A 53,935-nucleotide genomic window follows, 5' to 3' on the forward strand; every position below is an offset into this window, starting at 1 on the left:
GAAAAGGAAGGGCCACAATTACCAAGAAGAGTAAATCGGCTGCTTTGGATTCGTGCCCGCAACGCAGAGGGGTCTGTACGCGCGTTTACACCACCACGCCCAAAAAGCCGAATTCCGCCATGCGGAAGGTTGCCCGGGTGCGGCTTACCAACGGTAAGGAGGTCAACGCATACATCCCCGGCGAAGGTCACAACCTCCAGGAGCACTCGATAGTATTGGTTAGAGGCGGACGTGTGAAGGACTTACCGGGTGTCAGATACCATATTGTGCGCGGGGCATTGGATACCGCCGGCGTAGCCGGACGGACCCAGCGCCGGAGCAAGTATGGAGCCAAACGCCCCAAAAAGTAATTCACCACATTAATCAGAAGCAATGAGAAAAAGACAGGCAAAAAAAAGACCGCTGTTGCCAGACCCGAGGTATAACGACCAGCTGGTGACGCGTTTTGTGAATATGATGATGTGGGACGGGAAGAAATCCGTCGCATTCCGGATTTTCTACGACGCCATGGATATCGTCGAGGAAAAGAAGACGGACGAAGAGAAAAATGCCCTGGAGCTCTGGAAGGAAGCCCTTTCCAATATTATGCCCCACGTGGAAGTGCGCAGCCGTCGTGTCGGTGGTGCCACTTTCCAGATCCCGATGCAGATCCGCCCGGATCGCAAGATTTCCACCGCGATGAAATGGCTGATCAGCTTTTCGCGGAAACGGAACGAAAAATCCATGGCCCAGAAACTGGCTGCCGAGGTGCTTGCTGCGGCGAAGGAAGAGGGCGCGGCCGTTAAAAAGCGCGTGGATACGCACAAAATGGCCGAAGCGAATAAAGCATTTTCTCACTTTAGATTCTAAAGATAATGGCGAGAGACTTAAAATTTACAAGGAATATTGGTATTGCGGCTCACATCGATGCCGGGAAAACCACCACGACGGAACGCATCCTCTTTTACACAGGCGTAAGCCACAAGATCGGGGAGGTTCACGACGGGGCGGCTACCATGGACTGGATGGAGCAGGAGCAGGAGCGAGGGATTACAATTACCTCCGCGGCTACCACCTGTACCTGGCAGTTCCCGCTCGAAAACGGGCAGCCGACCGACAATACCAAGCCTTACCACTTTAATATCATCGACACCCCCGGCCACGTGGACTTTACCGTGGAGGTAAACCGTTCCCTGCGGGTGCTCGACGGACTGGTATTCCTCTTTAGTGCCGTGGACGGCGTGGAACCCCAGTCTGAGACCAACTGGCGTCTGGCGGACAACTACAAGGTACCGCGGATGGGGTTTGTCAACAAAATGGACCGCCAGGGTTCCAATTTCCTGGCTGTATGCCAGCAGGTGCGCGACATGCTGAAATCCAATGCCGTGCCCATCGTATTGCCTATCGGGGACGAGGCGGATTTCCGGGGGATTGTGGACCTGGTGAAAAACCGCGCCATCATCTGGAGCGAGGAAAACATGGGGTCTACCTTCGAGGAGATCGACATTCCCGCCGATATGGAGGAGGAAGTGAAAAAATACCGCGCCGAGCTGATTGAGGCCGTTGCGGAATACGACGAAAATCTGATGGAGAAGTTCTTTGAGGACGAGGATTCCATCACGGAAGCGGAAGTTCACGCCGCCCTTCGGGCTGCGGTGATGGACATGAGCATCATCCCGATGATCTGTGGCTCCGCCTTCAAGAATAAAGGAGTTCAGTTTTTGCTGGACGCCGTGTGCCGCTACCTGCCTTCGCCCCTGGACAAGGATGCGATTGAAGGAGTGAACCCCGATACGGAAGAGCCGGCCAAACGGAAGCCGGATCCTACCGCGCCTTTCTCGGCCCTGGCATTTAAAATTGCCACGGACCCGTTTGTGGGCCGCCTGGCATTCTTCCGCTGCTATTCCGGGAAACTGGATGCGGGCTCCTATGTACTGAACACGCGTTCGGGTAACAAGGAGCGGATCTCGCGGATCTATCAAATGCACTCCAACAAACAAAATGCCATCGAATCGATTGCGGCCGGGGATATCGGCGCAGCAGTTGGGTTCAAGGATATTAAAACGGGTGATACCCTCTGCGACGAGAAGCACCCGATCGTGCTGGAAAGCATGAATTTCCCCGATCCGGTAATCGGTATCGCCGTGGAGCCCAAAACCAAGGCCGACGTAGACAAGCTCGGGATGGCCCTCGCCAAGCTGGCGGAGGAAGACCCGACTTTCCAGGTCAAGACGGACGAGGCGAGCGGACAGACCATTATCTCGGGTATGGGCGAGCTGCACCTGGACATTATCGTCGACCGGCTCCGCAGGGAGTTCAAGGTGGAGGTAAACCAGGGTCAGCCGCAGGTAGAATACAAGGAAGCCCTTACCCAGGAAGCCAACCACCGGGAAGTTTACAAGAAGCAGACGGGTGGACGCGGTAAGTTTGCCGATATCGTCTTCACGATGGCCCCGGCCGACAGTGAGGAGGACCAGGGCCTGACCTTTGTCAACGAGATCAAGGGGGGTAACATCCCTAAGGAATATATCCCTTCCGTCGAAAAAGGCTTCAAGGAAGCCATGAAAAACGGGCCGCTGGCCGGTTTTGAAATGGACAGTATGAAGATCACCCTCAAGGACGGTTCCTTCCACCCGGTGGATTCGGATTCCCTCTCCTTTGAGCTGGCTGCCAAGCTCGGCTACAAGGCCGCTGCCAAGGCGTGCCGTCCGATCATCATGGAGCCGATCATGAAGCTGGAGGTGCTCACCCCGGAAGAGAATATGGGGGACATTGTAGGAGACCTGAACCGCCGTCGCGGACAGGTGAACAACATGTCCGACCGCGCCGGATCCAAAGTGATCAAGGCCGATGTGCCGTTGTCCGAGATGTTCGGATACGTCACCTCGCTGCGGACCCTTTCCTCGGGCCGTGCAACTTCGACCATGGAATTCTCCCACTACGCGGAGACCCCGTCGAACATTGCCGAAGAAGTGATTAAAGCAACCAAAGGTGTAACCGCCTAATTCCGGAAGTGATGAGTCAGAAAATCAGAATCAAATTGAAATCATACGATCACAACCTGGTAGACAAGTCTGCCGAGAAGATCGTCAAGACGGTCAAGACGACCGGAGCGGTGGTTACCGGACCCATTCCGTTGCCGACGCATAAGAAGATATTCACCGTGTTGCGTTCGCCCCACGTGAATAAAAAATCCCGGGAGCAGTTCCAGCTGAGTTCGTACAAGCGGCTGCTGGATATTTACAGCTCCTCCTCCAAGACCATCGATGCCCTGATGAAGCTTGAGCTTCCCAGCGGGGTCGAGGTGGAGATCAAGGTCTGACGCTGTCAGGCAAACCGGTTGCCAGGCCCGGGAGGGTGGTGGCAGCCCATTGAAAAGCCGGGGGGTGCGTCCTCCCACGACATGTCCGGAGCTGTAAGCGAAGGAAAAACGGAAACAAAAATACATTCGGGGTCGGATTATTTTTGGCCCTGTTTTTTTGTCGGAAAGTTGAGAATGAATTTGTAAATCAGTAATAACCGGGAGGATGGCCCGGTTCGGGTCCCCTCAGGGGCCGGAATCCAAGGCCAGAGCCCCAACTTAAATCAATTAAGTATGTCTGGGTTAATCGGAAGAAAAGTCGGCATGACCAGCATCTTTGACGAGAATGGGAAGAATATCCCCTGTACCGTCATCGAAGCGGGACCCTGTGTCGTCACCCAAGTCAGAACCGAGGAAGTAGACGGGTACAATGCCCTTCAGCTCGGTTTCGATGACAAGGCAGACAAGCGTGCCAACAAGGCCGAGAACGGCCATTTCAAGAAGGCAGGCACTGCGCCTAAAAAGAAGGTTGTCGAATTCCGCTATTTCGAAGAGGGAGCTTTCAAACTGGGGGACACCATTAATGTTGAATTGTTTAAGGAAGGCGAGTTTGTGGACGTCAACGGTATCTCCAAGGGAAAAGGTTTCCAGGGAGTGGTAAAACGCCACGGATTCGGCGGTGTCGGCCAGTCTACGCACGGTCAGCACAACCGCCTGCGGGCTCCGGGTTCCATCGGGGCTGCATCGGACCCTTCGCGCGTATTCAAAGGTATGAAGATGGCCGGGCAGATGGGCAACCAGCGCGTCACCGTCCAGAACCTCCGCGTGCTGAAAGTCGTCCCGGAAAAGAACCTCCTGGTACTCAAGGGAGCGGTTCCGGGCCATAAGAACGCATACATAACCATCGAGAAGTAATGAAGGTAGCAGTTTTAGATATCAAGGGAAAAGAGACCGGGCGCAAAGCGGAGCTTGCGGACGACGTCTTCAAGATAGAACCGAACGAGCACGCCATTTACCTGGATGTGAAGCAGTACCTGGCCCACCAGCGGCAGGGTACCCACAAGGCCAAGGAACGCGCTGAGATTGCAGGGAGTACCCGCAAGATCAAGAAACAAAAAGGTACGGGTACCGCCCGGGCGGGCAGCATCAAGTCGCCCATCTTCCGCGGGGGTGGCCGGATCTTCGGGCCGCGTCCCAAGGACTACACCCAGAAGCTCAATAAGAACGTAAAGCGGCTGGCTCGCAAGTCGGCCCTGAGCCTCAAAAGCCAGGCCAACGCCATCACCGTGGTGGAAGACTTTTCATTCGATACGCCGAAGACGCGGGACTTTATCGACGTACTGAAGGCCCTCGGGCTGGAGGACAAAAAGTCCCTGATAGTGTTGGGTGAACAAAATAATAGCGTATATTTGTCGTCGCGTAATTTTAAGGGTGCTGAAGTTGTAACTAACACTGAATTAAGCACTTACAAAATTATGAACGCCAACAATGTCGTCCTGACCGAAGGAGCTCTGGAAGGAATTGCGGCAAATTTAAATAAGTAGGAAATCATGAGTGTGTTGATTAAGCCGATCATTACCGAAAAAATGACCTCCGACAGCGAGTTGTACAACCGCTACGGGTTTATCGTAAACCCGGCGGCCAACAAGCTGCAGATCAAGGATGCCGTGGAGGCAGCCTATGGGGTTACCGTCAAGAAGGTTCGCACCATGAACTACGGCCCTTCCCGCAAGACCCGCTACACCAAGACCGGTGTTCAGCAGGGCAAGACCAATGCCTATAAGAAGGCCATTGTGGATGTGGAAGATGGTGACGTAATAGATTTTTACAGTAATCTCTAAAGACACGGCATGTCAGTTAGAAAGTTAAAACCGATCACTCCCGGACAGCGTTTCAAGATAGTAAATGGCTTTGACGCCCTTACTTCCGATTCGCCGGAGAAGAGCCTGCTCGCCCCGATTAAAAAGTCGGGCGGCCGGAACAGTCGAGGAAAGATGACCATGCGCTACAAAGGCGGTGGGCACAAGAGAAGGTACCGTGTAATCGACTTCAAACGCGACAAACAGGATGTTGCCGCCGAAGTAAAGTCGATTCAGTACGACCCGAACCGTTCTGCATTTATCGCCCTGGTGGAATACACCGACGGCGAAAAGCGTTACGTGATTGCCCAGAATGGCATGCAGGTAGGGCAAAAGATCCGCTCAGGTGCCGGTTCGGCTCCTGAAATCGGGAATGCCATGCCCCTGGCTGAGGTTCCCCTGGGTACCATTATCTCCTGCATCGAGCTGCGCCCCGGACAGGGAGCGGTGATGGCGCGGAGTGCCGGGACCTTTGCCCAGCTGATGGCCCGTGAAGGCAAGTATGCCACCATCAAGCTGCCTTCCGGCGAAACCCGGATGATCCTGGCCAACTGCCTGGCAACCATCGGCGCCGTGTCCAATTCGGACCACCAGCTGCTCGTTTCCGGTAAGGCCGGCCGCAGTCGTTGGCTCGGACGCCGTCCCCGGACCCGTCCGGTAGCTATGAACCCGGTGGATCACCCGATGGGTGGTGGGGAAGGCCGTGCATCCGGAGGCCACCCGAGGTCGCGTAACGGCGTACCTGCCAAAGGGTACCGCACCCGTTCCCGGACCAAGGACAGCAACCGGTATATTGTAGAACGCAGAAAGAAATAAAACAGTAAGAAATGGCACGTTCCCTAAAAAAAGGACCATACGTTCATTACAGCCTGGATAAAAAGGTTCAGCAAAACGTGGATTCCGGCAAGAAGACCGTAATCAAGACCTGGTCGCGGGCTTCGATGATCACCCCGGATTTCGTGGGGCAGACCATCGCCGTACACAACGGCCGGCAATTCGTCCCGGTATATGTCACCGAGAACATGGTAGGACACAAACTGGGTGAATTTTCTCCCACGCGTTCCTTCCGGGGGCATGCCGGAGCAAAAAATAAAGGTAAAAAATAAGCGCTATGGGTGTTCGTAAAAAACAGATGGCCGAGAGGATCAAAGAGGAGAAAAAACACTTGGCATTCGCCAAGCTGAACAACTGCCCGACCTCTCCCCGCAAGATGCGTCTGGTCGCCGACCAGGTGAGGGGCGAAGAAGTTGAGAAGGCCCTGGCAATCCTGCGCTACAGTACCAAGGAGGCCTCCCGGCGGCTCGAGAAGCTGCTGCTTTCGGCCATTGCCAACTGGCAGGCTAAAAACGAGGATGCGGATATCGAGAACGCAGACCTTTTTGTACAGGAAATCCGCGTAGACGGCGGCCGCATGCTCAAGCGCCTGCGCCCCGCCCCGCAAGGACGCGCACACAGAATCAGAAAGCGTTCCAACCATGTGACTTTGGTATTGGGAGCCAGAAATAACGCAGAAAGCTAGCATAAGATAGTATGGGACAAAAAACGAATCCGATAGGGAATCGCCTGGGAATCATCCGGGGCTGGGAATCCAACTGGTACGGAGGTAACGACTACGGCGATAAACTGGCCGAGGACGATAAAATCCGCAAGTATATCCACGCCCGTCTGGCAAAAGCCAGTGTTTCCCGCGTCATCATCGAGCGGACCCTGAAGCTGATCACCGTTACCATTACCACTGCCCGCCCGGGTATCATCATCGGGAAAGGCGGCCAGGAAGTGGACAAACTGAAGGAGGAGCTCAAAAAGATCACCGACAAGGAGGTACAGATCAATATTTTTGAGATCAAGCGCCCCGAACTGGACGCGAATTTGGTTGCCGCGAGCATTGCCCGGCAGATCGAGAGTCGTATTTCCTATCGCCGTGCGATCAAGATGGCTATCGCCGCTGCCATGCGGATGAATGCCGAAGGGATCAAGATCCAGATTTCCGGCCGCCTGAACGGCGCCGAAATGGCCCGGAGCGAAAGTTATAAGGACGGTCGTATCCCGTTGTCCACCTTCCGTGCGGACATCGACTACGCCCTGCACGAAGCGCACACCACCTACGGCCGGCTGGGCGTGAAGGTGTGGATCATGAAGGGAGAAGTATACGGCAAGCGCGAGTTGTCGCCCCTGGTAGGTATGTCCAAAGGAGGCAGCAAGTCCGGAAAACAGGACGGCAAGAAGCGTCGCAGAAAATAAATAAAGAAGCTTAAAGAACATGTTACAGCCAAAAAGAACCAAGTTTCGGAAGGCCCAGAAAGGCCGAATGAAAGGTATATCGCAGCGGGGCCACCAGCTCTCCAATGGGATGTTCGGGATCAAATCCCTGGATTCCAGCTTTATTACCTCCCGGCAAATTGAGGCGGCGCGTATTGCAGCCACCCGTTACATGAAGCGCCAGGGACAACTCTGGATTAAAATATTCCCGGACAAGCCCATCACCAAGAAACCCCTCGAGGTTCGGATGGGTAAAGGTAAGGGAGCCCCGGAATACTGGGTAGCGGTTGTGAAACCGGGCCGGATCATGTTCGAAGTAGCCGGTGTGCCGATCGATGTCGCCCAGGAAGCTTTGCGCCTGGCCGCCCAGAAACTGCCGGTGAAGACAAAATTTATAGTGGCCAGGGATTACGATCCCTCTTAATTGGACCGAATCATGAAACAAGCAGAGATAAAAGAGCTGTCCGTAGAGGAGCTGAAAGAGAAGATGGCCGATTTCAAGAAGCAGTACGACGAACTGAAAATGGCACACGCCGTTACGCCGCTTGAGAATCCGCTTCAGATCAAAACGGCCCGGAGGACCGTTGCGCGACTGGCGACTGAATTAACAAAAAGGGAAAACCAATAATTGGTGTTGCTTTATGGAAAATAGAAATCTTAGAAAAGAACGTATTGGCGTGGTGACCAGCAACCGGATGGAGAAGTCCATCGTGGTTTCCGAGGTCAAGCGGGTAAAGCACCCGATGTACGGGAAGTTCGTACTGCGGACAAAAAAATATGTAGCCCACGACGAAAGCAACGATTGCAACATCGGCGATACCGTGAAGATCATGGAAACCCGCCCGCTTAGCAAGACCAAGTGTTGGAGACTCGTAGAAATCCTTGAAAGAGCCAAATAATTATGTTACAGCAGGAATCAAGACTCAAAGTAGCAGATAACACCGGGGCCAAAGAAGTATTGACCATCCGCGTGTTGGGAGGTACCAAAAGGCGGTACGCCTCCCTGGGCGACAAAATCGTGGTAACCGTCAAGGAGGCGACTCCCAACGGAACCATCAAAAAAGGAGCTGTTTCAACGGCCGTGGTCGTTCGTACGACCAAGGAAGTTCGTCGCCCGGACGGATCCTACATCCGTTTCGACGACAACGCCTGTGTGCTGCTGAACCCCACCGGGGAGATGCGGGGCACCCGCGTGTTCGGGCCGGTGGCGCGGGAACTGCGTGACAGACAATTTATGAAAATCGTTTCCTTGGCCCCCGAGGTACTCTAAATAAGACAACGAGATGAAGTTCAAGATCAAATCAGGTGATACCGTTCGCGTAATTGCCGGCGACCACAAAGGGAGCGAAGGCAAGGTGGTGCGCATTATCCGCGAGAAGAACAAAGCGATCGTGGAAGGCGTGAACACGGTGTCCAAACACGAGAAGCCGAGTGCCAGCAACCCCCAGGGAGGGATTGTGGAAAAGGAAGCGCCCATCCATATTTCCAACCTGTCGCTGATCGACGCCAAATCCGGGGATACCACCCGGGTAGGCTATGAAATGCGCGACGGGAGCAAGGTACGGGTGGCGAAAAAATCCAATGAAGTTATTTAGTTATGGCCTACGTACCAAGATTAAAACAGGAATATAAAGAGCGCGTGATCAAGGCGCTCGAGGAAGAGTTCGGGTACAAGAACATCATGGAAGTTCCCAGGCTCCAGAAGATTGTCGTTAGCCGTGGCGTCGGAGCCGCAGTTGCCGATAAGAAGCTGATCGACCACGCCGTGGACGAACTCACGATGATCACGGGTCAGAAAGCCGTTTCCACCGTCTCTAAAAAGGACGTTGCGGCCTTTAAGCTGCGGAAGGGCATGCCCATCGGGGCCAAGGTTACCCTCCGGGGCGAGCGGATGTACGAGTTCCTCGACCGGCTGGTAACTACCGCGCTGCCCCGGGTACGCGATTTCCAGGGGATCCGCGCCACCGGCTTTGACGGTCGCGGGAATTACAACCTGGGGATTACCGAGCAGATCATCTTCCCGGAGATCAACATCGACAAGATCAACCGAATCAACGGGATGGACATCACCTTTGTGACTTCGGCACAAACGGACAAGGAAGCGAAATCACTGTTAAGCGAATTGGGGTTACCCTTTAAAAAGAACTAGTATGGCTAAAGAATCAATGAAAGCCCGCGAACGCAAAAGGGCGAAACTGGCAGCAAAATACGCCGAGAAGCGCAAGGCCCTGAAAGAGGCCGGCGACTACGAAGCGCTGCAAAAGCTTCCCCGCAATGCCTCTCCGGTTCGCCAGCACAACCGCTGCAAGCTTACCGGACGCCCCAGGGGATATATGCGGACTTTCGGGATTTCCCGGGTCATGTTCCGCGAAATGGCAAACCAGGGACTGATCCCCGGAGTCAAAAAGGCCAGTTGGTAACCGATATAATACAGGAAAGAAGATGTTTACAGATCCTATCTCAGATTATTTGACCCGCATCCGGAACGCGAGCCGTGCCGGACACCGCGTGGTGGAGATCCCCGCTTCCAACTTAAAACGGGAGATCACCAAGATCCTGTTCGACCAGGGGTACATCCTGAGCTACAAGTTCGAGGAGAACAACACCCAGGGAACCATCAAGATCGCCCTGAAATACGACAAGGTGACCAAGGAGCCGGTAATCCGGAAAATCCAACGTATGTCCAAGCCGGGACTGCGGAAGTACGCCGGCAGTGGCGAATTGCCGCGGGTACTGAATGGCCTGGGGATTGCCATTGTCTCTACCTCCCACGGGGTAATGACCAGCAAGCAGGCCCAGCAGGAAAACGTCGGCGGCGAAGTGCTGTGCTACGTTTATTAATAGAATTATAAAGATTAAGAAGCATGTCTAGAATAGGTTTAAGCCCGATTCCGATCCCGGAGGGAGCCACTGTGGAAGTTTCCGGCAACGTGGTGACCGTCAAAGGCAAACTGGGGGAACTCACCCAGGAATTCAGCAACGTCGGGGTGAAGGTAGAAGATGGCGAGGTAATCGTATCCCGCCCGGAGAACTTTACCAAGGACGACAAGGCCAAACACGGTCTCTACCGCGCGCTGATCAACAACATGCTCCAGGGTGTTACCAAAGGGTGGACCAAGGAGCTGGAGCTGGTGGGGGTTGGATACCGCGCCAGCAACCAGGGCCAGAAACTCGACCTCGCCCTCGGGTTTTCTCACAATATCGTGATGGACCTGGCGCCGGAGGTCAAGATTGAGACTACTTCGGAAAAAGGGAAGAACCCGACCATCAAGCTCACCTCCCACGACAAACAACTCGTCGGGCAGGTAGCTGCCAAGATCCGCTCCTTCCGCAAGCCGGAGCCCTACAAAGGCAAAGGGGTGAAGTTCAAAGGCGAGCAACTGAGAAGAAAAGCAGGTAAATCAGCATAATCCAACGAACTATGGGACTATCTAAGTCTGAAAAGAGAAACAAGATCAGAAGGCGCATCCGCAAGGTGTCCTTCGGTACCGCAGAGCGCCCGCGCCTTTCGGTATTCCGGAGCAACAAGGAGATCTATGCCCAGGTGATCGACGATACCACTGGCAAAACGCTGGTTGCCGCTTCGTCCAGGGATAAGGAACTGGCCAAAGCCAAAGGCACCAAATCTGAAATCGCCGCCGCTGTCGGCAAAAGCCTGGCCGAAAGAGCCAGGGAAGCTGGTGTCGAGAAAGTGGCCTTCGACCGTGGGGGATATCAGTATCACGGCCGGGTGAAGTCCCTGGCTGAAGGAGCCAGAGAAGGCGGATTAAAATTTTAATACAAGTCTATGTACGGGAAATACAAAAATGTGGAAACGGTTAAGCCGGGCGGTCTGGAACTGAAAGACCGGCTGGTTGGAGTACAACGGGTTACCAAGGTAACCAAAGGTGGACGGGCCTTCGGCTTTTCTGCAATTGTCGTGGTCGGTGACGAAAACGGCGTAGTGGGCCACGGGCTTGGCAAATCCAAGGAGGTGGCCACGGCCATCGCCAAAGCAGTGGAGGATGCCAAGAAGAACCTGATCCGTATCCCCCTGAACAAGGGAACCCTTCCGCATGAGCAGAAAGGCAAATACGGGGGCGCCCGGGTCTATATCCAGCCTGCTTCCCACGGTACCGGTGTGATTGCCGGGGGTGCGGTACGCGCCGTACTCGAAGCCGTAGGCGTACAGGACGTACTGTCGAAGTCCCAGGGGTCTTCCAACCCGCACAACGTGGTGAAGGCGACATTCGACGCCCTGCTGCAATTGCGGGACGCGAATACCGTTGCCAAGCAGCGCGGCATTTCCCTGGAGAAAGTATTCAACGGATAAGGAGCAGACAGATGGCTAAGATCAAAGTACGACAAGTAAAGAGCAGCATCAAGCGTCCTCAGGACCAGAAACGGACCCTGGAGGCCCTTGGGCTGAGAGGTATCGGGCAGGAAGTGGAGCACACCACCTCCCCGAGCATCCTCGGAATGATTGAAAAAGTAAAACACCTGGTTTCTACAGAAGAAGCTTAAAAGAAAGGGAGTATGGATTTAGGGAATTTAAAACCTGCAAAAGGATCTGTTCACAAGGGCGGCAAGACCGTTGGTCGCGGCCAGGGTTCCGGTAAGGGCGGTACAGCCACCCGGGGCCACAAAGGGGCCAAGTCCCGTTCCGGCTATTCCAAGAAGATCGGGTTCGAAGGCGGGCAGATGCCGCTTCAGCGCCGTGTGCCCAAGTTCGGTTTCACCAATATGAACCGCGTGGAATACCGCGGCATCAACCTGGACACCCTCCAGGAATTGGCGGACAGCGGTACGATCAAAAAGGAAGTCAATGTGGATAACCTCGTTGAGCTTCGCCTGGCGCACAAAAACGACCTGGTGAAAATTATGGGTCGGGGCGAATTGAAGGCCCCCCTGAAAATCACTGCTCATAAATTTACGGCCAGTGCCAAAGCGGCCATCGAGGCTGCCGGCGGTGAGGCAATAAGTTTATAAGCGAGCCAGATATGAAGAAATTTTTTGAGATCATAACGAATATCTGGAAGATCGAAGAGCTCAGGTCCCGTATCCTGATTACGCTCGGTCTGCTGCTGGTGTATCGTTTCGGGGCCCAGGTGGTGCTCCCCGGGATCGACACCTCCCAGCTGGCCGAACTGTCGTCGAATACGGAGCAGGGCATCCTCGGTATCCTGAATGCATTTACCGGCGGGGCCTTTGCCAACGCCTCGGTTTTTGCCTTGGGGATTATGCCGTATATCTCGGCTTCCATCGTGGTGCAGCTCATGGGGATCGCGATTCCCTACCTGCAGAAACTCGATAAGGAAGGCGAAAGCGGCCGGAAGACCAAAAACCAGATAACCCGATGGCTCACCATCGCCATCTGTATTATCCAGGCACCGACCTACCTCTATAGCCTCGGGGCCCTGGGGGTTCCGGACAGCGCATTCCTGCTGGGCAAAGGCCTCAGCTTTATGGTGCCTTCCGTGGTTATCCTGGTAACCGGTTGCGTCTTTGCCATGTGGCTGGGTGAAAAGATTACCGACAAGGGAATCGGCAACGGGATTTCCCTGCTGATCATGATCGGGATCATCGCCACGCTGCCGCAGGCCTTCCTGCAGGAATCGGCCTCCCGCCTTAACGGCAACGGCGGCCCGATGCTGATCCTGGTGGAACTGATCCTCTGGTTTGTGGTGATCCTCGCCAGCGTGCTGCTGGTGATGGCGACCCGCCGCATCCCGGTGCAGTACGCCCGCCGATCCGCCTCCGGGGGATATGAAAAAAACGTTATGGGCTCCCGTCAGTATATCCCGCTGAAGCTGAATGCTTCCGGGGTGATGCCCATCATTTTTGCGCAGGCGATTATGTTTGCGCCCGGTTTGATCGGAAGCACGTTTAACGAAACAGCTGTTGGACAGTGGATGGAAGTGAACTTCCAGGACATTTTCGGATTGTATTACAATATCCTGTTTGCCCTGCTGATCATCATCTTTACGTATTTCTATACCGCAATCACGGTCCCGACCAATAAAATGGCCGACGACCTGAAACGCAGCGGCGGCTTTATCCCGGGCATCCGCCCCGGAAAGGAAACCGCCGATTTCCTGGACAAGGTGATGTCGCTCATCACGCTGCCCGGCTCGGTATTCCTGGCCCTGCTGGCCGTATTGCCGGCGGTGGTGGTGAAGCTGATGGATATGCAGGCCGGTTGGGCGCTGTTCTACGGCGGCACCTCCCTGCTCATCATGGTCGGGGTGGCTATCGATACGGTGCAACAGGTAAATTCCTACCTGCTCAACCGCCATTACGACGGCCTGATGAAAACAGGTAAGAACAGAAAAGTAGCATAATATATGGCCAAGCAAGCTCCGATAGAACAAGACGGATCGATAATAGAAGCGCTTTCCAACGCCATGTTCCGCGTGGAATTGGAGAACGGTCACGTGGTGACGGCTCATATTTCGGGCAAGATGCGTATGCACTACATCAAATTGCTGCCCGGGGACAAGGTAAAGCTTGAGATGAGCCCCTACGACCTGACCAAAGCCAGAATCACATACAGATACTAAAGAAACGGACAAGATGAAAGTAAGAGCATCCATAAAGAAACGCAGCGCCGAATGCAAGATCGTACGGCGCAAAGGGCGACTGTACGTAATCAACAAGAAGAATCCTAGATTTAAACAAAGACAAGGGTAACTATGGCTAGAATCGCAGGGGTAGACATCCCAAAACAAAAGAGAGGCGTGATTGCCCTTACCTACATTTTCGGTATTGGCAAAAGCAGGGCAAAGGAAATCCTCGAGAAAGCCAAGGTGGACGAGGATACCAAGGTCTCCGACTGGAGCGACGACGAGATCGGTCGCATCCGGGAAGCTGTAGGTGAATTTACCATTGAAGGGGAACTCCGTTCCGAGACGCAGATCAACATCAAGCGTCTCATGGATATCGGATGTTATCGCGGCATTCGCCACCGGTCGGGACTGCCGCTCCGGGGCCAGCGTACCAAGAACAACTCGCGTACCCGTAAAGGAAAGCGTAAAACCGTAGCCAACAAGAAGAAAGCTACCAAGTAATAGCAGATTATGGCAAAGACAGGATCAAAGGGCGCTAAGGCGGCCAAGTCGACCAAGAAACGCAAGGTGGCGGTTGAATCCACCGGAGAGGCCCATATCACGGCTTCTTTTAACAACATCATCATCTCCCTGACCAACAAGAAAGGGGATGTGATTTCCTGGGCGTCTGCCGGGAAGATGGGATTCCGCGGCTCCAAGAAAAACACGCCTTATGCGGCCCAGGTGGCTGCCGAGGAGTGTGTCAAGACGGCCCACGAAGCCGGCCTGCGCAAGGTCAAGGTATACGTGAAGGGGCCGGGTAACGGACGGGAGTCTGCCATCCGGACCATCCACAACAACGGCATCGAGGTAACCGAAATCATCGATGTGACCCCGCTGCCGCACAACGGGTGCCGCCCGCCCAAGCGACGCAGAGTCTGATACGAGCAAGAAACACCAATAATTAATTTTTCACTGGGGGTGTTGTTACGGTTATCGAAGGATTAAGCCTTAATTCATAACCACATCCTCAAAATTTCTGAAAATGGCAAGATATACAGGACCAAAATCAAAAATAGCCCGCAAATTCGGCGAGGCTATCTTCGGAGACGACAAGGCCTTCGAGAAAAAGAATTACCCTCCGGGGCAACACGGGAACAACCGCCGTCGCGGTAAGAAGTCGGAATACGCAATCCAGCTGATGGAGAAGCAGAAGGCCAAGTACACCTACGGCATCCTGGAACGCCAGTTCCGGAATCTGTTCGCCCAGGCCAACCGGAGCAAAGGTGTTACCGGTGAGGTTCTCCTGCAGCTCTGCGAGTCCCGACTGGACAATGTCGTCTACCGTATGGGTATCGCCCCCTCCAGGAGGGCAGCCCGGCAATTGGTTTCCCACCGGCACATTACCGTTAACGGGGAACTGGTGAACATTCCTTCTTACTCCCTGAGTGCCGGCGACGTGGTTGGGGTCCGCGAAAAATCCAAATCCCTCCAGGCCATCGAGGATTCCCTGTCCAACCACAGCAATGTGTACGAGTGGATCAGCTGGAATTCCGATAAGAAGGAGGGTACGTTCGTCGCTGTTCCGGAACGTCTCCAGATCCCGGAGAATATCAAGGAACAGCTGATCGTCGAGTTATACTCTAAATAAAAACCACACAGATCCGATTATGGCATTATTTAATTTTCAGAAGCCCGATAAAGTTATCATGATAGACTCGACCGACTTCGAGGGGAAGTTTGAATTCCGCCCCCTGGAGCCCGGTTATGGTCTGACTGTCGGGAATGCGCTCAGGAGGGTGCTGCTCGCCTCCCTGGAAGGTTTTGCGATCACTTCGGTGCGCATCGACAAGGTGGAGCACGAATTTTCGGTGATTGAAGGGGTTGTGGAAGATGTAACCGAGATCATCCTGAACCTGAAGCAGATCCGCTTCAAGCGTCAGATCGACGACGTCAACGAGGAAACTGTCTCAATTTCCGTCAGCGGAAAGGAACAACTGACCGCAGGGGATTTCCAAAAATTCATTTCCGGATTCCAGGTGCTGAACCCGGACCTGGTTATCTGCAACATGGACCCGAAGGTGAGTATCAACATGGAAATCATCATCGAAAAGGGTCGCGGATATGTTCCCGCCGAGGAGAACAAGAAATCGAATGCGCCGCTGGGAAGCATTGCCGTGGACTCGATTTTTACCCCGGTCCGGAATGTGAAATACAGTATTGAGAACTACCGGGTGGAGCAGAAGACCGACTACGAGAAGCTGGTCTTCGAAATCCTGACGGACGGTTCCATCCACCCCAAGGACGCGCTCACCGAAGCCGCCAAGGTGCTGATCCACCATTTTATGCTCTTCTCCGACGAGCGGATCACCCTGGAAGCCGACGAGATTGCGCAGACGGAAACCTACGACGAGGAATCCCTGCACATGCGGCAATTGCTGAAGACCAAGCTGGTGGACATGGACCTGAGCGTCCGGGCGCTGAATTGCCTGAAAGCCGCCGAGGTGGATACCCTTGGAGACCTGGTGTCCTTCAACAAGAACGACCTGATGAAGTTCCGCAACTTCGGAAAGAAGTCACTGACCGAACTCGAGGAACTGGTTATCAACAAAGGGTTGAACTTTGGCATGGACCTGTCAAAATATAAATTGGATAAGGATTAAGCAGGCAGCGTTCCGCGCCGCCAGCGAAACTATTGATAGAAGATGAGACACGGAAAGAAAATCAACCACCTGGGAAGGAAAACAGCGCACCGCAAGGCGATGCTGGCCAATATGGCATGTTCCCTGATCGAACATAAGCGCATCAACACCACGGTTGCTAAGGCCAAGGCGCTCAAGCAGTTCATCGAACCGCTGATCACCAAGTCCAAAGCCGAAAACAACCAGTCTGCCGAACTCGGTACGCACAACCGTCGGATCGCCTTCCGCTACCTGCGCAGCAAGGAGGCCGTATCCGAACTGTTCAGCTCGGTAGCCGAAAAGGTCGGTGACCGCCCGGGCGGATACACCCGCATCATCAAGCTGGGAAACCGGTTGGGTGACAATGCCGACATGGCGATGATTGAGCTGGTGGATTTCAACGAGCTCTACAACGCGGATAAGCCGAAGAAGAAGTCTACGCGCCGCAGCCGCCGATCCAAATCCAAGGGGTCTGCCGCCGCCACAGAGGCACCGGCAGCCGGGCAGGCGCCCGCTGAAGAGCAGGTAGCCGAAGCCAAGGAGGAGAAGGCCCCCGAGGCTCAGGAAGCCAAAGCCGCCGAGGCCAAGGAGGAGAAGGCCGCCGAGGCTCAGGAAGCCAAAGCCGCCGATGAGCCGGCTGAGGCTCCGGAGAAGGAAGCGGAAGACCAAAAAAAAGCCGATGATTCCAAGGAATAAGCGGTACTTTTTAAAAGTTTTAAACCAAAAAGGGATAGTCTTCACAGGCTGTCCCTTTTTTTATGTTATTTTGTCTAACACCTATAATTCACGGAAGTATCTATGAAGTATCAGTCCAAGCGAAAAGCACTGATTTTGCTAGCCGACGGCACCGTATTTTACGGAAAGGCGGTAGGCGACAAAGAGGGAACCGCCTTTGGCGAAGTGTGTTTTAACACGGGAACCACGGGGTATCAGGAAATTTTCACCGATCCGTCCTACTTCGGGCAGCTTATGGTGACTACCAATGCGCATATCGGGAACTACGGTGCCCGGGAGGAGGAAGTGGAATCCGACGGGGTAAAGATTGCCGGGTTGATTTGCAAGAATTTCTCCTATAGTTACAGCCGGCCGGATGCAGATTACAGTTTGCAGGAATTTCTGGACAAGAATGGCCTGTTTTCCATCTCGGACGTGGATACCCGCGCCCTGGTGAGCTATATCCGGGACAACGGCGCTATGAATGCCGTGATTTCCACCCGCGTGGATGAGCTGGACGCCCTCAGGGAGGAGCTCGCAAAAGTGCCCAGCATGGAAGGCCTGGAACTGGCCTCTTCGGTTTCTACCCGGGAACCCTATTTTGTCGGTGAAGCGGATGCGGAGATCCGGATAGCCGCCCTGGATATCGGCATCAAAAAGAACATCCTGCGCAACCTCGCCAAACGCGGGGCTTACATCCAGGTATTTCCGCACGATACCACTTATGAAACCATGGAAGCCTGGAGCCCGGACGGGTATTTTATTTCCAACGGCCCCGGGGACCCCCAGCCATTGAAGGCGGCTGTGGAACTGGCCAAAAAGATCATCGCCGCGGACAAACCGCTCTTCGGTATATGCCTGGGGCACCAGGTGATTGCCCTGGCCAATGGGGTAAGCACTTACAAGATGCACCACGGGCACCGGGGGATCAACCACCCGGTAATCAACCTGCAGACCGGCAAGGGGGAGATCACCTCCCAGAATCACGGATTTGCCGTAAACCGCCAGGAGACCGAGTCGCACCCGGACCTGGAGATCACCCATCTCCACCTGAATGACGACACGGTGGCAGGAATAAGGATGAAGGACAAGAACGTATTCTCCGTACAGTACCACCCGGAGGCGAGTCCGGGCCCGCACGATGCGGAATACCTCTTTGACCAGTTCTTCGAAACCATCCGGAAAACCACAACAAAAACAACGGCTGTTTAAGATATTGTTACGCCGGCATCAATAGCCCGGGTACCCGGGCCGGGTCACCGCTGCGTTTCGTATCTTTGCAACCGGAATCAACCGAATAAATCGACAACCTTATGAGTATCATTATCGACGTTCACGCACGACAAATCCTCGATTCGCGGGGCAACCCCACCGTGGAGGTGGACGTAGTGACCGAAAACGGCGTCCTGGGCAGGGCGGCCGTCCCTTCCGGGGCATCCACAGGCGAACACGAGGCCGTGGAATTGCGCGACGGGGGAAAGACATATATGGGCAAGGGCGTGAGCCAGGCCGTAAAGAACGTAAACACGGAAATCGCCGAAAAAGTCCGCGGCATGCTGGTGTATGAGCAAAACAAGATCGACCAGGCGATGATTGAACTGGACGGCACCCCGAATAAGGGAAGGCTGGGCGCCAACGCGATCCTGGGGGTTTCCCTGGCCGTGGCCAAGGCAGCCGCCAATGAAATGGGCCAGTCCCTGTACCGCTATGTGGGCGGGGTAAGCGCCAATACGCTGCCGGTTCCCATGATGAACATCATCAACGGGGGGTCTCACTCGGATGCACCGATCGCCTTCCAGGAATTCATGGTCATGCCGGTCAAGGCCAAAAACTTTACCCATGCCATGCAAATGGGGACTGAAATCTTCCACAACCTGAAGAAGGTCCTCCACGATCGCAACCTGAGCACCGCTGTGGGGGATGAGGGCGGATTTGCCCCGACCCTGGACGGAACGGAGGACGCCCTGGATACCATCGCGAAGGCTGTGGAACAGGCCGGGTATAAAATGGGGGACGAGGTAATGATCGCCCTGGATTGTGCCGCGGCTGAATTTTTTGTCGACGGCAAATACGACTACACGAAATTCGAAGGGGACAGCGGGGCCGTGCGCACTTCCGCCGAACAGGCCCAGTACCTGGCGGACCTGTGTGCCAAATACCCGATTATCTCGATTGAGGACGGGATGGACGAGAACGACTGGGAAGGCTGGAAAATGCTCACCGATAAAGTCGGCGATACCGTTCAGCTCGTCGGGGACGATTTGTTCGTCACCAATGTGGAGCGCCTCTCCCGCGGGATCGACGAGGGGATTGCCAATTCGATCCTCATCAAGGTAAACCAAATCGGTACCCTGAGCGAAACCATCGATGCGGTGAACATGGCCAAGAACGCCGGGTATACCTCGGTGATGTCCCACCGCAGCGGGGAAACCGAAGACAACACGATTGCCGACCTGGCCGTGGCCCTGAATACCGGGCAGATCAAAACCGGTTCGGCTTCCCGGAGCGACCGGATGGCCAAGTACAACCAGCTCCTCCGCATCGAGGAGGAACTCGGGAGTGTGGCCTATTACCCGGGGTCGGATGCCTTTAAGGTAAGGTCCTGACCCGGTTGAAATACAGATAAGTCAAGGGCCCGGTACAGATATCGCGGCCCTTTTTTGATGAATAAGGAGCGCCGGTTGCGGATGGCAGAAGCGCCGGTTGCGGAAAGCAGGAGTAACAAAAGGATGAACCGATTTTTATTTGTCGCAGCCGAGAATGACGGGATACCCGCCTGCAAAGCCGGTGGGATGGGCGATGTGGTCCGGGATGTGCCGCGGCAACTGGCTGTCCGGGGCGATGAGGTACACGTTGTGGTGCCCGCCTACGGCCGGCTGCATCGGGACGGGGTTCTCTTGCGTGAATTCCAGGTCCCCCTCGGTGGACGCCGCTACGACCTTTCGCTTTACCGAGTGCCGGGAAAAAAAGAACTGCCGGGTATTGCGCATTACGCCCTGCACCACCCGGAAATAACCTCCGGGGATATTGCCCACCTCTATCACAACGACCCGGAGGAACCTTTTTATACGGACTTCATCAAGTTTGCGATTTTTTGCACCGGGGTGGCAGGGGCCATCCGGGAAGGGGCATTTGGCCAACTGGATGTGGTCCACCTGCACGACTGGCATGCAAGCCTGCTGTTATACCTCAGGGAGTACCACCCGGAATTCCGGGAGCTGGCGGATATCCGCTTTGTCTACACCATCCACAACCTCGCCATACAGGGGATTCGACCCTTTTCGGGAAACCCGTCCTCCCTGGAAGCCTGGTTTCCCGGGGTCCCGTACGGGGAAGAACAGCTGAGCGATGCCCGCTACCCCGACTGTATCAATCTGATGGCCATCGGCATCCGCCTGGCAGATGCCGTCCACACGGTTTCGCCATCCTATATGGAAGACATCCAGAAGCCGAGTTCCCCGCCTGAGTTTATCGGGGGTGAAGGCCTAGAAGCCGACCTGGTCACCGCCAGGAAGGAGCAGCGGCTTTTCGGGATCCTGAACGGCTGCAATTACGATAGTATCCGCACGGCGGAGCGCGGGCGGTTGTTCCCGAATACCATCCGGGCGCTCTTTGGCTGGCTCCAGGAGGAGTCCAAGAAATACAAGGCGGACTTCCTGGCCCATACGGGTGAGAAGGTGGTGCGATGGATGGATGCCCCCCCGGCGTTTATTTGTTCGAGCGTCGCCAGGCTTACAGAGCAAAAATTCTATTTTTTTAAACGGCACCCGGAGTGTCTTGAAAACCTGTTGGGCCGATTGGCGGCCGACAACGGGGTTTTTGTGCTGCTGGGCACCGGCGACCCCGTTTACGAGGAACTCTTTCGGGAAATGAGCTATCGACACCCGAACTTTATTTTTACCAATGGGCAGTCCGAGGACCTGATCGATTCGATTTACCTGGAATCCGACCTCTACCTGATGCCCAGTCTTTTTGAACCTTGCGGGATCAGCCAGATGCTGTCCATGCGGAACGGCAACCCCGTGCTGGCCCATGCCACGGGAGGCCTGCGTGATACGATCCGGCACCAGGAGACAGGTTTCCTCTTTGACGGGGAGTCTATTGCCGAAAAAGTGTCCAACCTGGAGGCGGTTTTCAACGAGGTCCTTGACCTCTGCCAGCAGGACCCGGCAGCCTGGGAAGCCATCCGGGAGAACGCCCGGGGGGTCCGCTTTACCTGGGCGGAATCCGTGGACGCCTACTACCGGAGTCTTTACCAAATCCGGGCGCCTCGAAAAAGGCCCCGAAAGACCCGTTAAGAATAGCATAAAACGGCGCTTCCGGATTGTTAAAAAGAGGGCTTTTTCGTAGTTTTACAGGACCTGCATACATAAATTTTAAACCGAACAAATGTCAGACAAAGCGAGTATTTCAATCCATGGGAAATCGTATGAATTTCCGGTGGTGGAAGGCACGGAAAATGAAGTAGCCATCGATATAAAAACCCTTCGGGCGGCCACGGGGATCATCACCCTGGATCCGGGATTCAAGAATACCGGATCCTGCGAAAGCGCCATCACCTTCCTGGACGGGGAAAAAGGCGTGTTGCGCTACCGGGGGTATTCCATTGAAGAGCTCGCCGAGAAAGCCGATTTCCTGGAGGTTGCCTATCTGCTAATTTTCGGGGAACTTCCCAACAAGGAGGAGCTGGAAAAGTTCCACAAGGACATCAAGGCGGAATCCCACGTGGACGAGGAGATGAAGAAAATCCTCGACGGGTTTCCGAAGTCCGCCCACCCGATGGGGGTAATTTCCTCCCTGACCAGCGCCCTGATCGCTTTTAACCCGTCGTCTGTCAACGTTTCGTCCAAGGAGGATATGTACCATGCCATTGTCCGCCTGTTGGCAAAGTTTCCGGTACTGGTGGCCTGGACGCACCGGAAAAAAATGGGACTTCCCCTGGATTACGGGGACGATTCCCTGGGGTACGTGGAGAACATCCACAAGATGATGTTCAAGCGGCCCAACCAGGAATACAAAAGGAATGAGGTGGTCATCGAAGCCCTGGACAAGCTGTTGATCCTCCATGCGGACCACGAACAAAATTGCTCGACTTCCACGGTGCGGATTGTGGGGTCATCCCACGCCGGGCTGTTTGCGTCCATATCTGCCGGGATTTCCGCCCTCTGGGGTCCGTTGCACGGAGGTGCCAACCAGGCGGTCCTGGAGATGCTTCAGGCAATCGAAGCCGACGGAGGGGATACCAAACGCTACATGGCCAAGGCCAAGGACAAGAAGGACCCGTTCCGCCTGATGGGCTTCGGCCACCGGGTATACAAGAATTTCGACCCGCGGGCCCGGATCATCAAGAAAGCGGCCGATGAGGTACTCAGCGACCTGGGGATCGAAGACCCGATCCTGGATATCGCCAAAGGCCTGGAGAAAGAAGCCCTGGAGGACGATTACTTCGTAAAGCGGAAGCTCTACCCGAATGTAGACTTTTACTCGGGGATCATCTACCGGGCTTTAGGAATCCCCGTGGAGATGTTCACCGTGATGTTTGCACTCGGACGCCTCCCCGGCTGGATTGCCCAATGGCGGGAAATGCGCCTGAAGGGCGAGCCGATCGGACGCCCCCGCCAGGTGTATATCGGGGAGAACCAGCGGCCGTTCAAGGCGCTCGATAAACGCTAAACACAATAATATTCGAACCGGGGGGCCACATAAAGCGGCCCCTCGTTGTATCCATCAGCAGTTCAACTATGCTCAACCTGAATATTGCGGACGAAACGGCCCGGCTCCGGGCTGTAGTGCTCGGGACTGCCGCAGATAGCGGCCCGGTGCCCGACCCTGCGGAAGCCTATGACCCGAAATCCCTGCAGCACATCCTGGCGGGGACCTATCCGGAAGAGGCGGATATGGTCCGGGAAATGGACGGATTTGAGGCGGTGCTCAAAAAGCATGGGGCCCGGGTTTTCCGCCCGGAAAATATCCCGGGATGCAACCAGATATTTTCCCGGGACATCGCCTTTGTGGTGGATGACAAAATGGTGGAAGCGAATATCCTGCCCGAGCGGGAACGGGAATTCGAAGCCATTGTCCACGTACTCGACAAACTCGGCCCCAGCCAGTTGTTGGTCCCGCCCGAGGAGGTGCATGTGGAAGGCGGGGACGTGATGCCCTGGAAGGAATTCCTCTTTGTGGGTACCTATACAGCCCGGGATTACCCCGGCTACATCACAGCCCGTACCAACCGGGAAGCGGTGGAATACCTCCGGGAGGCATTTCCGAACCGGGAGGTTAAGTCGTTTGAACTTCGCAAGCACAACACAGACCCCCGGTTGAATGCGCTGCACCTGGACTGCTGTTTCCAGCCCGTGGGCCATAACCTGGTAATCCTGCACCGGGAGAGCTTTATCCACGCCAGGGACTACGAATGGTTGCGCAGTTATTTTGGTCCGGAGAATGTATTTGAGATCACCACCGAAGAAATGTACCGGATGTTCAGCAATGTGTTTTCCATATCCCCCGAAGTAGTGGTAAGCGAACAGAGCTTTACCCGCCTGAACGCCTGGCTGGAATCTCGCGGCCTGCAGGTAGAAACCATCCCCTACAACGAGGTGGGGAAACAAGGCGGGCTCCTGCGCTGCAGTACGTTGCCGCTGGCCCGGGAGCCGGGGTAAAGCCCCGGGCATCCGGCGGGATGAATCCGGTAAAATAAAGTGGGTGCCTCTCCGCGATTTTGGTACCGGAAATAGCTAATTTTGATTCCGGATTCCACGCGGCAATCCCTCAGGTCCCCAATTTCGAATTCAAAAAAAATCACGTTCTCCATATGCAGATTACCGATTCCATATTGATGATTCGCCCGGTGCAGTTCCGCATGAACGAGCAGACGGCAGTCAATAATTATTTCCAGGAAGACCTGAGCCTGAGCGATGCGGAAATCAACCGCCGCGCCCAGGCTGAATTCGATGGGCTTGTCCGGGTTTTGGAAGCTGAAGGCGTCTCCGTCATGGTCGTGGAGGACCGGTTGGAAACGGATACCCCGGACTCCATCTTCCCCAACAATTGGATTTCCTTCCACCGGGGCGGTATGGTGGTTATCTATCCGATGTTTGCAGTGAACCGCCGGCGCGAGCGGCGGGAAGACTTGCTGGACCGGCTGGAAGAGGCGGGCTTCCGGATTACGGAAGTGGTGGATTACACGGCCGCAGAAGCGGACGGGGTGTTCCTGGAAGCCACAGGGAGCGTAGTCCTTGACCGGGAAAATATGAAGGCATACTGCGCCCTATCCGAGCGGGCCGACGAAGGGTTGCTGATAGAATTCTGCGAGGATTTTGAATTGCTGCCCGTGGTTTTCACGGCCTATCAATCCGTGGACGGGCAGCGAAAGCCCATCTACCACACCAATGTGATGATGTGTGTGGCGGAAGCATTTGCCGTTATTTGCCTGGAGGCCATTGACAATCGGAAAGAACGAAAATTTGTAGCCGACCAATTGCGGCAGGACGGGAAGGAGATCATTGAGATCACCGAGGCGCAGGTCCACGCCTTTGCAGGGAATATGCTGCAACTCCGGAACGGCAAAGGGGAGCGGCTCCTGGTGATGAGCGAGAGGGCGCGTCAGTCCCTCACGCCTGCGCAAATCCGGGCCATCGAAATGACCTCCCGCATCGTTTCCAGCCCGCTGGATACCATCGAGACCTGTGGGGGCGGTAGTGCGCGTTGTATGATTGCCGAGATATTCCTTCCCAGGGAAGAAGCGTAATTCCAGCGGTCTCAGGCGGTCTTGGCGATATTCCGGATCATCCCCCCGAAAATGAAATAGTGGAACGGCAGGACGCTGTACCAATAGAGCCTCCCTTTCAGGCCCCGCGGCCGGAAGGTGGCATTCTGATGCAGGTAGTTGTCCGAATCGATTCGAAACTCCAGCCAGGCCTCGCCCGGGAGTTTCATCTCGGCGAATAGCAGGAGGCGCCCCTTTTCGCGGTCGGCCAGCAGGACCCGCCAGAAATCCAGGGAATCGCCCGTGTAGATTTTGTCCGGTTGGGTCCGGCCCCGACGGAGCCCTACGCCCCCGCCCAGTTTGTCCAGCAGCCCGCGGATTTTCCACAGCCAGTTCATGTAGTACCACCCGGTTTCGCCCCCAATTTTCCAGATATTTTCCAGGACGGCCTCCCGGTCGGTGATCCGGACTTTTTTATTGTCGGTCAGCACCCCGTATTTCGGGACCTGGATGTATTTTTCGAGCTGTTGGTTGAAGCGGCCGCTGACCATGCTGTCCTTCCAGCTGCTCACCACCAGGTTCTGCTCGATTTTCTTGAATGCGAGGTCGATGGCCTGCTGGTAGGTAATGGTTTCGATGCCCAGGATGTCCTGGAGTTTCCTGTCGCGGGCCACCACTTCCATCTTCATGCTGTCCACGAGGTTTACGGCGAGTTTATACGAGGTGGAGGTGACAAAGTACAGCCAGTATGACGAAAGTTTGGGGGTCATCACCGGCACGGTGAAGATCCAGTTCCGGAATCCCCGCACGCGGGCATACCCGTGGAGCATTTCCTTGTAGGAGAGCACATCCGGCCCGGCGATGTCAAAGGACTGGTCAAAGGTCTCGTTTTGTCCGAGAACCCCGGTGAGGAAACGGATCACGTCCCGGATGGCGATGGGCTGGGTCTTGGTCAGCACCCATTTTGGGGTAATCATCACCGGCAGTTTCTCGCAGAGGTCCCGGATGATTTCAAAGGATGCGCTGCCGGAACCGACGATGATGCCCGCCCGCAGAACAGTGAGCTGAAACGGCCCGGTATACAGGATGTCCTCTACCTGTTTTCGGGAGCTGAGGTGTTTGGAAAGTTCCTCGTTATTGACGATGCCACTCAGGTAGATGACTTGTGTGGGACGGGCCACCTCCATATAGCTGATAAAATTCCGGGCGGCCTGCGCCTCCTTTTTATCAAAATCGCCCGTGGAGGTGCTCATGGAATGGATCAGGTAATACGCGGCGTCCAGCTTTTCGCTCAGGCGTTCGGGTTCGGGTTCTTTCAGGAAGTCAATTTCGACGATTTCAATGCGGTCCAGCATGTCCTCGTCCACGGAGAGCCGGTTCCGGTCGCGTACGGCACAGACCACCTGGTGTCCGGCATCCAGCAATTGGGGCAATAGCCGCATACCGATGTACCCGTTGGCGCCGGTGAGCAGGATCCTCATGTTTCGGGGTTGTGTTGTTCGGGATGCCCGGGCGGGGCGGGGGGATGCTGGTCTGCCTTGTAGCCGAGCAGTTTCACAAAAAATTTCTGGACGGCTTTGGTGTCGGCAGCCACCCGGACAAAATGGTGGTCCGAATGGACCGTGTAGACCCCCAAATCGCCTTTGTAAAGGGTGAGTTTGTAATAGGGGATGACCAGGCCAAAAGTTTCGAGCAGGGACCGGAACCGCAGGATGATGCCGCCGGGGCGCATTTCGATATTGCAGGAATCCCGGTTGTTGTCCAGGAGCAGCAGGTTTCGAATCTCGACGCTGGCTTCCCTGATAATCAGTTTCGGCGACCCGATGCCGTTCATGGCCCAGCGTTGTTTCAACGGAAACGGTTTTCCGACGAGTTTTTCAATTCGCCGGTCGAGCTCCCGGTTTGTGTAGGAGACGTTAACCAGCATGTGCAAAGATTTCCATAGCGTTGTTTTACCCCTAAAGATAACCAAAACGGCCGGGGCGGGGAAACCCGGCGGAAATGTGTAATTTTGCCCGTTCAAAGCAAAGTAATATGGCGTTGGAAAGCGTATTGACCCGGGGCGTACGAGAGGCGGTTTCCAGGGAATTCGGGGTTGAACTCGAAACCGTGGAACTCCAACCGACCCGCAAGGAATTCGAAGGGGATATCACTGTGGTGGTTTTTCCCATGCTGCGGCAGGTCAAGGGGAACCCTGCAGCCATCGGAGAGGCCATCGGGGCTTACCTGGCCGAAAACCTGGAAGAGGTCAGCGGGTATAACGTTATCAAGGGCTTTCTGAACCTGGTAATCGACGATGCCTGGTACCTGGAATTCTTTACCCGGATGCGCGCGGATGCGGATTACGGTTTACACACGGGGGCGCGGCGGGGCTCCATCCTGGTGGAGTACTCTTCGCCCAATACCAATAAACCGCTGCACCTGGGGCATATACGCAACAACCTGCTGGGGTATTCGGTGTCGGAAATCCTGAAGGCCGCCGGTTACAAGGTCTACAAGACGCAGATCATCAACGACCGGGGAATCCATATCTGCAAGAGCATGCTGGCCTGGAAACGCTTTGGAAACGGGGAGACCCCGGCCCAGTCGGGCCTGAAGGGCGACAAGCTTGTAGGGAATTACTACGTGGCCTTCGACAAGGCCTATAAGGAGGAAATCGCCGAATTGACCGCCGGGGGGATGGATGAAAAGGAAGCCGCCAAATCGGCGCCCATTCTGCTGGAAGCCCAGGATTTGCTGAGGCGCTGGGAGGCTGGCGACCCGGAGGTTGTGGACCTCTGGCGGAAGATGAACGGCTGGGTATACGACGGTTTTGAAGCGACCTACCGGAACCTGGGGGTGGATTTCGACAAGCTCTACTACGAAAGCGATACCTACCTGCTCGGCAAGGATGTCGTGGCGGACGGCCTGGAAAAAGGCGTGTTTTACAAGAAGGAGGACGGCAGCGTCTGGATAGACCTGACCGACGAGGGCCTGGATGAAAAGATCGTGCTGCGCGCCGACGGGACGGCTGTTTATATGACCCAGGATATCGGTACGGCCATTCAGCGTTTCCGGGATTACCCGGATATTACCGGGATGGTCTATACCGTGGGGAACGAGCAGGACTACCACTTCAAGGTGCTGTTCTTGATCCTCAAGAAGCTCGGTTTTTCCTGGGCCGAACACCTCTACCACCTGAGCTATGGCATGGTAGACCTGCCCGGCGGCAAAATGAAGAGCCGGGAAGGCACCGTGGTGGATGCCGACGACCTGATGCGGGAAATGGCTGCCACGGCCGAATCCATCGGGGAGGAAATGGGAAAACTGGACGGGTACACCGCCGAGGAGAAATCTGCCCTGTACCACCAGATTGGGCTGGGGGCCCTCAAATACTTCATCCTTCGCGTGGACCCCAAAAAGCGCATCCTTTTCAACCCGGAGGAGTCTGTGGACTTCCAGGGGAATACCGGGCCGTTTATCCAGTACACCTATGCCCGGATCCGATCCATCTTGCGCAAGGCGGGCGACGGCTATGCGGTACCGGACAAGGACCTGTTGTCGCTTAGCCTGCACGAAAAGGAAAAACAGCTATTGAAGGATTTGCTTGAATTCCCCGAAGTGGTTCTTCAGGCGGCCGAACAATACAGCCCCGCCCTGGTCGCCAACTACACGTACGACCTGGTCAAGAACTTCAACTCCCTCTACCAGCAGGTTTCCATCCTGGGCGAAGAAGATGCCGTCCACCGGAATTTCCGGGTGCAGCTCACCGGGGAGGTGGGCCGGGTGGTAGCCCGTGGCTGCAAGTTGCTGGGCATCGAAGTCCCGGAGCGTATGTAAGCCGGGGGACCCCAACCCGGCGTAAAGACTATTGCCAGAGCGTTTCCCCCAGTGTTTCCCGGGGGGGGTCCGTGCCGATACCCCGTGCTGGTTCGAAAGGGGGTAAGCCCCGTGCTGGTGCGAAAGGGGGTAAGCCCGGGGCTGGTACGCAGGGGGTTACTCCCGGTCCTGATCTATCACCGACAGGATTTTCTGAATCTCCTCGAGCAGCGGCTGGTAGTGCATTTGCTCGGTGTAGACGGCCGTCAGGATAAAAATCAGCACATTGTTTTCGAATTGCCTCGATTCGAGCAGGGGCAGGTTGGTACCCGGATCCGGGCTGGGCGTCATGCCCAATAGTCCTTCAGCCAGGCCGTTCTCCTCAAAAATGCGGCGGATGCTGCCCGTCCCGCTCCGGGCTACATCCAGTACACGGTAGCGCTGTTCCCTCAGCGAGGTCTCCTGCTGGCGGATGCGTTCAATCCGCGAATTCCAGCCAGTCAGTTTATTGCGCAGTTCGGCATTGGACAGGATTTCCAGCCGGCCCGCGCTGAGCAGTTCCTGCAGGAGCGAATTGTTGGGGTTGTAGGCAAAATCGTCGGAGAAGGCCTGGAAGAGCAGCCGGGACATCTCGGCATCGCTCAAAACCGAATCGGGGTGCGCGATGGCCTCGGCAATGGAGCGGGCCTTCACGTAGGTGTCCCGGTTTACCTTGATGAGGACCTGCAGTTTGGCCCGGCTTTGCTCAAACTCCTCCTGGAGCCCGGCCAGGTAAAATTGTTCCCGCTCCCGCTTTTTATATTCCTCACTCAAATCGCTGATCCACAAGGCGATCAGGATACCGATGACAATCAGGATTACTTCGCCCACGGCGTAGATGGCATATCGGGTGAAATTCCGGTTTTCGAGGACCTGGAGCCGGGCTTTGCGCAGAATACGGAGCATATACGAGAATTTCTATGGCGGGATTTATCCGGATTACCGGATTAAATGTAGCAGTTTTTGGAATATCCGTCCCGAAGCACCAGAAAAAAGCCCCTGGTTTCCAGGAGCTTTTTGACAATTCTCAGAAAATAGGTGGATTACGCGTCAGCTTTTTGGGGGATTCCTCCCTGTTTTCTTCTCTTTCCTCGCGGCAATTTCCTTTCCGCATGTGCTACCATGAGCGGCTTCCTCAAGCCCTAGAAGCGAACCCGGAGGCTCAGGTTGGGCGTCAAGCCCAGGGACACGTTCTCCACCAGCTCCACCTCGTTCTGGTCATTCAACCGGTAGTACGTGTTCAGGATGTTCCGCCGCCCGGTCAGGTTCAGCACGGATGCACCTACGGAAGCGCGTACGGTTTCGGAGAGCTCAAATCCATAGATCGCCGAGGCATCGGCCCGGAAGTATTCCGGAAGCCGGCTGCTGTTCGGCTCGGAAAAATTCACCCGGTTCGGGAATACCGAGGTATCCACGGAATTCGGTTCCGGTTCGGGTTCTGTATAGGGCCGGCCGGTCCGGTAATTTACCCCGATACCCAATTTGAGGTTCCCCGAGGTGTAGTTTGTCCCGAAACTTATCGTGTGGCGGATGTCCAGGTTATTGGGAAATTCTGCAGGGTCCAGATCTTCAAACCGATAGTCGTTCCGGTTCCAGGCATAGCTGACCCAGCTGCTCCATTCGGCGCTTTTGAAGTTCAGCAGGGCCTCCACCCCATGTACGCGATACCGTCCCAGCTCCCCGTTGAACTGGTATTCGTTCTGGAACCCCTGGGTGTCCGTGGTGATGCCGTCCACTTCCTTGTAGAAGCCCTCGATCCCGGCTATCCAGTGGCCCCTGTCGTGGTGTAGCCCCAGGGAGATCTGCCGGCTGGTTACCAACGGGAGGTTCTGGTCGTCCGCCAGGATCCACCGCCGTTTTTCGATGCCCAGGAAATTTTGTTCCAGGTCAATCTTCTGTAGGCTCGTCTGGTTCTTCATCTCCCCCAGGACGCCGAGGACCAGGTGGGGGCGAAGCTTGTACTGCAGGTTGAGCCGCGGCTCCAGTCGGAACCGGTCAAAGTCGTCCGGGTTGCTCAGGTAATTCAGGCGCAGGCCGGCCCGCGCGTCGAGTCGTTTCCCGGGCCCCGTATACCGCCATTCGGAAAACAGGGCGTGGGTGTAAAGCACGTCTTTGATTCGGCTCAGGAACGGGGGTTGGTTCACCTCGGAATTGTTGGTGATGCCGGTGACCAGGAACTGGTAGCCCGCCTGCCAGTTTATATACGGGTTGAGGGCATAGTCCATTTCGGTCTTCAATGCGGTCTCCTCCACTTCATTGGCCTGGAAGAGCTGCTGCTGGCTCGCTTCGGTGGCGTAATAGGAGTCCAGGAGGTAGCGGGTGAAATACCCGCTGACGGCCGTGGAGAAACGGTCCGACCATTCGCTGGTCAGCCTTCCGCCCACCGCCAGGTTGGACTGGTCCAGCCGGCTGCGGTTCTCAGTGCTGTCGGCGGCCAGGACCTCCCGGTAGGAAAGCTGATTTTCGATATTCAGTGCGCTCACCCGAAATTTGTGGTAAGCGTTCAGGTCGTAGAGCAGTTTCGCGCTTATATCGTAAAAGTAGAAGTCTTCATCCCGGCTTTGAAATCGCTCCGTATTTTGCCCGCCCGGGCCGCTGACCTGCGTATCCTGGAATGCGCGGTCCGAGAAATTCGAATAGGTGGGGGTGTTTAGGAAATCCGTCACGGAGCGCCTTCCCGAGACCTGGATGGCCAGGCGGTCCGAAATAGGGATATGGCCGTAGGCATCCCCGCTCAGCAGGTTCAGCCCGGCCCCGCCAAAATAGGTTCGTTCCACCTCGTCGTGGGTGTGCATACTGATAATGCCGCTGAGCCCGTCCCCGTACCGGGCGCTACTGCCGTTCTTGATGATTTCCACTTCCCGCGTCAGGTAGGGGTTGAAGGCGGATATCAGCCCGAAGAAATGCCCGGACTGGTACATCTTGATCCCGTCCCAGAGCAGCAGGTTCTGGTCGTTTGTGCCTCCCCGGATATTGATATTGGAAACGGTCTCGTCCACACTTTTGATACCCGGCAGGGCCTGGATGGTTTGCAGGACGTCCGGTTCGGTCAGGCCGGGCAAAACCCCGAATTCCGAAGGCATCATCAGGATGCTGCCGTTGTCCCCGCGCCGGAGGCCGCTGGTGAGAAACTTGTAGACGACCACCTCCTGGAGTTCCTGGTAGCGTACCGCCAGGAGGAGCGGGGTACAGCGGTCCCTCCGTACCAGTTCTTCCGCCCGCATATAGCGCGTCCGGAATCCGAGGTGGCGGATCCTCAGGGTGGCACCCCTCGGGATTTCCTGCAGCCGGAAAGCCCCGTCCGGTCCGGTAACCGTGGCAATACTGCTTCCGAGTACTTCCACGGACGCCCCGGAAATCGTATTGTCCTCAAAATTATCGTAGACCTGGCCGCAGATAGTTACCAGGTTGCTTTTGGCTACCGTATAGTACCGCTCGTTGAGTTTCTCGATCCGGAGCTGGATTTGCTGCCGGAGCTCTTCGAGCACCGGCTCAAGGGGCAGGCTGGCCAGGAGGTCGGCAGGCAGGCCCACCCGAAGGTTTCCCAGGTCCTCGTCCACATAGGAAAACGCCACCTGGTGACGCGCTTCCAACTGCCGGAGCAGGCCGATGACATCCTGTTCCCCGGCGGTCTGCCCTCGGGCAATTGCGGAGGCGAACAGGGCCAGGAGAAGGAGGAACGGGTAAAACGACCGGACCTTACGGAGTTTCTTCGGCATATATAAGTACTTTGTTACCGGCTACTTCATAGGTAAGTTGTAGCGGGGCACTTATACTTTGTAACGCCAAATCCATATTTGTGTTGCTGATGGTCCCGGTATATCGCCGGGAAAGATCGAAGCCGCGGGTCTCTACTTCCATATTGTACTGGCGGCGGAACTCGTCGATCACGAAGGAAAGGGGCATGGACCGGAAGGCAGTTTCCTCCCCGGTCCAGGAGGGGCGGTCTCCTTCAACCGTTTCGGATTTGAAGGCGGTGGAACCGACTACCCGGTAGGCGCTTCCCGCCGGGAGTTCAATGGTCTTGCTTTTGTGAGTTACCCGGACGCGGCCCTCGTAACAGCTGACGATAAACACATCGCCCCGCTGGAGGACATTGAACTGGGTGCCCAGAACAGCTACGGTACCGGCAGGGGTTTCCACCGTAAAGGTTTCCCCTTTGGCAACCTTAAAGTAGGCCTCGCCAGTGAGGCGGACCTGCCGCTTTTCATCCCATTTTGTCTTGCTGTAGGTGAGTTCGGAGCCCGCATTGAGCAGCACCTCCGAGGCATCCGGCAGGCGCAATTCCTGGCGTTGGGCAAATTCGGCTTCCACGGTGGCCTCCAGGGAGTTTATATAGAAGTATCCGGCAGTCAGCATCAGGATCACGGCCGCAGCGATGCTCAGCCAGCGAACGGCTGGCTGCAGTCGGCGCACTTTTCCGGTGTTGCCGGCCCGTGCCTGCTGCACGCGGTCCAGGGCCGCTTCCGTGTCGAATGCGGGGCCTTCCAGGCGGGACGAAACAGACGCAATGCGCTCGTAGGTCTCGAATTCAGGGGAATCCCTGAAGACCTTCATTTCGGCTTCCGTAAGCTCGCCGTTCAACCATTTTGCCAGATAATTCTCTTTCACAATGAGATACTTTACACCTCTTAAACAACTGTTTAGTAGGATACCCTACCTGGAATATCCATTTTTTGACGTATTCCGGGTAAAGATATTAAATAATCGGTGTGTGGTGCGTTTTGGCTGTGAGGTGGAATCCGTGGACAAACCGCATTTGATTTCAGTGGACGACCCGCAGGTGGGAGGTCAGCCCGAGCTCGTGAAACAGGCGGGACAGTTCTTCCCGCATCTTCTTTTCAAACCGGAAGTACAACAGGAAATACAGCGGCAGCCCCAGGAGGTCGATCCAATGATCCCGGATCTGCCGTTTCTGGCCCAGGCTCTGGAAGTATGCGGAGCGGTGGTAGCGCCCCATGAGCAAAAAACAGAGGAAGCCTGTAAAACAGCCCAGGCAAAGCGCGGCAGTATACCATCCCGGGGAAGCCAGCCAGGATCCCAACAGGAGCATTACCAGCATCAGGTGGACAAATAAAGCCATCCGGATACTGCGGCGATAGTGCAGGAAGGATGCCACCGCCCCCCGGAGTTGCCGGGAGGTGTGCCCGGCCGCGGAACGCGAAGGGCGGAAGCCATTGGCGCGCAGCTCGGCGGTTATCCGCATCAACTCGGGTAGCGACAGGACTTGCTGGTTTGTTTGAGGTGTTCTCATTTACGGGTTGCACAGCCTGAAATCCGCGGAAATCCGGCTCAGGGAAGCCCAAAATAGGAAATTTTGCGCCCTGCCCGGGTTGAACGGCCTTCTAATCGGCTGATTTTCGGTAAGATGTATGATTTTTCCGGGGAATGGCGCCCCGGTTGGTGTCAGAACCTACAAACCGACCAGTTGGTCTGTAAGTGGTTGACTGTGAATTATTAACAGGTGTCCCGCCCGAAGTTCAGATACCGTCGATCTCTTCCCGGAGCGATTTCAGGGCCAGGTGCATGCGCTTTTCGATGGCTTTGACACTCACCCCTTCGATTTCGGCGATCTGCACGTAGGTTTTCCCGTCGATCCGGTTGAGCAGGAAGGTGGTCCGCTGGTTCTCGGGCAGGGCCGAAAGGGCGGCTTCCAGTTTTTCCTTGAATTGCTGCTCTTCCAGCAGGAACTCGGGACTTTCCCGCGTCACGTTTCCGCCGGGTTCCCGATGTTTCAACCGGACTTTTTCGGCTTTGATAACATTCAGGTACAGGTTGTTCGCCACGGTGGAAACAAAGGCCCGGGCTTTCTCCGGGGCCACCTTGGCGCAATTCTCCCAGAGCTTTACAAACGCTTCCTGAACGGCATCGTGGGCTTTTTCCTCATTGCCGAACTTATAATATATGTAGTTGAAAATCGTTTTTGAATGGGTGCGGAAGATCTCGCTATATACCTGGTCGTCACAGACGTTGTCCATACGGGTGTTTTGATGGGTTGGACGCGTTTTTCAAAGATATCCCAAATATTTTAACAATCCGGTAGGGTATTTCAAAAGTTGGTTGTTCTATAGGAAACGAGCATTCAACAAAAATCCAAATCGTTATGAAAAAGTATGTTAACCTCGCCACCTACACACTATTCCTTCTGGCTATTATGGCCTTTACCTCCTGCCAGTCGGAATTTGAAGAGGTAAATACCGCGGATACACAAGGCGAATCCTTTGCGGCGAATTCCTCAACGGCCCTGCTTATTGAGAAGACCGCCCGCCTCGATGGCTCTTTCGACAATATCGTCGATGGTTCGAGCTGTATTGCCTTGAATTTCCCCTATTCCGTGAATGTAAACGGAATCGACCTGGTGATTGATTCCCGGGAAGACCTCCACCTGATCGAGGAAATTTTTGACGAGTTTGAAGAAGATGAGGACATCCTGGAGATCATATTCCCCATTACCATCACCACCAAAGACCTGGACGAGCTGGTCATCGAGGGCCCCGACGCCCTGGAGGAATTGGTCCGCGATTGCGTGGAAGGCGGGGACGATGACGATATCGAATGTATCGACTTCGTCTATCCGATAACCTTTTACACCTTCGACGTAAGCAATACGCAAACCGGCCAGGTGACTGTGGAGAGCGACGAACAGCTTCAGCGCTTCCTGAAGGAACGCGGGGGTGACGATATCATCAGCATCCAGTACCCGATCACCCTGGTGAAGTACGACGGAACCGAGATCCGCGTGAGCAGCAACGAAGAACTGGCAGTTGCCCTCGATACGGCCCGCGACATCTGTGATGAGGACGACGATGACGATTACAACGACGACGACTTTGACGAGGAGCGCCTGGCAAACCTGCTGACGGAATGCCCCTGGATTGTGCTGACCGTAGAACGGGATGCAGCAAACCTCTCGGATCGGTATGAGGCCTACAAAATGTTCTTCGGCGTCGATGGCGCTGTGGAAGTGAAAGACCGCGAAGGCAATACCCTGGTGGGCGAATGGAACCTGCGGATGTCCGACCACGGCGTCTTGCTGCAACTCAGCTTCGATACCCTGGTGGACTTTAACCTGACCTGGCTGGTCTACGATATCGGCGATGGCAAGATCAAGCTCTTTGCCGAGGGAGGAAACCGCATCATCATGAAAATTGCCTGCGGCGACCCCGGTGGCATCCTGCCGGGAACCCTTGCCGAAATCCTGCGCGAATGCAGCTGGATCATTAAAAAGGTGAAGAACCAGGGCGAGGAGATCGACCGCCTGCTCGGATATGAATTTGAGTTCCAGGCCGAAGGCGTGGTAACGCTGAGCAACGGGGTTACCGTGAGCGAAGGCACCTGGGAAGTAGCCACCAATACCGAAGGCCAACTGGTACTGGCCATCTCCATGGGAGACGAGCCCGGGGTCAACTTTGAATGGCCGCTGCGCGAACTCCTGGACAACCGCCTGAAATTCGAGGTGGAGGAGATCGACTACGAACTGATCCTGCTGCGCGTATGCCCGGGGACTGTTGACAACGACGTTGCCGAAATCCGCAATGTCCTGATGGGGGGCGACTGGATGGTGGCTGCCTATACGGAGACCTACATGGAGGAAACCGTTGACGCCACGGCTGAATTTGCCGGGTTCGACTTCAATTTCGGCGCCGAGCACGTCCTCACGGTGAGCACCAATATGGATCCGTTGAAACAAGGACTCTGGCGTGTTGTTCGCGACAGCGAAGGCAAGATCAAATGCTACCTGAACCTCGGGGACGACGATGACCTGCTGTCGGAACTGACCGAGGATTGGGAATTTGTCTCCATGACAGAAAGCCGGATTGAGCTGAAGGATATCAGCGGAGACGGTAAAGTTTCGGTACTCGTATTTGAAAAATAAATGATTGTTACCATGAATTTCAACTGAAATTCTTTTTTGCCCCAATTTTGACGGAAGGGCGGTTTCCCGAAAGGGAAGCCGCTCTTTTTTTGGCCCTATGTTAATCCCTTCCGGATTCGTACCTTTGCCATTGCTGAAAAACGAGGCAAATTATGTTTGATAGCTTAAGCGAGAAACTGGACAAGGCGATGCACGTGCTTCGCGGGCACGGGCAGATTACGGAGATCAACGTGGCGGAGACCACCAAGGAAATCCGCCGGGCCCTGCTCGACGCGGACGTCAACTTCAAGATCGCCAAGGAGTTCACCAATACGGTCAAGGAAAAGGCCATCGGGCAGAACGTGCTTACCACGCTGCAGCCCGGGCAGCTGCTGACCAAGATTGTCAAGGACGAGCTCACCCAGCTCATGGGCGGGGAGGCCGAAGGGGTGGACCTGCAGGGGAGCCCGGCGGTAATTCTGATGTCCGGCCTTCAGGGTTCGGGTAAGACCACGTTTTCCGGGAAGCTTGCCAATTTCCTCAAATCAAAGAAAACAAAGAACCCCCTGCTGGTGGCCTGCGACGTCTACCGCCCGGCAGCTATCGACCAGTTGCACGTGGTGGGAGACCAGATCGGCGTCCCGGTCTTTTCCGACAAGGAAGTGAAGGACCCGGTACAACTCGCCAAGGCCGGGGTGGCACACGCGAAACAAAACGGACACAATGTGGTGATCATCGATACGGCCGGTCGGCTGGCCGTGGACGAGCAGATGATGACCGAGATCTCGAATATCCGCGACGCGGTTAGCCCCGGCGAAATACTCTTTGTGGTGGATGCCATGACCGGGCAGGACGCGGTGAATACGGCCAAGGCCTTTAACGATGTGCTGGACTTTGACGGGGTGGTACTCACCAAGCTCGACGGGGATACCCGTGGGGGGGCGGCCATTTCCATCAAATCCGTGGTGGACAAGCCCATCAAATTTATCGGTACGGGGGAAAAGATGGAGGCCATCGATGTATTCCACCCTTCCCGTATGGCCGACCGGATCCTGGGGATGGGCGACGTGGTTTCCCTGGTGGAGCGCGCCCAGGAGCAGTTCGACGAAGAGCAGGCCCGGAAGATCCAGAAAAAGATCGCCAAGAACCGGTTTGGTTTTGACGATTTCCTGAGCCAGATCCACCAGATCAAGAAAATGGGCAGCATGAAGGACCTGGTGGGGATGCTCCCTGGGGCAGGCAAGGCGCTCAAAGGCATGGACATCGATGACGACGCCTTCAAGCACATCGAGGCCATCATCTATTCGATGACGCCGGACGAACGCTCCAATCCGTCCCTGCTGGACGCCCGCCGTAAAAAGCGGATCGCTGCGGGAAGCGGCACGAGTATCCAGGAGGTAAACCAGCTCCTGAAACAGTTCAACCAGATGAGCAAGATGATGAAGATGATGCAGGGCGGCGGCGGCAAGAAGATGATGCAGATGATGCAGAACATGCGGCCCTAGGGCCAAAGATACCGGTCCGGAAGCAGGGCACCCGGCCGTACGTAGTATGCGGGCCGTTACCCGCTTCGCAATTACCCGGCCAATACAGCGTCAACAGCTATACCATAGAAAAACCAGAATTGCTTAAAAACCAACCCGATGAACCTATTAGACGGTAAGAAGCTCTCCAACGAAATCAAAGATGAAATTGCCGGGGAGGTGGCCCGGATGAAGGAAAAAGGAGAAAAAGTGCCGCACCTGGCGGCCGTAATCGTCGGGGAGGACGGCGCCAGCCTCACCTATGTGGGGAGCAAGGTGCGGGCCTGCGAGCGCATCGGTTTTGAATCCACGCTTAAGAAATTGCCGGAATCCACCACCGAGGAAGAATTGCTCGCCGTGGTCCGGGAGCTCAACGCGGACCCGGCCATCGACGGGTACATCGTCCAGCTGCCTTTGCCCGCCCATATCGACGAACAGAAAATCCTGATGGCCGTGGACCCGGACAAGGATGTGGATGGTTTCCACCCTGCCAATTTCGGGAAGATGGCCCTGGAGCTCGAAACGTTTATTTCGGCCACTCCTTACGGGATTATCGAAATGCTTCGCCGCAATGGGATAGAAACCTCGGGAAAACACGCCGTGGTGATCGGCAGGAGCCATATTGTGGGGCGGCCAATCAGTATCCTGCTCAGCCAGAAAGGCCCGGCGGGCAACGCAACGGTTACCCTGGCCCACAGCCGCACGAAGAACCTGGCCCATCTGACCCGTCAGGCGGATATCGTGGTTTCCGCTCTGGGCGTACCGAATTTCCTGAAAGCGGACATGGTGAAGGAAGGGGTAGTGGTCATCGATGTGGGGATAACGCGTGTCCCGGACGCCAGCCGGGAACGCGGCTATTACCTCTGCGGGGATGTCGACTTTGAAGCCGTCAGCAAAAAAGCCTCCTGGATTACCCCCGTTCCCGGCGGTGTTGGGCCGATGACCATTGCCATGCTGTTGAAAAACACCCTGCTGGCCCGGCAGCGCCACCGGGGCTAATCCCGGTTCCTGCAACCCGGGTAGGCCAATGCCGCTGGTCCCGGTTGTAGCCGCCAGGCAAGGCCAACCCGGCCCATTCCGGAAATTTTTATCCCTGCACCCCTCCCGGGACCGCGTTAACCGGCGGGTTCCCGGCTTACTTCCTGCTGCTGGTGGAGTTGCGTCTCCTCCTCGTTTGGGGTCAGTGTTTCGAATTCCGGGTCCATTTCATCGTTGGTGCAACCCAGGAGGGAACCTGCGGCTATCGCCACAACCCATGCCATCTTCAATGGTTTCATAGCGGACGGTTTAAGGCGCATGTTGCGCCGTGACTCTTAAAAGCCTAACGTCCGGTACGCGGAATTCTTATGAAGTTTTCGACGAACGGGGGAACTGCAGATCACCCCGCCGGCGCACCCCGGATGCCAAAAATCCCGTATCTTTTTGGAAAATTCCATAAATGCGAATGCAATACTTCCCATTCCTCGCAGGCCTCCTCCTGATGGCATGCGGGAATCCCGATGGCCAACGCACTGCAGAAATCTCGGTGTCCTTCAGCAGCGGCGCGAGTGATTCTGCCCTGGACGGCCGGCTGCTGTTGATGCTGTCCAGCGACCCTTCGGGCGAACCGAGGTTCCAGATCGGCACGGGGCTGAACACCCAGCTGATCTTCGGGATGAACGTGGATGGTATGGCCCCCGGGGAGACCCGGAGCTTTACCGGTGAGGAACCCGGCTTCCCGTATGCAGACCTGACAAGCGTGCCCCTGGGGGAATACCGGGCCCAGGCCTTGTTGCACGTGTACGAAACGTTTAACCTCTCCACCGGGCATACGGTGAAACTGCCCATGGACAACGGGGAAGGCCAGCAATGGAACCGTTCCCCCGGCAACCTGTACAGCCAGCCCGTCACCGTGCAGGTTACCGAAGACGGGATCAGCGGCCTTGAAATCGTGATGGACCAGAAGATTCCGCCCATCCCGGAACCCGCGGATACCCCCTGGATCAAACACATTAGAATCCGCTCGGAGCGCTTGTCGGAATACTGGGGCCGCGACATGTACCTGGGGGCCCACGTGCTGTTGCCCAAAGGTTTTGAGGAGCATCCGGAGGCCCGGTATCCGCTGATGGTCTTCCACGGGCATTTCCCCTCGGATTTCGGCGGTTTCCGCACCGAGCCGCCAGACCCGGGCCTGGAACCCGAATATTCCGAGCGCTTTGACGTGGAGGGGTACAACATTATCCAGCAACAGGAAGCCTATGATTTCTACCAGCGATGGACCTCCCCGGACTTCCCCCGATTCCTGATCATTGAAATCCAGCACCCGACCCCGTATTACGACGACTCCTATGCCGTGAATTCGGCCAGTCAGGGACCCTATGGGGATGCGATCACCTATGAGCTTATCCCGTATATCGAAGAGCAGTTCCGGGGCCTGGGCGAAGGATGGGCCCGCTTTCTGTACGGCGGTTCCACCGGGGGTTGGGAAGCGTTGGCAGTCCAGGTAAAATACCCCGAAGAATACAATGGCTGTTTTGCGGCCTGCCCGGACCCGATCGATTTCCGGGCCTATTGCCTGACAAATATCTACGAGGACCAAAACGCCTATTGGTACGACAGCGAACACAAAACACTGGAAGTGCCAGCGCATCGCGATTACCTGGGCCATATCCAATCGACGGTGCGGGAGCAAAACCACCTGGAAGCCGTCCTGGGCGACAAAAGCCGCTCGGGCCAGCAATGGGATATCTGGGAGGCAACTTATTCGCCCCAGGGAGCGGATGGCTATCCGGAGCGGATCTGGGACAAGCACTCCGGGGAGATCAACCGCGAAGTGGCCGAATACTGGCGGGAGAACTACGACCTGCGCCATATCCTGGAACGCGACTGGGAGAAACTGGGACCTTCCCTCCGGGGAAAAATCCACATTTATTGCGGGGACATGGATAATTACTATTTGAACAATGCCGTGTACCTGATGGAGGACTTTTTGGAGCAGACCACCGATCCGTATTACGAGGGGGAAGTGCTGTACGGGGACCGGGCCGAACACTGCTGGAACGGGGACCCGGAATTGCCGAACCATATCAGCCGGCTCCGGTACAACAGCATGTATGTACCCAAGATCATGGACCGTATCGCCCAATCGGCACCGCCCGGGGCAGACCTGGAGAGCTGGCGCTACCGGTAGTGCCCGGATGAATAATTAAAACGATACAATGAGTTGGCGATCTACTACCAATAAAGTGTCCTGGGTGGCCTTCGGCACCCTGGCAATTGCCATCGGGCTCTATCCTTTGGTCTACCTGGCCATGGACCGCGATATGGGGCTATTGGGCTCCAAAAGCGACGAGTTGCTGGCACAGGCCTCCTGGCAGGTAGCTTTCTACGGGCATATCGCCCTGGGCGGCCTCAGTTTGCTGGTGGGCTGGACGCAGTTCAGCCGTCGTATCCGCAGGAAATATCTCAGCTGGCACCGCAGGCTCGGGACCATCTATCTGGTGGCTGTCCTGATCAGCGGGAGTTGCGCCATCTTCCTGTCCTTTTACGCCACCGGTGGCTGGGTGCCGGGGCTGGGTTTCTTCCTTCTGGGGGTTTTCTGGATATATTTTACCCTTCGCGCCTACCGGGCAGTCCTGCAGTCGGATTTCCGGCAACACGGTCATTGGATGGTCTACAGCTACGCCGCCTGTTTTGCAGCGGTTACCCTCCGGATCTGGATGCCCGTCCTGATTTTTGGCCTGGGGGATTTTTTGACCGCGTATAAGATCGTGGCCTGGCTGTGCTGGGTCCCGAACCTGGCGTTTGCCTGGTTTTGGGTGCGCAGACGGGGCATGGAACTGGGGTAAATGCTTATTTTTAGGGTATGCAGCCCAAAAGAACCCAATCCGAGAACCCGGATTTCCGTTCCCTGGTGGCACGCCTGGATGCGGAGTTGGCCGCTCGTGATGGGGAGGACCATGCCTTTTACAACCAGTTCAATGGGGTGGAAGCCCTGGGCCGGGTGGTGGTACTCTACAATGGGGCAGTTCCCGCGGGATGCGGCGCCCTGAAACCCTTTGGGGAAGACGCGGTGGAAATCAAGCGGATGTACACGTTGCCCGCCCACCGGGGGCGCGGGGTCGCCAGCCGGGTGCTGAAGGAGCTGGAAGCCTGGGCGCGGGAAGACGGTTTTTCCCGGGTGGTTTTGGAAACCGGGAAACGGCAACCCGAGGCCATTGCGTTGTACGAAAAACACGGGTACCTTCGGATTCCGAATTATCCCCCCTATGAGGGGGTCGATAACAGCGTTTGCTTTGAAAAACGATTTGGCCGTCTGCAACCGGAAGCCCCGGAAGGACGGGAAGCACCGGGGGGCGGAAGCTCCGGTAACCCGGAACAATAAATATTTATATTATGAAATACAGAGATTTTGGAAGTACTGGCTGGCAGGTCAGCGAAATTGGCTACGGTATGTGGGGCATGGCGGGTTGGAAAGGTTCTGACGACGACCAGTCCGAGCGGTCCCTGGACCTGGCTGTGGAACGCGGTGTAAATTTCTTCGATACCGCCTGGGGGTACGGGGAAGGCCACAGCGAACGGTTGTTGGGGGAATTGCTGCGCAGGCACCCGGATAAAAAGCTCTATGCAGCCAGCAAAATCCCCCCGAAAAATTTCCAATGGCCCGCTAAGCCTGAATACAGCCTGGAGCAGTCCTATCCGGCGGAACATATACGGGAGTATACGGACAAAACGCTCGCCAACCTGGGAACGGAACAGATCGACCTGATGCAGTTCCACACCTGGGACGACCGCTGGGCAGACCGTGAGGAATGGAAGCGTGCCGTGGAGGACCTGAAGAAACAGGGGAAAATTGCCGCAATGGGCATCAGCATGAACCGCTGGGAACCGGAAAACGGAATGCGCGCCCTGGAATCCGGGTTGATCGACGCCGTTCAGGTGATCTACAATATTTTTGACCAGGCACCCGAGGATGTACTGTTTCCCTATTGCCGGGAACATGGAATCGGGGTGATTGCCCGGGTACCTTTTGACGAGGGGACACTCACCGGGAACATCACCCGGGATACCGTTTTCCCTGAGGGCGACTGGCGCGCCACGTATTTTGTACCCGAGAACCTGGAGGCATCGGCAGACCGGGCAGACCGGCTGCGTGAGCTGGTCCCCGAAGGGATGACCATGGCCGAGATGGCCCTCCGTTTTATCCTGGAGAATCCGGATGTGGGCACGATCATCCCCGGGATGCGCAAGGCGCCCCACGTAAAGGCCAACACCGGGACAAGCGACGGCAAGGGGCTGCCGGCGGGGTTGAAGGAGCAATTAAGAGATCACCGCTGGGACCGGGTCCCGACGAGTTGGTCGCAATAGCCCGTTGCGAAACCGGGTTGCCATAACCAGAGAACATATGAAACGCATTGCTTTTCGGGCCCTGATCGGGGCGGTATTCTTCTATATTTTCAAACTCGTGCTGGGAGGGGTATACACTCCGGAAGCCTTTTTCAGGGAGGCGAAGTACGCCCTGGCCTTCGGTGTTTTCTACGCCGTGTTCCTCCTGGCGATGGATCGGTTCGGCAAGAATAAAAAAAGGGACTGACGCCAAACTACCGCCCACTGCGCCCCAACTGCCGCGGGCCGGCAGCCCTCTAGGTTCACCCCGGTTGCAAAGCCCGCCCAAAGGGCCGGGTTATTTGGCGAACAACTGGTCCATGTTCCTGAAGGCTTTGAACTCCAGGGCATTCCCGGCGGGGTCCAGGAAAAACATGGTGGCCTGTTCCCCCACTTCCCCCTTAAATCGGATATAGGGTTCAATTACGAAGGAGATTCCTTTGCCCTCCAGTTTTTTGGAGAAAGCCTCGAAGGTCTCCCACGGCAGGACCACCCCGTAGTGGGGTACCGGTACATGTTTCCCGTCTACCGGGTTGGTGTGGAGGGATTCCGCGGACCGGGGTTTGTAGTGGATGACCAACTGGTGGCCAAAGAGGTTGAAGTCAACCCATTGGTCGCTGCTCCTGCCTTCCTCGCATTCCAAAACGTCCCGGTAGAATTTGCGGCATTCGGCGAGGTTGTGGACGGGGATGGCGACGTGAAAGGGGGTGATGTTTTCCATGATCGGGTTTTCCCCAAAAATACAAAATTCCGCAGGGGCTGCCCCATCAGGATTCCGAAAGGAAGGCGACAATCCGCTTGTTGACGGCCTCCTGGTGCATGGAGTGGCCGAGGCCTTCGGTGGGGACCAGCACGCTTTCCCGCCACGCGTTGTGGACGCGTACGGAGGCGTGAAACGGGGTAATCGGGTCGGATTTGTCGTGCAGAATCAACCCTTTTTTGGGATTCCCCTCCACAAACCGGGAGGTGGAGAATTCATGGGTGTGGTACCCGAACTCTTCAAAGATAAATTGGTCCAGTGCCTGCATCACCCGGTCGTTAAAACCTACGATTCGCTGGTAGTCCTCCATAATTTCATAGAATTCGGAAGGCGATCCGATCGTCACGATTTTTTCCACGCCCTCATTCGGATGCCGGTGGGCGTGATACAGGGCCGTCATTCCCCCTACGGAGTGCCCGACGATGTACCGGGGTTGGAACTTCTGCACCATGTGTTCCACGCATTCGGCATACATCGGGACATGCATGTAGGTTCCGGAAGAATAACCGTGGGCCGGGGCGTCAAAGGCAACGATGTGGAACCCGGCTTCCCGAAGGTGCCCGATGAGGTTGCGCCACCTGAAGGTATTGCTCTCCCATCCGTGGATCAGCAGGACCACCGGGCCGTCACCCGACCATTGGTAGGTCTGGATCTGGTGATCCGCCACGGATTCCACCTTGTGCCGGGCTGCCTGCAAATAATCTTGCTGCGCGGGTTGTACGCGGCCCCGGCGGACTTTACTGAAAACGAAAAACGCCTTCCGGGCGGCCCGGGATGGGCTGATAAGGACCAGCAGGTTCAGGTACCAGCCGATCAGCCGGGGTTGTAATCTCTTCAGTGCGGTGCGTAATTTATTCATAGGGGGGCTGCTGCCTTTCGTGCTTGCAACTTCAAAATAAAGGGAAATATCCGAGGCCTCAAAAGTGCCCTCAGTCCGAGTTGGTCACAAAAGCGATGTACCGGCTGTCGGGAGACCAGCTGGGTACATTGATGGTCCCCTGCCCGCCGTATACATAGGCGATCGCCACCGGCTGCCCTCCTTCGTATGGCATGATGCGCAACATGCAGTGCTTGTAAAAAGGGTGGTCGCCGGACGGGACGCTCGTTGGGAAGCTGATCATTACCACCTGTTTCCCGTCCGGGGATACATGCGGGAACCAGTCGTTGAACCGGTCGTGGGTCAGTTGGGTTTGTTCGGAGCCGTCGGGCCGCATCCGCCAGATCTGCATGGTGCCCGTGCGGTTGGAATTAAAATAGATCCACTGGCCGTCCGGGCTGTACTCCGAGCCGTCGTCCAGGGTTTCTTGGTTGGTAAGTTGGGTTTCCTTCCCCGAGGCCACATCCACCGCATAGATGTCGTATTGCCCGTTCCGGTTGCCGGTAAAGAGCATGGTCTGCCCATCCGCGGACCATCCGTGGAGGTAGGAAGCGCCCAGGCCTTCCCCGGTTACTTTTTCCGGATGGTCGCTGCCTTCAATGGGCAGGTGGTAGATGGACGAAACCCCTCCGTCGTCCGGGTTGTGGTGGCTGATGGCAATTCGGCTTCCGTCGGGGAGGAGTACGTGATCGTTGTTGTTGGAATCCGCAAACCCGGTATTGAGGACCCCGATGCGCCCGGATTCCAGGTCGTACGTATAGAGATAGCCGTTGGAATTGTAGATCAGTGTTTTTCCGTCGGTGGTCCAGTTGGGAGCCTGGATGCTATGGGCCGAATAAAACAGTACTTTCCGCAACCCCGTCTTCAGGTCCAGGACCTCGAGCCGGCTTCCCAGGTAATCCCGATAGGGCGTATCCTGCGGGCTTTCCGGTTTGATAATGCGCACGTTGCGGAATGTCGCGGTCTCCGATACACCCGGGTTGTGGGAGCAAACGTACAGCCCTGCAAACAGCTCCGGATCGAGCGACAGTACCTGGCTTACCGATTCAAAAGGTTCCCCCATCCGGGCTACGGAGAGCGTCAGGGTGTCTCCCCGGCGTTCCAGCTGCACCACATCGGGAGCGCGGGTTTCCAAGGGGTTTTCCAGGGTTTCCGCCCCGGTGGCCGCGCGGTATTGCAAGGCGGTTGTTCCATCCCCGTGGACGCAGGCATTTGCATGGGCCGCGTCGGGGCGAAGGGATTCCCGGACCATCCACCCGATTTTACGGTGCGGGTCGGCCCCTTCCCCTTCAAAGGCCATTTCGGCCCGCAGGATAAAATCGCCGTTGACGCTGGTCCAGGCGTAGTGGAAGGAATCGCTGCCAAACCACATATTCGCCCCGGCTCCGGTGATCCGATAGGTGCCGGTTTCGGATTCATATTCGGCCGAGCCGGGTACCTGTACCCCGCCAATATCCTGGTTTCTGTCAAAGATGCCCGGGCCGGACTGGGCGCTTCCGGTAAGTGTTGCCATCAGGCAGGCAGCCGGCAAAAGATACCGGAGGAGGTGGGTGTGGATAGATCGCATGTTGTATGAGTTGAGTGGCCGACATGGCGGGACTCTTTCCCCCCGGGCAGCCAAAAAGACAAGATATGAAAAATTGCGGACGCGTCCTTAATCCCAGCCTACCATCAGGTATTTCACCGGCGCCGTATCCGGGATCTGCACGGCTTCAATGGGGTCCTGGGAATAGCGCAGGGAGGCCGGGAGCGATTCCTTGGAAATCGTTACGTACACGTCCGTGCCTTTGAACAGGACGAGCACATTGTTCAAAGAAGTGATGATCTTTCGGATTTCGTATTGTTCCTTGATTTCCCCGAAGGTGCTGCCCAGGTGGATGTCCCGGTCGGTGGCAAAGCGTTTGTCGTGTACCCGGATATTGCCAATCCGGCCCAGGCTGTCGCCGGTGGGGCTGAGGGTCAGCAAATGTTTCCCTCCTTTTTCATACACCTCAATCCTTCCGGCATTTCCCAGTTGGGTCCGGGTGGTGTCCCGCACCAGGGAATCGGCCTGGTACACGCTGTCGAGCTGTGCGAGGGTGTGTGATCGACGGAGCTTGCCGACCTGTCCGCTGGAAATCAGGAAAGGGTCCCCGGCCGGGTCGTTCTGGCAACCTGTCAATAAGAGAAACACGGTTGAAAATAATAAGCCTAAAAGGCAGGCGGAGGTATGTTTCATGCGATTCGGGCGTTCGTTGAATTCACTTGCAGATTAGCAGTTGGTGACAAATGGTTTAACGGATGACTTTTTTCAACACGCCGAGCACCCCGCGAATAAACGTAGCGCTGGTCAAAACCTTGACGACCGGGTTCATGCGCGTTGAGCGACGGGAAGATGACGACCTGCGAGTGCCGGAAGCTTTCGCCCGGGCCTCAGCTTCTTCTTCCCGGGCGGCTTCGGCCTCGGCTTTTTCAATTTTCTCGTTCAACATTTCATAGGCGCTTTCCCGGTCGATGGCCTCGTTGTATTTCTCCCGGAGTTTTGAAGCGGCAACCAGGTCGGCGAGTTCCGGGTCCGTCAGGATATCCATCCGGCTCATGGGCGCCCGCATCAGCGTGGCGGCCAGGGGGGTGGGCCGGCCTTTTTCGTCCAGGGCGGAAACCAGCGCCTCCCCGATACCCAGGGATGTCAGGACCTCTTTGGTGTCGTAATATTCCGAGATCGGGTAGTTTTCAGCAGTCAATTTTATCGCCTTCCGGTCGCGGGCGGTAAAGGCCCGGAGCGCGTGCTGGACTTTCAACCCAAGCTGGGCAAGTACTTCGTTGGGGATGTCCGTCGGGTTTTGGGTGACGAAATACAGGCCAATCCCCTTGGAGCGTATGAGTTTGACAATCCCTTCGATCTGTTCGAGCAGCGCCTTGGAGGCCTGGTCGAAAATCAGGTGGGCTTCGTCGATAAACAGGATGAGTTCGGGCCGTTCGCTATCGCCCTGTTCCGGGAAGGTGCTGTAGATTTCCGCCAGCAGGCTGAGCATAAAGGTGGAAAACAGTTTTGGCCGGTCCTGTATATCCGTAAGCCGGATGATATTGATATACCCGCGGCCCTTGTCGTCAATCCGGGTCAGGTCGTTGACCTCAAAGGATTTTTCGCCGAAAAACAAATCGGCCCCCTGCTGTTCGAGTTCGATGACCTTCCTGAGGATTGTCCCGGTGGAACTCGTGCTGATGCGCCCGTAGTTTTTCTTGAATTCTTCCTTGCCTTCGCCTGTGGCGTACTGCAGGACCTTTTTAAAATCCTTCAGGTCCAGGAGCGGCAGTTTGTTGTCGTCGCAGTATTTGAATATCACCGCCACGATCCCTTCCTGTACGGTAGACAGGTCGAGTATCCGGGACAGCAACACGGGGCCGAATTCCGAAACGGTGGCCCGGAGTTTTACCCCGTCCTGTTCGGAAAGGGTCAGGACTTCCACGGGAAAGGACGACGGCTCGAAGCCCAGGCCAATCTGGGCCATGCGCTCGTCGATTTTCGGGTGCCCCGGGCTGGGTTGAGCCAGGCCGCTGAGGTCGCCTTTCAGGTCCATGAGCAGTACGGGCACGCCCTTGAGCGACAGGTTTTCCGCGAGTACTTGCAGGGATTTGGTTTTACCCGTACCGGTTGCCCCGGCGATGAGGCCGTGCCGGTTCATCGTCTCCAGGGGGATTTTTACATGCGCCCCGGTCAGGGCCTCCCCGTTGAGCATGGCGGCGCCGACGGTTATGAAGTCGCCCTTGCAGCGATATCCGTTCTCGATGTGTTCCCGGAAGGCTTCCGCGTTGGACATAGGTTGGATTTTGTGATAAAAATAGGGGAATTACCCAGAATACTAAAACAAATTGATGCCCGGGGAGGGACCCGGTGCGGGAACCCCGGATTCCCTATCTTTGCGGCATGGAAAAAGCAGGGGTACTGGCGCAGGTGGACAAGGGGTTGATGCTCCCGTTGATGGAGGCGTTCTACACGATACAGGGCGAAGGTTTCCACAAGGGGACGGCTGCCTACTTCATACGGGTAGGCGGCTGCGATGTGGGGTGCCACTGGTGCGACGTCAAGGAAAGTTGGAATGCCGACCTGCATCCCCCCACGGCCGTCGATACAATCGTCCGGGATGCCGCAGCGGCCTCGGATACCATTGTGGTGACGGGCGGGGAGCCGCTCATGTGGGATATGGCCCCGCTGACTTCCCGATTGAAATCCCGCGGAATGAAAATCCATATCGAGACTTCCGGGGCCTACCCGCTCACCGGTACCTGGGACTGGATCTGCCTTTCCCCGAAAAAGAACAAGGCCCCGGTGGGCGATATCCATCAGCGGGCACATGAACTAAAAGTAATCGTTTACAACCGGCACGACCTGAAATTTGCCGAGGAGCACGCGGAGCTGACTTCCCCGGACTGCCTGCTCTACCTGCAGCCGGAATGGAGCGTGCGGGAGAAGGTGACCCCGCTCATCGTGGAGTACGTGATGGCGAACCCCCGGTGGCGGGTGTCGCTGCAGACGCATAAATACCTGAATATCCCCTAATTTGGCCGGCCGCCTGCCTGCACGAGGTCTAGGATGCATTCCGGGCCCAGTGCGGGGACGGCTGCCATCCCTTTGGCGGTCCTTTTTTCCAGCATGCTGGTCATCCCCGGCCCGAATTCCAGTTGGGCCCGCATCAGGCAATCGGATTCATTGCAGTGGTTGGGCGCCTCCGGGTCCTCGTGCGGGTTGACCTCCGGGGTGCCCAGGTCTACCAGGCCAAACAGGTGGCCGAATTCATGGCCGATGGTGGCCGTTTCCACATCCGCAACGCGCAGGAAATTCGAGCGGAAGGTCACATCGCGAATGGTGGTGGCGTGGATGACCATGGAGGTATTCCGGTACACCGCCCCCAGGGTAACGATGTTTTCGTCTTCCATATCCGCATCGGCCGGGGCATCGGCAAAATAGATGTACATCCCAAGGGTGTTTCCCTCGTTGAAGACCGTCCGGTTTTCGTTCTCCAGGTTGGCAATTTCCTGGAGGCTCAGGCTTTCTTCCCCCGGGGACTGCAGGGGCAGGAATTCAAACTGGATAACCGTTTTGAAGGTGCGGTCCTCCAGAAAGTCCCGGACATTGTCCAGCGATTCGTCCAGGGGGCGAAACCCCTGTACATAGGCCACTTGCACGCGCAGGGCGTCAAAGTCGTCGTTGGTGAGGAAATCGGGGGCGCTATCCCCGGTAGCAAGCAGGTTGGCCGATCGGTCGATGGGGACCTCTACGGGCCCCTCGTCTTTGGAACATCCTGTGAGTGCCAAAAACAGGAGTGCCAGGCCGGTGAACAATATCCTGTATTTCTTTGTCGTCATGCCGTTTATTTTTTTATTAACGCAATGCTGCCCGGTTGTGGTATCCGCTAGTGGGATAATCGGGCCAGATAATCGTAATGGTTCCCGTGTTCCAGCAATTCTGCCTCCAACCCGGCCTCCCGGGCCGCTTCCCCCAGGGTTTCCCAGTCTGCGAATAACCAGGAAAACGCTTCGCTTCGCTGACCCCCGTATTCCCAGAGATAGGTAACTTCCCCGTAATATTCCCGGTCGCCGGGCACCCAAACGCCCCCGTCAGGGTCCCTGTCGAACATATAGATGATGTCACTGGAGTCTGCCAGAATCTGGCCGCCGGGGGCCAGCAAGGACTTCAGATGACGCAAAAAGGGGGTTAACCCGGCCCGGCGTCCCGCCAAACCGATCCCGTTCATTAATAACAACAAGGTGTCGAAATCCCCTACCCGGTATTCCCGGATATCTGCGAGTACCGGCTGTTGGACTCCCCGCTCAGCCGCTACTTGCAGGGCCCCGGGAGAGCTGTCCAGGGCGGTGACATCCAGGCCGCGCTCCTGGAGGCACAGGCTGTGGCAACCGGCGGCACTGCCGACGTCCAAGACCCGGCCCCGTGCCAGGGTGAGCGCCGTCTGTTCCAGGTAAGGCATGCCGGGAAAGTCCCGGAAGAAGTAGGAGGGGGGTACCACTTCCGAATCCCCCAGGGAGGAGTGACTGACCAGATCGCCGGCCGGGTTGCCCTGATGGTAATCCATCAATGCCTTTCCGAAAACATCCATAGGCCCTACCTTTGGGGGGTGCCTGCTAAAGGTGCAGGCTGCGCCAAAAATACGAATTAATACTCCGTTGGAATGGATGAGGATCTGGAAAAACTGCCCCAGCGGGCAGCTGAAAAGCGGGAGGAAAACCGCCGGTTTCTGGGGAAACTCCGGCAACGCCCGCCAAAGAAGCTGGACCACCTGATGGCGGAATTGCACCGGGACGAATTCCAGCGCACGGACTGCCTGGATTGCGGGAACTGCTGCCGCACCACGGGCCCCCTCTTTACCCAGAACGATATCGGCAGGATCGCCGGACACCTCCGCATGAAACCCGGGGCCTTTGTGGAAAAATACCTGCGCACCGATGAGGACGGCGACCAGGTGCTGCAGGATCTGCCCTGCCCCTTCCTGGGTGCGGATAATTTTTGCCATATATACGAAGTCCGCCCCCGGGCGTGCCGGGAATACCCCCATACCGACCGCCGCAAATTCCACCAGATCACTTCCCTGACCCTGAAGAACACGGCTATTTGCCCGGCGGCATTCCGGATCGTCGAAGAGATGAAAAGGCGGCTGCCTGGTTATTTATAAGGCCTGGCAACCTGTTTTGTGCGGGGCGCTGGCATTTTTAAATCCGGTAAAAGGCTGTTCTCCGCCGGAATACATCTGACTTTTTAATATTTTTAGTCCTGTGGAAACGCTGATCGGGTATTTTGAAACCATCCCCTCCTCCCACCGGAGCCTCCTGCTGGTGAGCGGGATCACCATTTTCTGGCTCCTGGAGGGAGCGGTCCCGCTGGTTCGGTTTAAATACCGCAAATGGCGGCACGCCCTCCCGAATATCTTTTTCACACTCACCACGGTGGCGGTGAATTTTGCCCTCGCCTTCCTGCTCCTGCAGGCCAGCGACTGGACGCAAACCAGCGGCTTCGGGATCATCAACTGGATGCCGGACCTGCCGCTCTGGGCGTATGTCGCGCTCGGGGTGCTGTTGCTGGATTTTTTCGGGGCCTGGCTCCCGCATTTTGTGGAACACCAGGTGAAGCCCCTGTGGATGGTCCACCTGGTCCACCATACGGACCACGAGGTAGACACCACCACGGCCAACCGGCACCACCCGATCGAAAGCGTGATCCGGTTTGTATTCACGCTGTTTGGTGTCGTGCTGGTGGGTACGCCCATAGGTGTTGTGATGCTCTACCAGTCGCTCTCTTTGGTTTCCACCCAGTTCAACCATGCCAATATCCGCCTGCCGCGCAGGGTAGACCGGGTGCTGAGCTGGGTGATCGTCTCCCCGGACATGCACAAGGTGCACCACCACTATGTGCTGCCCTACACGGATTCCAACTACGGCAATATTTTTTCTATCTGGGACCGGTTGCTGGGGACGTATCGGGAACTGGACCGGGAAGCCATCGTCTACGGCGTGGATACCTTCCCGGACCGAAAGGAGAATGGGAGTGTCTGGGGGTTGTTGCGGCAGCCATTCCACAAATACCGGAAACCCACCACAACAGGCACGGGCCACACGGATGCCGATGCAACCGGGGCGGGTGCCCGGGGTTAGGATTTCCCGAAGCCGGAATTTATCGGGACACGGGCCTACGGGTACCGCAGGTATTTGGCGCGTATCGCCCGGAAGGCTTCCAGCCCGGGTTGCCAGGACGACCGTATTTCCTCCATTTGCATCCCGTTTTCGATTTGCCGCTGCAGCTCGGCAGTTCCCGCGTGGCGGGTAAAACCGCTGGTGAGGAAAAATTCCGATTCCGGATCCCGGTGTGTATAGGCTTCAATGAGCCATTCCAGGTTTACGGCGCGTGGCGGCTCCACGTTTCTCAGGTCCCTGCCGTGGCATAGCACCCCTTCGTGTTTCGGGTGGCTTGCGCCGGGGTTCGGCCGGGGCGTATACGAAAAGGCAAAATGCCCGGGGTCCAGGTAGGGGGCCCCGAAAGCCTGGAACTGATGGTCGGTTCCCCGGCCGGCGTTTGCGGTGGTCCCCTCAAACAAGCCCAGGCTGGGATACAGCATGGCGGCCTGCGTATTCGGGATATTCGGCGAGGGGGGGATGGGCAGTTCGTACGGGATGCTGCGCTGGTAATTTTGCAGGGGAATAACCGTCAGCTCGGCGCGGATGCCTCCTTCCAGCCAGCCTTCCGCATTGATCATTTCCGCGTATTCTCCAAGGGTCATCCCGTAGGCCAGGGGGATGGGGGTCATCCCCAGGAACCCCTTGTGTGCGTCTTCCATAATGGGCCCGTCCACAAAATTTGCATTCGGGTTGGGCCGGTCCAGTACCAACACGGGGATGCCCGCTTCGGCGCAGGCCTCCATCACGAGCTGGAGGGTTGCGATGTAGGTGTAAAACCGCACGCCCAGGTCCTGGATGTCAAAGACTACCAGGTCCAGGCCTTCCAGGTGTTCCGGGCCGGGTTTCCGGTTGGCCCCGTAGAGGGAAATTATCGGCAGGCCTGTGCGGATATCCGTGCCGTCCTGTACGTGTTCCCCGGCATCCGCCTGACCCCTGAAACCGTGTTCCGGGGCAAATACGCGCCTGAGGTCCATCCCGGCTGCCAGGAGGGAATCGGCCAGGTGTACGGGCTCTTTCCCGTCCCGGAAG

The 53,935-nt window shown here is 56.3% G+C and carries 65 protein-coding genes and 1 pseudogene (1 of these 66 cut by a window edge); 50 read left to right on the plus strand and 16 right to left on the minus strand.

The features are described from left to right. The 38 genes and pseudogenes from rpsL to ctlX all read left to right on the plus strand — a co-directional run. The coding region (gene rpsL / locus AC3DKS_RS12220) for a 30S ribosomal protein S12 (RefSeq protein ID WP_488072867.1) at positions 1–350 on the plus strand (350 nt) is incomplete at its 5' end. Positions 351–372: 22 nt separating this feature from the next. Then, positions 373–849 carry a 30S ribosomal protein S7 gene (gene rpsG / locus AC3DKS_RS12225; RefSeq protein WP_041327032.1) on the plus strand — a complete coding sequence of 159 codons (477 nt, stop codon included), beginning with the start codon at positions 373–375 and terminating at the stop codon, positions 847–849. Positions 850–854: 5 nt separating this feature from the next. After that, a complete protein-coding gene (fusA, locus tag AC3DKS_RS12230) occupies positions 855–2,984 on the plus strand; it encodes an elongation factor G (RefSeq protein WP_015753951.1) in 2,130 nt (709 codons plus the stop codon). Between the two features lie 11 nt (positions 2,985–2,995). Continuing rightward, a complete protein-coding gene (gene rpsJ / locus AC3DKS_RS12235; RefSeq protein ID WP_007094989.1) occupies positions 2,996–3,301 on the plus strand; it encodes a 30S ribosomal protein S10 in 306 nt (101 codons plus the stop codon). Between the two features lie 273 nt (positions 3,302–3,574). Further along, positions 3,575–4,195 (plus strand): 50S ribosomal protein L3, encoded by a 621-nt coding sequence (gene rplC, locus AC3DKS_RS12240; RefSeq protein WP_041327033.1) that lies wholly within the window; start codon positions 3,575–3,577, stop codon positions 4,193–4,195. Then, complete coding sequence (gene rplD, locus AC3DKS_RS12245; RefSeq protein WP_015753953.1) at positions 4,195–4,824, plus strand: 50S ribosomal protein L4; 630 nt, start codon at positions 4,195–4,197, stop codon at positions 4,822–4,824. Before rplC ends, rplD begins: the two co-directional genes overlap by 1 nt. Positions 4,825–4,830: 6 nt before the next feature. Continuing rightward, positions 4,831–5,121 carry a 50S ribosomal protein L23 gene (gene rplW / locus AC3DKS_RS12250; protein WP_041327034.1) on the plus strand — a complete coding sequence of 97 codons (291 nt, stop codon included), beginning with the start codon at positions 4,831–4,833 and terminating at the stop codon, positions 5,119–5,121. Positions 5,122–5,130: 9 nt separating this feature from the next. Then, positions 5,131–5,955, plus strand: a complete 825-nt coding sequence (rplB, locus tag AC3DKS_RS12255) for a 50S ribosomal protein L2 (protein ID WP_015753955.1) — start codon at positions 5,131–5,133, stop codon at positions 5,953–5,955. Between the two features lie 11 nt (positions 5,956–5,966). Further along, positions 5,967–6,245 (plus strand): 30S ribosomal protein S19, encoded by a 279-nt coding sequence (gene rpsS / locus AC3DKS_RS12260; RefSeq protein WP_015753956.1) that lies wholly within the window; start codon positions 5,967–5,969, stop codon positions 6,243–6,245. Between the two features lie 5 nt (positions 6,246–6,250). Beyond that, on the plus strand, positions 6,251–6,658 hold the full coding sequence (gene rplV / locus AC3DKS_RS12265) for a 50S ribosomal protein L22 (protein ID WP_041327035.1): 408 nt from the start codon (positions 6,251–6,253) through the stop codon (positions 6,656–6,658). An 11-nt stretch (positions 6,659–6,669) separates the two neighbouring features. Then, the gene (rpsC, locus tag AC3DKS_RS12270) at positions 6,670–7,380 is read left to right on the plus strand and encodes a 30S ribosomal protein S3 (RefSeq protein ID WP_015753958.1); all 711 of its coding nucleotides are present in this window, start codon (positions 6,670–6,672) and stop codon (positions 7,378–7,380) included. 19 nt (positions 7,381–7,399) lie between these two features. Further along, positions 7,400–7,822 carry a 50S ribosomal protein L16 gene (gene rplP / locus AC3DKS_RS12275; RefSeq protein WP_041327036.1) on the plus strand — a complete coding sequence of 141 codons (423 nt, stop codon included), beginning with the start codon at positions 7,400–7,402 and terminating at the stop codon, positions 7,820–7,822. Between the two features lie 12 nt (positions 7,823–7,834). After that, a complete protein-coding gene (rpmC, locus tag AC3DKS_RS12280) occupies positions 7,835–8,026 on the plus strand; it encodes a 50S ribosomal protein L29 (RefSeq protein ID WP_041327564.1) in 192 nt (63 codons plus the stop codon). Positions 8,027–8,039: 13 nt separating this feature from the next. Then, entirely contained in the window at positions 8,040–8,297 is a 258-nt protein-coding gene (gene rpsQ / locus AC3DKS_RS12285) for a 30S ribosomal protein S17 (RefSeq protein ID WP_041327038.1), read from the plus strand. A gap of 2 nt (positions 8,298–8,299) precedes the next feature. After that, entirely contained in the window at positions 8,300–8,668 is a 369-nt protein-coding gene (gene rplN / locus AC3DKS_RS12290) for a 50S ribosomal protein L14 (RefSeq protein ID WP_015753962.1), read from the plus strand. Positions 8,669–8,681: 13 nt separating this feature from the next. Beyond that, on the plus strand, positions 8,682–8,993 hold the full coding sequence (rplX, locus tag AC3DKS_RS12295) for a 50S ribosomal protein L24 (protein ID WP_015753963.1): 312 nt from the start codon (positions 8,682–8,684) through the stop codon (positions 8,991–8,993). A 2-nt stretch (positions 8,994–8,995) separates the two neighbouring features. After that, positions 8,996–9,547: a 50S ribosomal protein L5 gene (gene rplE, locus AC3DKS_RS12300; protein ID WP_015753964.1), complete on the plus strand. Its 552-nt coding sequence runs from the start codon at positions 8,996–8,998 to the stop codon at positions 9,545–9,547. A gap of 1 nt (position 9,548) precedes the next feature. Beyond that, a complete protein-coding gene (gene rpsN, locus AC3DKS_RS12305; protein ID WP_041327039.1) occupies positions 9,549–9,818 on the plus strand; it encodes a 30S ribosomal protein S14 in 270 nt (89 codons plus the stop codon). A gap of 22 nt (positions 9,819–9,840) precedes the next feature. Next, positions 9,841–10,239 (plus strand): 30S ribosomal protein S8, encoded by a 399-nt coding sequence (rpsH, locus tag AC3DKS_RS12310; protein ID WP_041327040.1) that lies wholly within the window; start codon positions 9,841–9,843, stop codon positions 10,237–10,239. Between the two features lie 23 nt (positions 10,240–10,262). Continuing rightward, positions 10,263–10,808, plus strand: a complete 546-nt coding sequence (gene rplF / locus AC3DKS_RS12315) for a 50S ribosomal protein L6 (protein ID WP_041327041.1) — start codon at positions 10,263–10,265, stop codon at positions 10,806–10,808. 11 nt (positions 10,809–10,819) lie between these two features. Continuing rightward, the gene (gene rplR / locus AC3DKS_RS12320) at positions 10,820–11,176 is read left to right on the plus strand and encodes a 50S ribosomal protein L18 (RefSeq protein WP_041327042.1); all 357 of its coding nucleotides are present in this window, start codon (positions 10,820–10,822) and stop codon (positions 11,174–11,176) included. 9 nt (positions 11,177–11,185) lie between these two features. After that, the gene (gene rpsE / locus AC3DKS_RS12325; protein ID WP_015753969.1) at positions 11,186–11,710 is read left to right on the plus strand and encodes a 30S ribosomal protein S5; all 525 of its coding nucleotides are present in this window, start codon (positions 11,186–11,188) and stop codon (positions 11,708–11,710) included. An 11-nt stretch (positions 11,711–11,721) separates the two neighbouring features. Beyond that, complete coding sequence (gene rpmD / locus AC3DKS_RS12330) at positions 11,722–11,901, plus strand: 50S ribosomal protein L30 (RefSeq protein ID WP_015753970.1); 180 nt, start codon at positions 11,722–11,724, stop codon at positions 11,899–11,901. A 12-nt stretch (positions 11,902–11,913) separates the two neighbouring features. After that, positions 11,914–12,366, plus strand: a complete 453-nt coding sequence (gene rplO, locus AC3DKS_RS12335) for a 50S ribosomal protein L15 (RefSeq protein WP_015753971.1) — start codon at positions 11,914–11,916, stop codon at positions 12,364–12,366. A gap of 11 nt (positions 12,367–12,377) precedes the next feature. Beyond that, complete coding sequence (gene secY, locus AC3DKS_RS12340) at positions 12,378–13,718, plus strand: preprotein translocase subunit SecY (protein WP_015753972.1); 1,341 nt, start codon at positions 12,378–12,380, stop codon at positions 13,716–13,718. 3 nt (positions 13,719–13,721) lie between these two features. After that, a complete protein-coding gene (infA, locus tag AC3DKS_RS12345; RefSeq protein ID WP_015753973.1) occupies positions 13,722–13,937 on the plus strand; it encodes a translation initiation factor IF-1 in 216 nt (71 codons plus the stop codon). A 13-nt stretch (positions 13,938–13,950) separates the two neighbouring features. Further along, complete coding sequence (gene ykgO, locus AC3DKS_RS12350; protein ID WP_013621733.1) at positions 13,951–14,067, plus strand: type B 50S ribosomal protein L36; 117 nt, start codon at positions 13,951–13,953, stop codon at positions 14,065–14,067. 2 nt (positions 14,068–14,069) lie between these two features. Continuing rightward, the gene (gene rpsM / locus AC3DKS_RS12355; RefSeq protein WP_015753974.1) at positions 14,070–14,444 is read left to right on the plus strand and encodes a 30S ribosomal protein S13; all 375 of its coding nucleotides are present in this window, start codon (positions 14,070–14,072) and stop codon (positions 14,442–14,444) included. A gap of 9 nt (positions 14,445–14,453) precedes the next feature. Then, entirely contained in the window at positions 14,454–14,864 is a 411-nt protein-coding gene (gene rpsK, locus AC3DKS_RS12360) for a 30S ribosomal protein S11 (RefSeq protein WP_015753975.1), read from the plus strand. 103 nt (positions 14,865–14,967) lie between these two features. Further along, complete coding sequence (rpsD, locus tag AC3DKS_RS12365; protein ID WP_015753976.1) at positions 14,968–15,573, plus strand: 30S ribosomal protein S4; 606 nt, start codon at positions 14,968–14,970, stop codon at positions 15,571–15,573. 19 nt (positions 15,574–15,592) lie between these two features. Further along, entirely contained in the window at positions 15,593–16,585 is a 993-nt protein-coding gene (locus tag AC3DKS_RS12370; RefSeq protein WP_041327044.1) for a DNA-directed RNA polymerase subunit alpha, read from the plus strand. A 42-nt stretch (positions 16,586–16,627) separates the two neighbouring features. Then, positions 16,628–17,170: pseudogene (gene rplQ / locus AC3DKS_RS12375) on the plus strand (50S ribosomal protein L17); the annotation flags it as partial. A 231-nt stretch (positions 17,171–17,401) separates the two neighbouring features. Then, on the plus strand, positions 17,402–18,529 hold the full coding sequence (gene carA / locus AC3DKS_RS12380) for a glutamine-hydrolyzing carbamoyl-phosphate synthase small subunit (protein ID WP_015753979.1): 1,128 nt from the start codon (positions 17,402–17,404) through the stop codon (positions 18,527–18,529). 101 nt (positions 18,530–18,630) lie between these two features. Next, positions 18,631–19,923: a phosphopyruvate hydratase gene (gene eno / locus AC3DKS_RS12385; RefSeq protein WP_272608264.1), complete on the plus strand. Its 1,293-nt coding sequence runs from the start codon at positions 18,631–18,633 to the stop codon at positions 19,921–19,923. 123 nt (positions 19,924–20,046) lie between these two features. Then, positions 20,047–21,615 carry a glycogen synthase gene (locus AC3DKS_RS12390; protein ID WP_272608266.1) on the plus strand — a complete coding sequence of 523 codons (1,569 nt, stop codon included), beginning with the start codon at positions 20,047–20,049 and terminating at the stop codon, positions 21,613–21,615. A 91-nt stretch (positions 21,616–21,706) separates the two neighbouring features. Beyond that, the gene (locus AC3DKS_RS12395; RefSeq protein ID WP_015753982.1) at positions 21,707–22,990 is read left to right on the plus strand and encodes a citrate synthase; all 1,284 of its coding nucleotides are present in this window, start codon (positions 21,707–21,709) and stop codon (positions 22,988–22,990) included. 68 nt (positions 22,991–23,058) lie between these two features. Then, a complete protein-coding gene (locus AC3DKS_RS12400) occupies positions 23,059–23,979 on the plus strand; it encodes a dimethylarginine dimethylaminohydrolase family protein (RefSeq protein ID WP_474731841.1) in 921 nt (306 codons plus the stop codon). A gap of 152 nt (positions 23,980–24,131) precedes the next feature. Next, positions 24,132–25,067, plus strand: coding sequence for a citrulline utilization hydrolase CtlX (gene ctlX / locus AC3DKS_RS12405; RefSeq protein WP_474731843.1), 936 nt, complete (start codon positions 24,132–24,134; stop codon positions 25,065–25,067). A gap of 11 nt (positions 25,068–25,078) precedes the next feature. Here ctlX and AC3DKS_RS12410 read toward each other — a convergent pair whose 3' ends face one another. Further along, positions 25,079–26,506, minus strand: coding sequence for an SDR family oxidoreductase (locus AC3DKS_RS12410; RefSeq protein WP_474731845.1), 1,428 nt, complete (start codon positions 26,504–26,506; stop codon positions 25,079–25,081). Further along, a complete protein-coding gene (locus tag AC3DKS_RS12415) occupies positions 26,503–26,952 on the minus strand; it encodes a hypothetical protein (protein ID WP_015753986.1) in 450 nt (149 codons plus the stop codon). Before AC3DKS_RS12415 ends, AC3DKS_RS12410 begins: the two co-directional genes overlap by 4 nt. Before the next feature lie 107 nt (positions 26,953–27,059). Between AC3DKS_RS12415 and argS the strand changes: the two genes are divergently transcribed. After that, entirely contained in the window at positions 27,060–28,844 is a 1,785-nt protein-coding gene (gene argS, locus AC3DKS_RS12420; protein ID WP_015753987.1) for an arginine--tRNA ligase, read from the plus strand. Between the two features lie 156 nt (positions 28,845–29,000). On the opposite strand, the gene AC3DKS_RS12425 is transcribed toward argS, so the two are convergent. The 5 genes from AC3DKS_RS12425 to AC3DKS_RS12445 form a co-directional block, all read right to left on the minus strand. Then, positions 29,001–29,768, minus strand: coding sequence for a DUF6090 family protein (locus AC3DKS_RS12425; protein WP_474731848.1), 768 nt, complete (start codon positions 29,766–29,768; stop codon positions 29,001–29,003). A gap of 236 nt (positions 29,769–30,004) precedes the next feature. Further along, complete coding sequence (locus AC3DKS_RS12430; RefSeq protein WP_474731849.1) at positions 30,005–32,581, minus strand: TonB-dependent receptor; 2,577 nt, start codon at positions 32,579–32,581, stop codon at positions 30,005–30,007. After that, a complete protein-coding gene (locus AC3DKS_RS12435; RefSeq protein WP_272608276.1) occupies positions 32,562–33,473 on the minus strand; it encodes a FecR family protein in 912 nt (303 codons plus the stop codon). The genes AC3DKS_RS12430 and AC3DKS_RS12435 overlap by 20 nt, the downstream gene beginning before the upstream one ends. A gap of 154 nt (positions 33,474–33,627) precedes the next feature. Continuing rightward, positions 33,628–34,116: a hypothetical protein gene (locus tag AC3DKS_RS12440; RefSeq protein WP_272608278.1), complete on the minus strand. Its 489-nt coding sequence runs from the start codon at positions 34,114–34,116 to the stop codon at positions 33,628–33,630. Between the two features lie 226 nt (positions 34,117–34,342). After that, on the minus strand, positions 34,343–34,840 hold the full coding sequence (locus AC3DKS_RS12445) for an RNA polymerase sigma factor (protein WP_015753992.1): 498 nt from the start codon (positions 34,838–34,840) through the stop codon (positions 34,343–34,345). A 125-nt stretch (positions 34,841–34,965) separates the two neighbouring features. Between AC3DKS_RS12445 and AC3DKS_RS12450 the strand changes: the two genes are divergently transcribed. From AC3DKS_RS12450 to folD, 3 genes are all read left to right on the plus strand, one after another. Next, entirely contained in the window at positions 34,966–36,738 is a 1,773-nt protein-coding gene (locus AC3DKS_RS12450; RefSeq protein ID WP_272608280.1) for a hypothetical protein, read from the plus strand. Positions 36,739–36,890: 152 nt separating this feature from the next. Next, positions 36,891–38,222 (plus strand): signal recognition particle protein, encoded by a 1,332-nt coding sequence (gene ffh / locus AC3DKS_RS12455; RefSeq protein WP_272608283.1) that lies wholly within the window; start codon positions 36,891–36,893, stop codon positions 38,220–38,222. Positions 38,223–38,360: 138 nt separating this feature from the next. Beyond that, entirely contained in the window at positions 38,361–39,239 is an 879-nt protein-coding gene (folD, locus tag AC3DKS_RS12460; RefSeq protein ID WP_272608285.1) for a bifunctional methylenetetrahydrofolate dehydrogenase/methenyltetrahydrofolate cyclohydrolase FolD, read from the plus strand. A gap of 116 nt (positions 39,240–39,355) precedes the next feature. On the opposite strand, the gene AC3DKS_RS12465 is transcribed toward folD, so the two are convergent. Then, positions 39,356–39,517, minus strand: a complete 162-nt coding sequence (locus AC3DKS_RS12465; RefSeq protein ID WP_272608287.1) for a hypothetical protein — start codon at positions 39,515–39,517, stop codon at positions 39,356–39,358. Positions 39,518–39,684: 167 nt separating this feature from the next. On the opposite strand from AC3DKS_RS12465, the gene AC3DKS_RS12470 reads away from it, so the two are divergent. Genes AC3DKS_RS12470 through AC3DKS_RS12490 form a run of 5 tightly spaced genes read left to right on the plus strand, consistent with a single transcriptional unit; the run spans position 39,685 to position 43,812 of the window. After that, positions 39,685–41,409 (plus strand): alpha/beta hydrolase-fold protein, encoded by a 1,725-nt coding sequence (locus AC3DKS_RS12470; RefSeq protein ID WP_272608289.1) that lies wholly within the window; start codon positions 39,685–39,687, stop codon positions 41,407–41,409. Between the two features lie 28 nt (positions 41,410–41,437). Then, positions 41,438–42,067 carry a DUF2306 domain-containing protein gene (locus tag AC3DKS_RS12475; RefSeq protein WP_272608290.1) on the plus strand — a complete coding sequence of 210 codons (630 nt, stop codon included), beginning with the start codon at positions 41,438–41,440 and terminating at the stop codon, positions 42,065–42,067. A gap of 17 nt (positions 42,068–42,084) precedes the next feature. Further along, entirely contained in the window at positions 42,085–42,603 is a 519-nt protein-coding gene (locus tag AC3DKS_RS12480; RefSeq protein ID WP_336298667.1) for a GNAT family N-acetyltransferase, read from the plus strand. An 11-nt stretch (positions 42,604–42,614) separates the two neighbouring features. Then, positions 42,615–43,586 (plus strand): aldo/keto reductase, encoded by a 972-nt coding sequence (locus AC3DKS_RS12485; protein WP_272608291.1) that lies wholly within the window; start codon positions 42,615–42,617, stop codon positions 43,584–43,586. 37 nt (positions 43,587–43,623) lie between these two features. After that, the gene (locus tag AC3DKS_RS12490; RefSeq protein WP_015754001.1) at positions 43,624–43,812 is read left to right on the plus strand and encodes a hypothetical protein; all 189 of its coding nucleotides are present in this window, start codon (positions 43,624–43,626) and stop codon (positions 43,810–43,812) included. Between the two features lie 90 nt (positions 43,813–43,902). Here the strand turns inward: AC3DKS_RS12490 and AC3DKS_RS12495 are convergent, their stop codons facing one another. From AC3DKS_RS12495 to AC3DKS_RS12515, 5 genes are all read right to left on the minus strand, one after another. Beyond that, a complete protein-coding gene (locus AC3DKS_RS12495; protein ID WP_015754002.1) occupies positions 43,903–44,325 on the minus strand; it encodes a VOC family protein in 423 nt (140 codons plus the stop codon). A gap of 46 nt (positions 44,326–44,371) precedes the next feature. Continuing rightward, positions 44,372–45,223: an alpha/beta fold hydrolase gene (locus AC3DKS_RS12500; RefSeq protein ID WP_015754003.1), complete on the minus strand. Its 852-nt coding sequence runs from the start codon at positions 45,221–45,223 to the stop codon at positions 44,372–44,374. 70 nt (positions 45,224–45,293) lie between these two features. Continuing rightward, entirely contained in the window at positions 45,294–46,808 is a 1,515-nt protein-coding gene (locus AC3DKS_RS12505) for a TolB family protein (protein WP_272608295.1), read from the minus strand. Between the two features lie 87 nt (positions 46,809–46,895). Further along, the gene (locus AC3DKS_RS12510; RefSeq protein WP_041327051.1) at positions 46,896–47,459 is read right to left on the minus strand and encodes a hypothetical protein; all 564 of its coding nucleotides are present in this window, start codon (positions 47,457–47,459) and stop codon (positions 46,896–46,898) included. Positions 47,460–47,514: 55 nt separating this feature from the next. After that, positions 47,515–49,041 carry a helicase HerA-like domain-containing protein gene (locus AC3DKS_RS12515; RefSeq protein ID WP_015754006.1) on the minus strand — a complete coding sequence of 509 codons (1,527 nt, stop codon included), beginning with the start codon at positions 49,039–49,041 and terminating at the stop codon, positions 47,515–47,517. 107 nt (positions 49,042–49,148) lie between these two features. On the opposite strand from AC3DKS_RS12515, the gene AC3DKS_RS12520 reads away from it, so the two are divergent. Then, complete coding sequence (locus AC3DKS_RS12520) at positions 49,149–49,781, plus strand: 7-carboxy-7-deazaguanine synthase QueE (protein ID WP_272608297.1); 633 nt, start codon at positions 49,149–49,151, stop codon at positions 49,779–49,781. On the opposite strand, the gene AC3DKS_RS12525 is transcribed toward AC3DKS_RS12520, so the two are convergent. Further along, positions 49,778–50,587, minus strand: coding sequence for a hypothetical protein (locus AC3DKS_RS12525; RefSeq protein ID WP_272608299.1), 810 nt, complete (start codon positions 50,585–50,587; stop codon positions 49,778–49,780). The genes AC3DKS_RS12520 and AC3DKS_RS12525 overlap by 4 nt on opposite strands. A gap of 47 nt (positions 50,588–50,634) precedes the next feature. Continuing rightward, on the minus strand, positions 50,635–51,336 hold the full coding sequence (locus AC3DKS_RS12530; RefSeq protein WP_272608300.1) for a class I SAM-dependent methyltransferase: 702 nt from the start codon (positions 51,334–51,336) through the stop codon (positions 50,635–50,637). A 72-nt stretch (positions 51,337–51,408) separates the two neighbouring features. Between AC3DKS_RS12530 and AC3DKS_RS12535 the strand changes: the two genes are divergently transcribed. Next, the gene (locus AC3DKS_RS12535) at positions 51,409–51,909 is read left to right on the plus strand and encodes a YkgJ family cysteine cluster protein (protein ID WP_015754010.1); all 501 of its coding nucleotides are present in this window, start codon (positions 51,409–51,411) and stop codon (positions 51,907–51,909) included. 100 nt (positions 51,910–52,009) lie between these two features. Next, complete coding sequence (locus AC3DKS_RS12540; protein WP_272608302.1) at positions 52,010–52,885, plus strand: sterol desaturase family protein; 876 nt, start codon at positions 52,010–52,012, stop codon at positions 52,883–52,885. 35 nt (positions 52,886–52,920) lie between these two features. Here AC3DKS_RS12540 and AC3DKS_RS12545 read toward each other — a convergent pair whose 3' ends face one another. Then, positions 52,921–53,935, minus strand: the 3' portion of a protein-coding gene (locus AC3DKS_RS12545) for an exo-beta-N-acetylmuramidase NamZ family protein (protein WP_272608304.1). 194 nt of this gene lie beyond the right edge of the window; only the last 1,015 of its 1,209 coding nucleotides appear in the window; the start codon falls outside the window, past its right edge; the stop codon is at positions 52,921–52,923.

It is taken from the genome of Robiginitalea sp. (assembly GCF_982776155.1).

What these genes read in the sequence shown, in the direction of transcription:
- fusA (WP_015753951.1), top strand. Translation starts at nt 855, where the DNA reads ATGGCGAGAGACTTAAAATTTACAAGGAATATTGGTATTGCGGCTCAC.
- AC3DKS_RS12390 (WP_272608266.1), top strand. Translation starts at nt 20,047, where the DNA reads ATGAACCGATTTTTATTTGTCGCAGCCGAGAATGACGGGATACCCGCC.
- AC3DKS_RS12485 (WP_272608291.1), top strand. Translation starts at nt 42,615, where the DNA reads ATGAAATACAGAGATTTTGGAAGTACTGGCTGGCAGGTCAGCGAAATT.
- rpmD (WP_015753970.1), top strand. Translation starts at nt 11,722, where the DNA reads ATGGCTAAGATCAAAGTACGACAAGTAAAGAGCAGCATCAAGCGTCCT.
- AC3DKS_RS12465 (WP_272608287.1), bottom strand. Translation starts at nt 39,517, where the DNA reads ATGAAACCATTGAAGATGGCATGGGTTGTGGCGATAGCCGCAGGTTCC.
- rplO (WP_015753971.1), top strand. Translation starts at nt 11,914, where the DNA reads ATGGATTTAGGGAATTTAAAACCTGCAAAAGGATCTGTTCACAAGGGC.
- rplX (WP_015753963.1), top strand. Translation starts at nt 8,682, where the DNA reads ATGAAGTTCAAGATCAAATCAGGTGATACCGTTCGCGTAATTGCCGGC.
- rpsJ (WP_007094989.1), top strand. Translation starts at nt 2,996, where the DNA reads ATGAGTCAGAAAATCAGAATCAAATTGAAATCATACGATCACAACCTG.
- rplW (WP_041327034.1), top strand. Translation starts at nt 4,831, where the DNA reads ATGAGTGTGTTGATTAAGCCGATCATTACCGAAAAAATGACCTCCGAC.
- AC3DKS_RS12520 (WP_272608297.1), top strand. Translation starts at nt 49,149, where the DNA reads ATGGAAAAAGCAGGGGTACTGGCGCAGGTGGACAAGGGGTTGATGCTC.
- AC3DKS_RS12525 (WP_272608299.1), bottom strand. Translation starts at nt 50,587, where the DNA reads ATGACGACAAAGAAATACAGGATATTGTTCACCGGCCTGGCACTCCTG.
- rplF (WP_041327041.1), top strand. Translation starts at nt 10,263, where the DNA reads ATGTCTAGAATAGGTTTAAGCCCGATTCCGATCCCGGAGGGAGCCACT.
- carA (WP_015753979.1), top strand. Translation starts at nt 17,402, where the DNA reads ATGAAGTATCAGTCCAAGCGAAAAGCACTGATTTTGCTAGCCGACGGC.
- infA (WP_015753973.1), top strand. Translation starts at nt 13,722, where the DNA reads ATGGCCAAGCAAGCTCCGATAGAACAAGACGGATCGATAATAGAAGCG.
- AC3DKS_RS12410 (WP_474731845.1), bottom strand. Translation starts at nt 26,506, where the DNA reads ATGAGGATCCTGCTCACCGGCGCCAACGGGTACATCGGTATGCGGCTA.
- rpsS (WP_015753956.1), top strand. Translation starts at nt 5,967, where the DNA reads ATGGCACGTTCCCTAAAAAAAGGACCATACGTTCATTACAGCCTGGAT.
- rplD (WP_015753953.1), top strand. Translation starts at nt 4,195, where the DNA reads ATGAAGGTAGCAGTTTTAGATATCAAGGGAAAAGAGACCGGGCGCAAA.
- rplB (WP_015753955.1), top strand. Translation starts at nt 5,131, where the DNA reads ATGTCAGTTAGAAAGTTAAAACCGATCACTCCCGGACAGCGTTTCAAG.
- AC3DKS_RS12370 (WP_041327044.1), top strand. Translation starts at nt 15,593, where the DNA reads ATGGCATTATTTAATTTTCAGAAGCCCGATAAAGTTATCATGATAGAC.
- AC3DKS_RS12500 (WP_015754003.1), bottom strand. Translation starts at nt 45,223, where the DNA reads ATGAATAAATTACGCACCGCACTGAAGAGATTACAACCCCGGCTGATC.
- rplC (WP_041327033.1), top strand. Translation starts at nt 3,575, where the DNA reads ATGTCTGGGTTAATCGGAAGAAAAGTCGGCATGACCAGCATCTTTGAC.
- AC3DKS_RS12535 (WP_015754010.1), top strand. Translation starts at nt 51,409, where the DNA reads ATGGATGAGGATCTGGAAAAACTGCCCCAGCGGGCAGCTGAAAAGCGG.
- ctlX (WP_474731843.1), top strand. Translation starts at nt 24,132, where the DNA reads ATGCAGATTACCGATTCCATATTGATGATTCGCCCGGTGCAGTTCCGC.
- secY (WP_015753972.1), top strand. Translation starts at nt 12,378, where the DNA reads ATGAAGAAATTTTTTGAGATCATAACGAATATCTGGAAGATCGAAGAG.
- AC3DKS_RS12445 (WP_015753992.1), bottom strand. Translation starts at nt 34,840, where the DNA reads ATGGACAACGTCTGTGACGACCAGGTATATAGCGAGATCTTCCGCACC.
- argS (WP_015753987.1), top strand. Translation starts at nt 27,060, where the DNA reads ATGGCGTTGGAAAGCGTATTGACCCGGGGCGTACGAGAGGCGGTTTCC.
- AC3DKS_RS12440 (WP_272608278.1), bottom strand. Translation starts at nt 34,116, where the DNA reads ATGAGAACACCTCAAACAAACCAGCAAGTCCTGTCGCTACCCGAGTTG.
- rplR (WP_041327042.1), top strand. Translation starts at nt 10,820, where the DNA reads ATGGGACTATCTAAGTCTGAAAAGAGAAACAAGATCAGAAGGCGCATC.
- AC3DKS_RS12450 (WP_272608280.1), top strand. Translation starts at nt 34,966, where the DNA reads ATGAAAAAGTATGTTAACCTCGCCACCTACACACTATTCCTTCTGGCT.
- rplV (WP_041327035.1), top strand. Translation starts at nt 6,251, where the DNA reads ATGGGTGTTCGTAAAAAACAGATGGCCGAGAGGATCAAAGAGGAGAAA.
- rpsC (WP_015753958.1), top strand. Translation starts at nt 6,670, where the DNA reads ATGGGACAAAAAACGAATCCGATAGGGAATCGCCTGGGAATCATCCGG.
- AC3DKS_RS12415 (WP_015753986.1), bottom strand. Translation starts at nt 26,952, where the DNA reads ATGCTGGTTAACGTCTCCTACACAAACCGGGAGCTCGACCGGCGAATT.
- AC3DKS_RS12515 (WP_015754006.1), bottom strand. Translation starts at nt 49,041, where the DNA reads ATGTCCAACGCGGAAGCCTTCCGGGAACACATCGAGAACGGATATCGC.
- AC3DKS_RS12495 (WP_015754002.1), bottom strand. Translation starts at nt 44,325, where the DNA reads ATGGAAAACATCACCCCCTTTCACGTCGCCATCCCCGTCCACAACCTC.
- ykgO (WP_013621733.1), top strand. Translation starts at nt 13,951, where the DNA reads ATGAAAGTAAGAGCATCCATAAAGAAACGCAGCGCCGAATGCAAGATC.
- rpsM (WP_015753974.1), top strand. Translation starts at nt 14,070, where the DNA reads ATGGCTAGAATCGCAGGGGTAGACATCCCAAAACAAAAGAGAGGCGTG.
- rpsG (WP_041327032.1), top strand. Translation starts at nt 373, where the DNA reads ATGAGAAAAAGACAGGCAAAAAAAAGACCGCTGTTGCCAGACCCGAGG.
- rpsK (WP_015753975.1), top strand. Translation starts at nt 14,454, where the DNA reads ATGGCAAAGACAGGATCAAAGGGCGCTAAGGCGGCCAAGTCGACCAAG.
- folD (WP_272608285.1), top strand. Translation starts at nt 38,361, where the DNA reads ATGAACCTATTAGACGGTAAGAAGCTCTCCAACGAAATCAAAGATGAA.
- AC3DKS_RS12470 (WP_272608289.1), top strand. Translation starts at nt 39,685, where the DNA reads ATGCAATACTTCCCATTCCTCGCAGGCCTCCTCCTGATGGCATGCGGG.
- AC3DKS_RS12475 (WP_272608290.1), top strand. Translation starts at nt 41,438, where the DNA reads ATGAGTTGGCGATCTACTACCAATAAAGTGTCCTGGGTGGCCTTCGGC.
- AC3DKS_RS12530 (WP_272608300.1), bottom strand. Translation starts at nt 51,336, where the DNA reads ATGGATGTTTTCGGAAAGGCATTGATGGATTACCATCAGGGCAACCCG.
- rpsE (WP_015753969.1), top strand. Translation starts at nt 11,186, where the DNA reads ATGTACGGGAAATACAAAAATGTGGAAACGGTTAAGCCGGGCGGTCTG.
- AC3DKS_RS12490 (WP_015754001.1), top strand. Translation starts at nt 43,624, where the DNA reads ATGAAACGCATTGCTTTTCGGGCCCTGATCGGGGCGGTATTCTTCTAT.
- eno (WP_272608264.1), top strand. Translation starts at nt 18,631, where the DNA reads ATGAGTATCATTATCGACGTTCACGCACGACAAATCCTCGATTCGCGG.
- rpsN (WP_041327039.1), top strand. Translation starts at nt 9,549, where the DNA reads ATGGCTAAAGAATCAATGAAAGCCCGCGAACGCAAAAGGGCGAAACTG.
- rpmC (WP_041327564.1), top strand. Translation starts at nt 7,835, where the DNA reads ATGAAACAAGCAGAGATAAAAGAGCTGTCCGTAGAGGAGCTGAAAGAG.
- ffh (WP_272608283.1), top strand. Translation starts at nt 36,891, where the DNA reads ATGTTTGATAGCTTAAGCGAGAAACTGGACAAGGCGATGCACGTGCTT.
- rpsH (WP_041327040.1), top strand. Translation starts at nt 9,841, where the DNA reads ATGTTTACAGATCCTATCTCAGATTATTTGACCCGCATCCGGAACGCG.
- AC3DKS_RS12510 (WP_041327051.1), bottom strand. Translation starts at nt 47,459, where the DNA reads ATGAAACATACCTCCGCCTGCCTTTTAGGCTTATTATTTTCAACCGTG.
- rplP (WP_041327036.1), top strand. Translation starts at nt 7,400, where the DNA reads ATGTTACAGCCAAAAAGAACCAAGTTTCGGAAGGCCCAGAAAGGCCGA.
- AC3DKS_RS12430 (WP_474731849.1), bottom strand. Translation starts at nt 32,581, where the DNA reads ATGCCGAAGAAACTCCGTAAGGTCCGGTCGTTTTACCCGTTCCTCCTT.
- rplN (WP_015753962.1), top strand. Translation starts at nt 8,300, where the DNA reads ATGTTACAGCAGGAATCAAGACTCAAAGTAGCAGATAACACCGGGGCC.
- rplE (WP_015753964.1), top strand. Translation starts at nt 8,996, where the DNA reads ATGGCCTACGTACCAAGATTAAAACAGGAATATAAAGAGCGCGTGATC.
- AC3DKS_RS12505 (WP_272608295.1), bottom strand. Translation starts at nt 46,808, where the DNA reads ATGCGATCTATCCACACCCACCTCCTCCGGTATCTTTTGCCGGCTGCC.
- rpsD (WP_015753976.1), top strand. Translation starts at nt 14,968, where the DNA reads ATGGCAAGATATACAGGACCAAAATCAAAAATAGCCCGCAAATTCGGC.
- AC3DKS_RS12395 (WP_015753982.1), top strand. Translation starts at nt 21,707, where the DNA reads ATGTCAGACAAAGCGAGTATTTCAATCCATGGGAAATCGTATGAATTT.
- rpsQ (WP_041327038.1), top strand. Translation starts at nt 8,040, where the DNA reads ATGGAAAATAGAAATCTTAGAAAAGAACGTATTGGCGTGGTGACCAGC.
- AC3DKS_RS12400 (WP_474731841.1), top strand. Translation starts at nt 23,059, where the DNA reads ATGCTCAACCTGAATATTGCGGACGAAACGGCCCGGCTCCGGGCTGTA.
- AC3DKS_RS12480 (WP_336298667.1), top strand. Translation starts at nt 42,085, where the DNA reads ATGCAGCCCAAAAGAACCCAATCCGAGAACCCGGATTTCCGTTCCCTG.
- AC3DKS_RS12425 (WP_474731848.1), bottom strand. Translation starts at nt 29,768, where the DNA reads ATGCTCCGTATTCTGCGCAAAGCCCGGCTCCAGGTCCTCGAAAACCGG.